Raw genomic sequence first — 54,644 nt, 5'->3', positions numbered from 1 at the left:
TGACTTTCTCTTGGCGACGCAAGAGAAAGTTACTGCGCCGCCGGGCGCACACCCCGGCCTCCGTCCTCTATCAAAGCATGCGGCAACCACCACCCAACAAGCGATGCAGCTCGCATCATGGTACGTCGCGCAGCGAAGAATCTCTTCCACCTGCGGTGACATCATCTCCCATTGCAGGGGTCAATCAAAACTCCAGCAACACGCCAACGCCAACTCACCGAAAATACCCCCTGGCGCTGTCCGCAGCAGCCGACGAACGACGACGAAAGCCCCCCCTGACCATGACCCTCACCCACTGGCTCCTTTTCTGCGGCGTCTCCCTCCTGATGTGCTTCACCCCCGGCCCCGCCGTGCTGCTGGCCGTGTCCAACTCGATGGACGTCGGCCCCAAACGCACGGCCTTCAGTTCGGTGGGCAGCTCGGCCGGCATCTACGTGGTCTCGGGCCTGGCGATGATCGGCATGGGCGCCATCCTCAGCATGTCGGCCAACGCCTTTCTCGTGATGAAGGTGGTGGGCGCCATGTACCTGATCTGGCTGGGCGTCAAGCGCTGGCGCAGCAACGACGCGCTGATCAGCAGCGATGCCGGCCAGGCACCCACGGACCGGCGCGAGCGCAAGAACTGGCAGCTGGTGGCGCAGGGCATGGGCGTGTCGCTCACCAACCCCAAAGCCATTCTGTTCTTCTCGGCCCTGTTTCCGCAGTTCATCGTGCCGGGCCAGCCGCTGTTCACGCAGTACCTGCTGCTGACCACCACCTTCGCCGTCTGCGCGCTGATCTCGCACGCCTTCTACGTGGCGCTGATCTCGCTGGTCAAGCGCCACGTGGTGGCGCGCGCCAAGCTGTTCAACCGCGTGGTGGGCGGCACCTTCATCGCGCTGGGGCTGGGCCTGCTGAACACGCGGCACAAGCTGGGCTGAGCCCCGGCCTGCGTTGCCTACGCGCCCGCCAGCGCCACCGCATCTGCCCCCGCCGGCAGGCGCATCGGGGCCACCTCATCCGTCACCGCGCGCCACACCGCCTCGGCCACATCCTGCGCATGGGTAACCGGCGTGGCCGTGTCGCGCACGGCGGCGAACACACGGTCGCGAAAATCGGCATAGGCCTCGGGCACGCTGCCCGGGCCCATGCGCGGGCGGGCGTTGTCGCCAAAACGGGTACTGGGCGCGCGGCCGGGCAGCACCAGGCGGGCGCGCACGTTGAAGGGCGCGAGCTCCAGCGCCAGCGATTCGGTGAAGGCATTCACCGCCGCCTTGCTGCCGGTGTAGACCGACAGCAGGGGCAGCGGCAGCAGCGTGACGCTGGAGGTGACGTTGACCACCACGCCCGCACGCCGCTCGCGCATCTGCGGCAGCACGGCCTGGGTCATGGCGATGGTGCCGAGCACGTTGGTCTCGAAGACTTCGCGGGCATGGGCCATGGCGATGCCTTCGAGCGGTGCCAGCAGGCCGATGCCGGCGTTGTTGACCAGGGCGTCGATGGGGCCTGCTTCGGCAGTGCAGCGGTGGATGCTGTCGGCATCGGCCACGTCGAGCGGCAGCACGCGCAGGCGGTCCGACGGTGGCAGCAGGCCTTCGCGCGGGGTGCGCATGGTGGCGATGACGCGCCAGCCCTGGGCCAGGAAGAAGCGCGCCGTCTCCAGGCCGAAGCCGGACGAGCAGCCGGTGATGAGGACGGTGGAAGGGGTGGTGGTGGACATGGGTCAGGGACTCCGTTGGGTTGACGATGCCTGGATGGTAGGAACGCCCACCTGGATTGAATACACTCGCAAGTCCATCCTTTTGTCGAAAGAGTCCAGCCCCATGAGCACCCCGGCCGTCGATCCCCTGGCGGAAGTCGTCTCGCTGCTGCGGCCCGCCGCGCCGTTCTCCAAGCTGGTGGTGGCCTCGGCCCCCTGGGCGGTGCGGCGCAGCGAGACGGGGCGGCCGTTCTACTTTGTGGTGCTCGAAGGCAGCTGCCAACTGACCATCGACAGTCCCGCGCGCAGCGACACCCTCACGCTGCACCAGGGCGACTTTGCGCTGATACCCGCCGCGCGCAGCTTTGCCACCAGCAGCCTGGACCGCGATCCGCCGCGCGAGGGCGAGGCCGTCACCACCCCCATCGCACCCATGCCGGGCGGCGCCCGCGTGGGCGACCCCGATGCTGCGGTGGATGTGCGCATGCTGGTGGGCCACTGCGTGTTCGAATCGCCCGACGCGGCCTTGCTGGTGCCGCTGCTGCCGCAGTGGCTGCATGTGCGCGGCGAGCGGCGCCTGGCCACCCTGGTGGAGCTGGTGGGCGACGAGTCGCGCAGCGACCGGCCCGCGCGCGAGATCGTGATGGCGCGGCTGCTCGAAGTGCTGCTGATCGAGGCGCTGCGCTCCTCGGCCCGCACCATGGCCGCGCCCGGGCTGGTGCGCGGCCTGGCCGACCCGAAGCTGGCCATGGCGCTGCGCCGCATGCACGAGCGCCCCGCACAGCCCTGGACCATGGGCCAGCTGGCGCAAGAGGCCGCCATGTCGCGCAGCGCCTTCTTCGGGCGCTTTCACCGCGCGGTGGGCATCGCCCCCATGGAATACCTGCTGGCCTGGCGCATGGCGCTGGCCCGGCAGATGCTGCGCCAAGGCACGCTGGCGATGGCCGAGATTGCCGAACACGTGGGCTACAGCTCGGTCAGCACCTTTGGCGTGGCGTTCACGCGGCATGTGGGCATGCCGCCGGGGCGGTATGCGAAGGACGCAACAGGCGCCACCGCGTAGCACGCACTGGGTAGCGTGAACCACGGCCCGCACGCGCATGCTCGCATTCCCTGAGGTGCGGGCGCAAGGCGGCTCCTACAATGGCATCGCCCGCCAATCGGCCCGGTGGCATCCCACCTCGCCGGCATGGCCGCAATCCCCACTGCAGGGAGGAAAACCGCCATGTCCGCCGCCCTCTTCGCCGCCATGTTCTTCACGGTGGCCCTGCTCGTCACCACCGCCTACTTCATCATGGGGTCCCTCCCGCTGCTGGTGCTCAAGCACGACACGCCGCTCGACGCGCGCTTCGTGCGCGGCTTCTTCAACCTGTACTACCGCGCAGCGCTGGTGACGGCCACCGCCACCGCAATCAGCTTTGCCGCCGCAGGCCGCCCGGGCATCGCAGCTGGGGCTGCGGCCCTGGCGGTGCTGTCCATCGTGCTGCGCCGCCAGGTCATCCCCAAGATGGATGCGCTGGGCGCGCAGATCCAGTCGTCCACAGATTGCATGAACGCCATCCCGGGCTTTCGCAAGACGCATGTCACGGCCATCGCGATCAATCTGGCGCAGTTGGTGGTGATCGTGTGGACGCTGATTGCGTTCAGCAAGTAAGAGCGGATAACAAAACTCAGCGAAGCGGTTCTGACTAGGCGCTGCGCCGCAGGCAGTACGTTAGTACGACAAGGCGCAGCAACGACGCCAGAAGAGTTTTGTTAGCCGCTCTAAGTAAGTAACGCTGCGTTTTCAGCGCGCGTGCGCCAGACCTTCGTCCCAGGCCTGCGACATGTCCCTCCACAACGCCTTCGGCACCCGTGGGTCCCCCCTGGCCTCTTGCAGGGTGGTGCGCATGGCATCGGCAATGCGTGCAAGCACCAGGGCGGGTTGGGCCACGCCGCATACCTTGCGGCCAAACTCCAGCAACTCTTCAGTGGTCGGGTAGGTCTTGGTGCGGTGCCTGCCGGCAAACAGCTTGAGCGCCAGCGTCCTGTCTTCCAGCTCCGGCCCGCCCGCGTACTGGGTGTAGCGGTAGATGGAGGTCGTCACCACATCGAACATGGGCGCCAGCCAGGCCTCGGTGGCTGAGCGGTACAACAACCCGAAGTTCTTCAGGTGCGCATCGCCGTTGCGCACCATCACCGAAAACGCCACCTGCTCGTAGAACCGGTGCAGGTTGTCGCTGTGCAGCTGCAACTGCCGCAGTAGCTCGGCAACGCGCTGGTAGCTGCCCTGGTATTTGCGGTCAGACAGCACGTCGCGCACGCGCAGACCCGCCAGCGCCGCAATGTCCTCGAAGCCCAGCCGCTCCACCTGCCCATCGCCCTGCACCACCAGATCGAAGCGGTCGAGCACCAGCATCTGGCCATCGTCGGACAAGGCAAACGATGGCACGCCGATGCCGGCCTGCCTGGCGGCGCTCATGCACAGAAACTCGTTGGCTGCCAGGCCCGGGTAGGCAGGGCTGGCGGCCTTCACGATGAGCGAAGGAATGGGCACCGTCGGGCGGTCGGGCACCATGATCTTGGGCTGCATGCCGGCAATGCCAGCGCCCGTGCTCAGGTAGGCCGCCACCAGTTCGTCGAAAACCGCAGGTGTGTACCGGGTGCCCAGCAACTCGCTCTTGCTCAATGTACGGGGCATGGGCGCTGCGGCCTGCCCCGGCAGGCCAAAGCCCAGCCGGCCGATACCATTGCGCCCCACCAATGCCAGCATGTGCATGGGCGTCATCGGCTGCTTGGGGAACAGCTCGCGGATACGCATGAACAGGTCGCCTTCGGGCAGGTTCTGGTCCATGACAGGGAACAGGTCGCCGTCCTGCCAGGTCAGTTGCTCTGCGGGTGGCATCAGCAGGGCCACGGCCGGCTGACCCGGGTCCGGTGTGAGATAGCGAAACTCATACGTGGAGGCCTTGAGCAACTGGCCCGCGTTGAGCCGGCCACCAATCGAGACTTCCAGCAGGCGGATCTTTTCAGGGAGCATCGCCATCGTCATCCATGAAACGGCGCGATACCTCGTGCGCCGAAGGCATGCCCGCGCTCTCGATGCGCATCGCCAGGCCCAGGGCCCCCAGAACGGCCAGAAGGGAAGACACGGTGGTGTCCTCGCCCGCCTCCAGCCGGTAGACCACCTCGCGCACCTTGCCCGCCTTGTCGGCCAATGCAGACTTGCTCATGCCCAAGGCCTCCCGGCGCTCACGCAATTGCGCACCCAGTTCGTCTGGCAGCCTTATTTTGTCAGTCATGGCTTGCATATTACCCATTAAATACATCACTTGTCAGTCATAACTTGCAATGCTAGGATTTCTGCATTGGCGCAAGCCGGCATCGCGAAAGGTTCCCATGGCCCTCGACAGGACGCAGCCCCCTGGGCGCAATCGCTGATGGCAGCCGTCATCGTCGACCCCTCCAAGGTGCGTGAATTTGCCGACGCCCAGGCCTTCCACACCTGGCTGGGCCGCCACCACGACCAGGAAACCGAGGTCTGGATCAAGATCCACAAGCTCGCCTCGGGCATGCCCTCCATCACCCCCAAGGAGGCCATCGACGTGGTGCTGTGCTGGGGCTGGATCGACGCGATCCGCAAGGGGCTGGACGACACCAGCTACCTGCAGCGCTACACCCCGCGCGGCAGGAAGAGCGTGTGGAGCCAGATCAACGTCGACAACGTCGCGCGCCTGATCAAGGAAAAGCGCATGACGCCGCACGGCCTGGCGCATGTCGATGCCGCCAAGGCCGATGGCCGGTGGGACCGGGCCTATGGCAGCGGCAAGGGCCTGAAGATCCCCGACGACCTGCAGGCCGGCATCGATGCCGACCCCAAGGCGCGCGAGATGCTGGCCACGCTGACCGAGCAGAACCGCTTTGCGCTGGCGTTTCGGGTGCACAACCTCAAAACCGAGGCGGGGCGCAGGAAGAAGATCGAGGCCTTTGTCGCCATGCTGGCGCGCGGGGAGACGATTTACCCGCAAGGCAAAAAGCCGAAAGAGGCCTCCTGAAGCCTCGGCTCACGCTGCCTCCCGCGCCCTGCCCCGTGCGGCCTGCGTGTCCCGCACCGGGGGCAGCCCGAACAGCCGCCCATACTCGCGCGTGAACTGCGGCACGCTCTCGTACCCCACCGCAAAGGCCGCGCTGCTGGCGCTGGCGCCCTCGGACAGCATGAGCCGGCGCGCCTCGATCAGGCGCAGCTGCTTTTGGAACTGCAGGGGCGACAGCGACGTGACGGCCCTGAAGTGCTGGTGGAAGGACGAGGGGCTCATGTCCGCCAGTGCGGCCAGGCTTTCCACCGGCAGGGGCTGCGCGAAATCGGTGCGCAGCACGGCCACGGCGCGGGCCACGCGCTGGGCGTGGCTGCCGGGCCAGCCCAGGCGGCGGATGGCGGCGCCGTGGCGGCCGGCCAGCAGCCAGTAGTGCAGCTCGCGCACCAGGGGGGCGTGCAGCAGGGGCACGGCCTCGGGCCGCTCCAGCAGGCGCATGAGGCGCAGGGCCACGTCGGCCACCTCGTCGTCGGTGGGGTCCACGCGCACGGGGGCATGGTCGCCCAGGGGCGCCGCGCCCATCTGGGCCGAGAGGTCGGCGATCACCGGCAGGTTCAGCTCCAGCGCGATCGACAGGTAGGGCGCTGCAGCGCTGGCGCGGGTGATCTGGCTCACCGTGGGCACGTCGGCGGTGATCAGCAGCGACTCGCCCACCGTGAACTCGAAGGTCTGCGGCCCCATGGCCACCTGCTTGCTGCCCTGCAGCACCAGGCACACCAGCGGGTGCGAGATGGCGTGCAGCAGCCCGCTGGGCTCGGTGGCGCGCACCACGGTCATGCCCGGGATGGGGGTGGGCATCACGCCGGGCTGGCGCACGTGGGCATCGGCATAGCGGCTCACGGCCTCGAAGAGCAAAGGTGACGTCATGCTGCCAAGCGTAACGCTTTGTAGGAGCTTTGGCACTGGTTTTGGAGAATCAGGCAAGAATTGAAGGGGTTTCGGCAACACTGCCGGGGGCTTGCGCCAGACACTGGATTCCGTCACCCACAGGAGCCCAACCATGACATCCAGCACCACCGCAACCCCCACCATCACCCTCGTCACCGGCGCCAGCCGGGGCCTGGGCCGCAACACCGCGCTGAGCATCGCCCGCACCGGCGGCGACGTGGTCGTCACCTACCACAGCAAGGCCGACCAAGCCCAGGCCGTGGTTGCCGAAATCACCGCCCTGGGCCGCAAGGCCGTGGCCCTGCAGCTGGACACGGGCGACGTTGCCAGCTTCACAGGCTTCACCGAGCGCCTGCGCGCCGCGCTGCAGGCCACCTGGCAGCGCAGCACCATCGACCACCTGGTCAACAACGCCGGCCACGGCGACTACGCCGCGTTTGCCGAGACGACCGAAGCCCAGTTCGACCGCCTGGTCAACGTGCATTTCAAGGGGGTTTTCTTCCTCACGCAGGCGCTGCTGCCGCTGATCGCCGACGGCGGGCGCATCGTGAACTTCTCCACCGGGCTCACGCGCCTGTCCCTGCCGGGCTATGCCGCCTATGCAGCGGCCAAGGGCGCCGTGGAGGTGCTCACGCGCTACCTCGCCAAGGAGCTGGGCGCGCGCGGCATTGCGGTGAACACGGTGGCGCCCGGCGCCATCGAGACCGACTTTGGCGGCGGCGTGGTGCGCGACAACCCCGCGCTGAACCAGCAGCTCGCCCAGATGACGGCCCTGGGCCGCGTGGGCGTGCCCGACGACATCGGGCCGATGGTGGCCAGCCTGCTCGATGCCAGCAACCGCTGGGTCACCGCGCAGCGCATCGAAGTCTCCGGCGGCCAGGCCCTGTAAAGCGGGCCTGCCTTCAACCGGATAGCGTCGTTGGAGAGCCTTGCCGTGCCACGGCACTGTCTGCGGCTCTCCGCCTAGCTCTCCGGCTGAACGCAGACCCGCGAGAGTCCTGGAACTTCCATTTCAAGGGAGCTTGGCTTCAGCGCATTTGCACCGAGCCGGAGACGGTGACCACCACCTGCGCCTTGCCCGCTTCCACCGGCACGGCGGAGTCGGAGAACGACGAGGCCTTGGCCTCCATGCCCATCATGCGCGGGCGCGGGCCGGGGGACATCTCATTGCTGTTCACCGCCACTTCGCGCAGGCTGTAGTTGGCAAAGCCGAAGCCCTTGGCCAGCTCGGCCGCGCGCGACTTGAACTGCTCGATGGCCTGGGTCTGGGCCTCGCCCTCGACCTTGGCGCGGGCCTCGCGCGACAGGGCAAACGCCACCTGGCTGATGGCCATGGTCTGCACCTTGCCGGCCGTGGTGGTGATGCGCGAGAAGTCACGCCCCTCCAGCACCAGCTCGGCGCGGCCCTGCCAGCCGTTGATCTTGCCGTCCTTGGCATAGCGCGGGTACAGGCCGAAGGGGCCCGTGCGCACATCGAGCTGGCCCTGCTGGGCATTGCGCTTGGCCTCGGCCAGGGCGGCATCGAGGGCCTGCTTGAGCTGGGCCTGCACGGCGCTGGCGTCAGCGCCCTCCTTGCTCGTGGCAAGGGTGACCACCAGCAGGTCCTGCTGTGCCTCCACGGTGCCCGTGGCCGACAGCTGCACCACATTGCGAAGCTCTTGCGGCGCCGTGGCCTGGGCCATGGCGGTACCGGCGCAGGCCAGCAAGGCGGCGGTGGTGATCAGGCGGATGGCGATTCTTTTCATGGGTAAACCTTCGTCGATGAAAGGGGCGCGGCCAGCAACCGGGCCACGCAGGCCGCCACCATAACCGCTGTGGCAACACCCCCGGTGAACAGGGGGTGGCAACTGTGCGAAGCTCCGCAAAACTTGTAACAGTTGGTCAAAGATGACCCCAAAAACCGAACTTTGGCGTTCCAAGTAGTCAGAATCGGCTCTGTTACAAATTGGACTTGGGATCAACATGGCCACAACAACCAACCGCACCGACAAGATTCTCGTCGTGGACGACGACGCACGCATCCGTGACTTGCTGCGCCGCTACCTCACGCAGGAAGGCTTCGAGGTGATGGTCGCCGAAGACGGCAAGGCCCTCAACCGCCTGCTGCTGCGCGAAACCGTGGACCTCATCGTGCTCGACCTGATGATGCCCGGCGAAGACGGCCTGTCCATCTGCCGGCGCCTGCGCGCCGCCAACGACCGCACGCCCATCATCATGCTCACCGCCAAGGGCGAGGACGTGGACCGCATCGTGGGCCTGGAAGTGGGCGCCGACGACTACCTGGGCAAGCCCTTCAACCCCCGCGAGCTGCTGGCCCGCGTGCACGCCGTGCTGCGCCGCCGCCCCGCGCAAGAGGCGCCCGGCGCCCCGTCGGGCGACAACGAGGTGGTCAACTTCGGCCCCTTCACGTTCGACCTGGGCACCCGTGCCCTGCAGCGCAGCGGCGAAGAGCTGCCCCTGACCACCGGCGAGTTCGCCATGCTCAAGGCCCTCGTGCGCCACCCGCGCCAGCCGCTGTCGCGCGAAAAACTGGCCCTGCTGGCCCGTGGCCGCGAGTTCGAGCCCTTTGACCGCAGCCTCGATGTGCAGGTCTCGCGCCTGCGCAAGCTGGTCGAGGTGGACGCCGCCGCGCCGCGCTACATCCAGACCGTGTGGGGTGTGGGCTACGTGTTCGTGCCGGACGGCACGAGCTGATAATCGAGGGATATGTCCATTTCCGGCGCCAAGGGGCGGTCTGCTGCACCGCGCCCTTCTCCCCCCGTGACCGCGCCGACCGATGCCACCAGCCCGGCCCCGCTCGAAGCCGTGCGCCTGGCGCGCGAGCAAAAGGCGCGCGTCGGGCTCAACCTCTTCTGGCGCACCTTCTTCCTGCTGGCCCTGCTGCTGGTGGGCAGCATCCTGGCGTGGCTGCAGACGCTGCGCGCGCTCGAGTTCGAGCCCCGCACCCTGCACACCGCGCAGCAGATTGCCTCGCTGGTGAACCTGAGCCGCGCCGCGCTGGTGCACTCGGACGCGATTGCGCGCGTCTCGCTCATCAAGACCATGGCCGACCAGGAGGGTGTGCGCATCCTCCCGCGCGAACCCAAGGACCAGTTCGCCCTGCTCGACGGCACGGCACTGGGCAACCGCCTCACCGACGAACTCACCCAGCGCCTGGGCCCCGACACCATCGTGGCCCAGAGCGTCAATGGCGAGCCCGGCCTGTGGGTGGGCTTCAACATCAACGGCGACCCCAACTGGCTGCTGATGGACCGCTCGCGCTTCAGCCCTGCGGGCGGGCGCACTTGGCTCATCTGGCTCATCACCGCAGGCGCGCTGTCGCTGGCGGGTGCGGCCGCCATTGCCCGGCTGATCAACCGGCCGCTCAAGCAACTGTCGTACGCCGCCAACCGCGTGCGCGACGGCGACTTTGCCGCCAGCCACCTCGATGAGGAGGTGGTCACCAGCGAGATCCGCGAGGTGAACATCGGCTTCAACCGCATGGCGCAAAAGCTTGCCAAACTGGAGCAAGACCGCGCGGTGATGCTGGCCGGCATCTCGCACGACCTGCGCACGCCGCTGGCGCGCCTCAGGCTCGAAACCGAGATGAGCGTGAACGACGACGTGGCGCGCGAGCACATGGTGGCCGACATCGTGCAGCTCGATGCCACCATCGACAAGTTCCTTGACTACGCGCGGCCCGACCACGTGACCCTCACGCCCGTCAACCTGCATGCCGTGGTGTCGTCGTGCGTGTACGCCGTGCAGGACCACCGCGAGCTGCAGATCGCCATGACCATCCCCGAGGACCTGAACGTGCTGGCCGACGAGGTGGAGCTGGCCCGCGTCATCTCCAACCTGCTGGAGAACGCGCGCCGCTACGGCAAGGGCGACGACACCGGCGTGGCCAACGTCGACATCGTCGCCAAGGGCCGCGAGAACTGGGTGCTGGTCAAGATCCGCGACCACGGCCTGGGCGTGCCGCCCGAGCAGCTGTCCAACCTGACCAAGCCCTTCTTCCGTGGCGACTCGGCCCGCACCGCCGCCGCCGGCGCAGGGCTGGGCCTGTCGATCGTGGACAAGACGGTGCAGCGCATGGGCGGCATCTTCGCGCTGGCCAACAGCAGCACCGGCGGCCTGGTGGCCCACATCCAGCTGCAGCGCGCCAGCGAGCTGCCCGATGGGGTGGACCCCAAGCAGCGCCTGCAGCGCCCCAGCATCAAGCGGCACCTGCCGCGCCGGCGGGCGGAAGACAAGGTGTAGAACACCTGTTCCCGCCACGGAAAAGAGGACCGCGCCTGCCTGGCCCGTTCCTCTTTTTTGCGCAGCACTGGCAACGCGACAAACCATGCATCGGATACTCCCGGTACCACGCCTCCATGGGTGCAGTAAGGTCGCCTGATATGAGCAAGTCTCTCACCCTCCCCACCCCGGGCAAAATCCTCGCCTTGGAGTTCCTGAAGCCCATGGGGATCACCCAGTACCGTTTAGCCCAGGCCATCCACGTACCGCAGACCCGCGTCGCGGCCATCATCAAGGAAGGCCGGTCGATCACTGCAGACACTGCCCTGCGCCTGGCGCGCTTCTTCGGAACCACGGTGGAGTTCTGGCTCAATCTCCAGAGCCAGTACGACGCCGACACAACGCGGGCAGCCGTTGCTGCAGACCTGGAGACTATCAAGCCGTTTACAGCGGCTTGAGATCGCCACAGCGGCTCAGATCCTCCCAGCCAGAATGTTCCTCGCGTCCGTCATCAGTATGGCGGCACTACCCTGCGACACGTTCGAGTTCTGGTGGTAATCGGCGGTGACGCGATCCGCATGCATGCGCCTCAAACGCCTGCCCCGCCGGATTGACTCCGCCTTCTGCTCAGTGGTCAGCCGATCTCCTGGGTTCTCCAACTTGGCGAAGAACTTTGCATGCGTCCCCTTGCGCTCATCAGCGACAGGCACATGCCCCGTGTCCGGCAGCGCGTCATACCAGTCCTTGCAGTCATGGTAGGCCGCGTAGTACGCCCGGTTGATCGCCGTCCGGATCCTCATCTCTGGCAGCGGATTCGACTTCATCATCTCTTCTGCGAAGTCGTAGAGGTCTTGCGGCCGGAAGCTCACTGTGCGGTCCCCGTTCTCAATGTTGCAAGCCAGTCATCGACGCGAGTGCCAATAAATCCGACGGTGAGAGGCACGGTGTGCAGGCCTTTTGCGATGACCAGATCGTCAAACTCGCGGTTCATTTGCGATGCATAGTCAGGGGTGACATCAACCTCGTATCGAATGCTTGCCCACCCGGTGAACTCGTCGAAGTCGGCGATCGGATACAGCCCCGTCCAAAAAAGCCGATGATCCCGGAGTACATCGCCTGCAAGATCAAGCAGTTCTGCAAACTTTGCGTCCTCAACGGGTGAGTCCGCCATCTCGCTTGTCAGCCTGCGAATCGTCCCGAAATCCCCATAGTTATCGAGACTGACGTTCATTTTCTCCGCCTCCCCGAGCAGTCTGCGAGCAAGCTTGAAACCACCCAAAGTGACTGCCGTTGGGATGCCGACCGGTAGATTCAACCGCTGTTCTGAACCCAGCCATACAAACTGTTTTAACGCCTTGGACACATAGCCCAGGTTCGAGTACGTTACACCACGCCACTCATCAACCAAGTCCCTGTCTGCGCCTCTCTGCAACGCCCGCTCATAATACTCATCAGCCCGATCTGCATCGCCGCAAATTTGCTCAAGAAAGCCAAGGCACGCCAATGCGTGCCCAGGCTTCGCAAACATCGATTTCTTCAGCTGATCACCCCATGCGATTACACGCTCATCATCCTTGTCTAGGAATCGCGTCGCGGACAGGATGAAATCCTTCATCTGATCGATGATTTCTTCGGAAATGGCTTTTGGGATAGGAGCAATCACGATTAAGGGTCCTTGAACCCTGCATGCTACAGCCAATCCCAAAACCACCCCAACGACATCTGCGCCCAAGTAAAAAGGCCGCCCATCAACACAAGGGCTCAGGGTAGGAGCCCTCTCAGGGCATGAAGGCCGGCGGCGCAGTGGTGGCGGTCATAGGCGTTGTCTCCTGTCTTTTCTCTTTTTTATGAACGCGTCAGGCCTTGGCTTTGAAAGCGGGCAACTTGTCACCCAGCCGCGCGCCCATTTCCGCCCCCAGCGCCTGCAGGCCGCTCAACGGCCGCACCATGACCTCGAACTCCGTGATCTGCCCGGCTTCATTGAAGCGCACCAGATCGATCCCCTTGAGCTGCTTGTCGCCCACGCGGGCGCTGAACTCCAGCACGATGTTCAGGCCGTCGTCGGTGGCCAGCTGGCGGTGGTAGGTGAAGTCCTCGAACACCTGGATCACGGTAGACAGGGCCAGCATCAGCGCCGGGGCCGAGGTGTAGGCCGTGTTGGCCATGGGCGAGCGGAACACCGCATCGGGGTGCACGATGGACAGCAGGTTCGACAGGTCGCGGCTGGCCACCATGTGGTGCCAGGTGTCGAGCGAGCGGGCGACGGCGGGGTGGATGTTCTTCAAGGCTTCGGTCATGGGGTGTCTCCTCGGGTGATGGATGTAAGGGGGGTGAATCAGATGGCGGCGGCGAGCGTAGTGCCCTGCAGGATGGCGCGCTTGGCATCGAGCTCGGCGGCCACGTCGGCGCCACCGATGAGGTGGGCGCTCTGGCCCGCGGCCAGCAGCGCGTCGTACAGTTCGCGCAGGGGCTCCTGGCCAGCGCAGACCACGATGTGGTCCACGTCGAGCACGCGCGGTTGGCCGTCGATGGTGATGTGCAGGCCGGCGTCGTCCACCCGGTCGTAGGCCACGCCCGAGCTCATGCCCACGTTGCGCGCCTTCAGCGAGGTGCGGTGGATCCAGCCCGTGGTCTTGCCCAACTGGTCGCCCACCTTGCTCGCCTTGCGCTGCAGCAGATGCACCTGGCGCGCGGGCGCCTCCACCTGCGCCGCGCGCAGGCCGCCGGCCTGGGCGTAGCCGGTGTCGATGCCCCATTCATCGTTGAACTTGGCGGGCGCCAGCGCCCCGCTCTCGCCTTCGTGCGTGAGGTACTCGCCCACGTCAAAGCCGATGCCGCCCGCCCCGATCACGGCGACGCGCTGGCCCACGGGCTTCTTGTCGCGCAGCACGTCCAGGTAGCTCAGCACCTTGGGGTGGGTGATGCCCTCGATGTCGGGCGTGCGCGGGCGGATGCCCGTGGCCACCACCACCTCGTCATAGCCCTGGCCGGCCAGCTCCTGCGCGGCCACGCGGGTGGGAAGGCGCACCTCCACGCCATGAAGCTCCAGCTGGCGGCGGTAGTAGCGCAGGGTCTCGTAGAACTCTTCCTTGCCCGGCACCTGCTTGGCGATGTTGAGCTGGCCGCCGATCTCGCTGCCCGCGTCGAACAGCACCACCGCATGGCCACGCTGCGCAGCAGTGACGGCAAAGCTCAGCCCCGCGGGGCCGGCGCCGACCACGGCGATGCGCTTCTTGGCAACGGCGGGGGCAATGACCAGCTCCGTCTCGTGGCAGGCACGGGGGTTGACCAGGCAGCTGGTGATCTTGCCGCCGAAGGTGTGGTCCAGGCAGGCCTGGTTGCAGGCGATGCAGGTGTTGATCTCGTCGGCCCGGCCCTGGCGTGCCTTGCGCACGAAGTCGGCATCCGCCAGCAGCGGCCGCGCCATCGAGACCATGTCCGCACAGCCCTCGGCCAGCAGGCGTTCGGCCACCTCGGGCGTGTTGATGCGGTTGGAGGTGATGAGCGGTATGCCCACCTGCCCCATCACCTGCTTCGTCACCCAGGCATAGGCCGCGCGCGGCACCTTGGTGGCGATGGTCGGGATGCGCGCCTCGTGCCAGCCAATGCCGGTATTGAGGATGGTGGCGCCCGCCGCCTCGATGGCCTGGGCCAATTGAATCACCTCGGCCAGCGTGGAGCCGCCCTCCACCAGGTCGAGCATGGACAGGCGGTAGATGATGATGAAGTTGGGCCCCACCCGCTCTCGCGTGCGCCGCACGATCTCGACGGGAAAGCGCATGCGGTTGGCATAGCTGCCGCCCCATGCGTCGTCGCGGTGGTTGCTGCGCGCCGCGATGAACTCGTTGATCAGATACCCCTCGGAGCCCATGACCTCCACCCCGTCATACCCCGCGTGCTGGGCCAGCGCGGCGCAGTGCACAAAGTCTTCAATGGTCTGCTCCACCTCGTCAGCCGTGAGCGCATGCGGCACATGGGGGTTGATGGGTGCGCGCAGCGCGCTCGGGGCCACCAGGTCGCGGTGGTAGGCATAGCGGCCGAAGTGCAGGATCTGCATCGCGATCTTGCCGCCCTCGGCATGCACGGCGGCAGTCACCTTGCGGTGCTGTTCGGCCTCGTGCTCGTTGACCAGCATGGCCCCGCCCTGCATGGGCCGCCCGCGCTCGTTGGGCGCAATGCCGCCGGTCACGATGAGCCCCACCTCGCCGCGCGCCCGCTCGGCATAGAAGGCGGCCATGCGCTCGAAGCCGTTGGCCACCTCTTCGAGCCCCACGTGCATGGAGCCCATGAGCACGCGGTTCTTGAGCGTGGTGAAGCCCAGGTCCAGCGGGGCGTGGAGGTGGGGATAGGGGGAAGCCATGGACGGCTCCCGGGTCGGTGCGAGGACGGCGTTCATCGTGGGTCTCCTTTTGTTTATGCAACCAGTTGCACAAATATAGCCTTGGCGCACCGTTTATGCAACTGGTTGCAGAAACAAAGAGAGCCCTCCGCGATTCAGGCAAGATCGGGGATTCCGAATTCCTGGCCGCCTCCTTCCGCCCGATGTCCCTGCCCCATGCCCTCCTCACCGCCCTGGTCGAGCACCCGTGCTCGGGCTCGGAACTCGCCGAGCGCTTCGACAAGTCCATCGGCTACTTCTGGCACGCCACGCACCAGCAGATCTACCGCGAGCTGGCGCGGCTCGAAGAGGCGCTGTGGATCGAGGCCCTGCCGGCCGAGACCGGCCGCGGCCGCAAGCGCCAGTTCCGCCTGCTGCCCGCAGGCCGCAAGGAGCTGCGCCGCTGGATCGCCGAACAGCACGACCCCACGCCCCTGCGCGACGAACTCATGGTGCGCCTGCGCGCCGAAGCCGCCATCGGCCCCACCGGGCTGGACAAGGAAATCGCCCGCCTCATGGCCCTGCACCAGGAGAAGCTGGCCGTCTACCAGCGCATCGAGCAGCGCGACTTTGTGGGCAAGGAGCTCAGCCGCGAGCGCCGCCTGCAGCACCTGGTGCTCAAGGCCGGCATCCTGCAGGAGGAGCTGTCGCTGGCGATATCGAAGGAGGCGCTGGAGATACTGGGCGGGGCTCCGGCACCGAAGTCCTGACGTCGTTTGGAGCAGTCCTTCAGGGCTGCCAAAGACTGCGCGAAGTACAGGCCAGAGATCTGCATTAGGTGTTAACCCTTGCGCTGCCAAATATCTGCATCCGCCTGGAAGTCCCGGCCGTATAAGAGGGCGAGCTATTGCGCTCACGGTCGAACACCCACGAGGAGATCTCCATGCGAATCAGGAAACTCAGTCTGTTGGCGCTTGCGGCGCTTGCCGCCTGCACTGCCGGCGTCAGCCTGGCATCCAGCCACCGAGAGGCGCCCTTCATCACGACCCAGCCCAAGGTCGATGGTGCGGACTTTTACCTCTTCAACAGTTACGAGGCGGGGCGTGGCGGCTTCGTCACCATGATCGCCAACTACCTGCCGCTGCAGGACCCCTATGGCGGGCCCAACTACTTCAGCCTGGACCCGAATGCGCTGTACGAGATCCACATCGACAACAACGGCGATGCGGCAGAAGACATCACCCTGCAGTTCCGCTTCAAGAACACGCTGAACAACGGCGGGGCCGGCATCACCCTGGACATCGGCCCGGACGGCGCCCGCAAGAAGGTGGCCATACCGCTGCGCAATGCGGGCGGGATCACGGGCGCTGCGGCAGACCCGGTGTCGTACCGCGAAGAGTACGAGATGTTCATCGTGCGTGGCGACCGGCGCACCGGCAAGCGCGAGCAGATCACCATGGCTGGTGGGGGCACCACCTTCACCAAGCCCATCGACTACATCGGCGAGAAGTCGCTGGGCAACGCCGCCGCCTACGACGCCTATGCCGGCAAGTATGTGTACGGCATCAACGTGCCCGGCTGCGCCACGCCGGGCAAGGTGTTCGTGGGCCAGCGGCAGGACCCCTTCCCGGTATCCCTGGGCACCATCTTCGACCTCGTGAACGCCCCAGCCGCCGTGATCACCAGCGAATCGAATGCGGCGGCCTTCGGCGCGGGCCAGATCGCCAACAAGAACGTCACCTCGCTCGCCGTCGAGATGCCCACCGGTTGCCTGACCGCTGCATCGGGCGAGAAGGTCATTGGCGGCTGGACCACGGCCAGCCTACGCCAGGCGCGCGTGCTCAACGGCAAGCCCGACTCCGGCCTGCAGGCCAGCGAAAAGTCCGGCGGCGCCTGGACCCAGGTGTCGCGCCTGGGTATGCCCCTGGTGAATGAAGTCGTCATCGGCCTCAAGGACAAGGACAAGTTCAATGCGTCCAAGCCCAAGGACGATGCCGCCAACTTCGCGGACTATGTGACCCACCCCACGCTGCCGGCCCTGATCCAGGTGCTGTTCGGCGCGCAGGCGCCCACCAACTTCCCGCGCACGGACCTGATGACGGCCTTCCTCACGGGCCTGCCCACCGTCAACCGCCCGGGAAACATCACGGCACTGGGTACCGGGGGGCCGCTGGCGGAAATGCTGCGCCTGAACACCGGCATTGCGCCCACGCCGGCCAGCGCGCAGAACTCGCTGGGCGTGGTGGCGGGCGATGCCGCCGGCTTCCCCAACGGGCGCCGCCTGGGCGATGACGTGGTCGACGTCTCGCTGCGCGTGGCCATGGGTGCGCTGTGCACCTTGACGGGAGCGACCGATGCGCTCAAGGTGGGTTGCAAGCCCGCCGATGCGCCTGCTGGCGCGGTTGAGTTCGTGGACGGTGCACGCACCAAGGCCAGCGACTACAAGACCGCCTTCCCGTACGTGAACACGCCGCTGCCTGGCGCCAAGAACTTCTGATGCGAAGGATGCACACCATGCCCAACATCACGATGCAAAAGGCCGCCCTGGTGGCGGTGGGAGCGATGGCGCTGACCGCCTGCGGCGGTGGCGGCGGCAGCGACAACGCCGGGCCCGACGGCGGTGCCGGAGCGGTGAATGCCTTTGCCTACACCCAGCCGATTGCGGCCAGTGTGCAGGACACGGCGGAACCCGTGGCCGTGGAACAGCTGGTGCTGTCCACCAGCGATACCGACGAGCCAGAAACCCGTCTGTGACCTCGCCAGGGGCGGTGACTGCATGCCTGTGCGTGCGGCCACCGCCTGTTCGACTGCGCGGGCCTGCGGCCTGTTTCTCGCCGCTTGCTCGCTGCCGACCATCCCTTCAACCCTGCGGATTTCTATGACACACCCTGCCCGCCTTTTCTGGGGGATAGGCCTTGCCCTGTGCTGCCTGGGCGCGGCCGCCGCCGCCGTGCAGGAGCTGCGCCCCGCGTCGGACACCGAGGTGATCGAGGTGCTGCCCGAGCGGGTCAGCCTTGCACCGGCCACGCCGCAGGCCGCAGCGACTGCCGCGCGCCGCTGGATCACGCTGGCGCGCGAGACCGCCGACCCCCGCTACCTGGGCCGCGCCCAGGCCGTGCTGGCCCTGTGGTGGGGCAAGCCCGATGCGCCCGCCGAACTGGCGGTGCTGCAGGCCACGGTGGAGCAAAGCCGCCATGAATTCGACGCTGCGCGCGCCACCCTGAAGCGCGCCCTGCAGGCCGACCCTGCGCAGGTGCAGGGCTGGTTGACCCTGGCCACGCTGGAGCGGGTGGCCGCCCGCTATGCCGAATCCGAGACCGCCTGCCGCAACGTGGCGCGCCATGGGGCTGCGCTGCACGCCACGGCCTGCCTGCTCGAAAGCCGCTCGCTGCAGGGCCAGAGCGACGCGGCACGCAGCGGCTTCACCGCACTCATCGGGCAGGCAGCGGACCCGGCAAACCGTGCCTGGCTGCTGTCGCTGCTGGCCGAGAGCGAGGAACGCGCCGGGCGCGACGACGCAGCCGATGCCGCCTACCGCAGCAGCCTGGCTGCGGCGCCCGACGGCTACACCGCCCTGGCCCATGCCGACCTGCTGCTGCGCCTGGGCCGCCCGGCCGCCGCCGTGGATGTGCTCAAGGCCCAGCCCGCCAGCGACGCCGTGCTGCTGCGCCGCGCCCAGGCCCTGCGGCTCATGGGCAAGACCGTGCAGTCGCAGGCCCTGGCCACCGAACTGCAGGCCCGGTTCGCGGCTCTTGCGGCGCGCGGCGAAGCGCTCGATGCCCATGCCCGCGAGCGCTCGCTGCTGGCGCTGTGGCTGCAGGGCCAACCCCGGGAGGCCTGGCAGGCCGCACAGGCCAACCTGGCCTTGCAGAAAGAGCCGCTGGACTGGTGGCTGGCGCTGCAGACGTCTGAGCAGTCCGGTGACGCCGCCGCCCACCGCACGGTGGTGCAGAGCTTTCAGCGCACGGGCCTGCAGGACGCGCGCCTGGCGCGCTGGCAAGCACGGGGAGACAAGTGATGCAGCCGTCGCTTTTTCAACGAACGGCCAGCGCGCTGCGGTGGCTGGCAATGGCCGGGACCCTGGCTGCCGCCTGCGCCGCAGCGCCCAGCGCCTGGGCGCACAAGGCCAGCGACGCCTACCTGCGGGTGGCCGGCGCCGGTGAGGCCGACTCCGCCCGCACCGACGCCGTGGCGCTGCAGCTGTCGCTGGCGCTCAAGGATGTGGATGCTGCGCTGGACCTGCTCGATGCCGACGGCGACCGCCAGCTCACCTGGGGCGAAATCAGGCAAGCTACGCCCGCAGTGGCCGCCTGGGTGGGCCAAGGCATCCGCTGGCAGTGCGGCAACGCCGTGCTGGCCCCGGCCTGGCGCTTCGAGGCGCTGGAACAGCGCACCGACGGGCGCTACATCCGCATGGCGGCCGCGCTCGACTGCGCTACCACGCAAGCGCTGGCGCTGGACTACCGCCTGATGCAGGGCATCGACCCCACACACCGCCTGCTGGTCAGCGGGCAACTGGGCGGCCAGCCGCTGGCCGCCGTGCTGGCACCCGACGGCCGCTCGCGCACCGACCTGCGTGCGGTGGGCGGCAGCACCGCCGCACCCGAGGCCGCAACGGCCCGCAGCGGCCCGGCCACGCTGGCGCACTTTGTGTCGGAGGGTGTGCACCACATCCTCGAAGGCTACGACCACCTGGCCTTTCTGCTGGCCCTGCTGCTGCCGATCACGCTGCTGCGCCGCCAGGGCGCGCCGCAGGCCGCGCCGGCGGCAGGGCCGTGGGGCGGCGTCAAGGCACTGCTGCTCACCGTGACCAGCTTCACCGTGGGCCATTCGGTCACGCTGGTGCTGGCGGGCCTGGGCTGGGTCACCGTCTCGGGCAACTGGGTCGAGCCGGCGATTGCCATCAGCATCGGTATATCGGCGCTGCTCAACCTGTTCCCGGTGAAGGGGCTGCGCAGCGACCTGCTGGCGCTTTGCTTTGGCCTGGTGCACGGGCTGGGGTTCTCGGGCGCGCTGGTCGAGGCCGGCGTCTCGGGCGGCCTGCTGGTCTGGGCGCTGGCGGGGTTCAACCTGGGGGTGGAGGCCGGCCAGCTCATGGTGGTTGCCGTGTGGTGCGGCGTCTCCCTGCTGCTGGCCCGCTGGGCGGGCTACCGCACCGTGGTGGTCAAAGGCGGCTCGGTGGCACTGATCGTGCTGTCGCTGTACTGGACGGTGCAGCGCGTGGCGTTCTCTGGCTGATACAGATTTGCCTTCAACCGTATAACGTCGTTGAGTCGCCTTGCCGTGCTGAAGCACTGTCTGCGGCTCCCCGCCTAGTTATCCGATTGAATGCAAATCCGCATGAGGGTGGGCCGGGAGCCTGCGCGGCAGGATTCCTGGACAATGAAAAGGCAGACATGAAGAATAAAGAGTTCTCTCGCACCACAGCGCCTCGCCCCCTGGCGCTCGGCATTCTGGTGGCAGGCATGGCCACCACGGCGGCCTGGGCCCAACAGGCCACGCACCTGCCCGAGGTCGATGTGCGGGGCCCCAGGGACGTGAGCATCGGCCTGGCCGACAGCGCCAGCGAGGGTGCGGTGGAGCGCGAGTCGTTCCAGGCGCGCCCCAAGCTGCGGCCGGGCGACATCGTCGAGGCCGTGCCAGGGGTCGTGGCCACCCAGCACTCGGGCGATGGCAAGGCCAACCAGTATTTTCTGCGCGGCTTCAACCTGGACCATGGAACCGACTTCTCGGTCACGGTGGACAGCATGCCGGTCAACATGCCGACGCACGGCCACGGCCAGGGCTTTGCCGACCTGAACTTTTTGATCCCCGACCTGGTCTCGGGCGTGCGCTACCGCAAGGGCCCCTACTTCGCCGACAGCGGCGACTTCTCCACGGCAGGCAGCGCCTCTCTGGACTACGTGAGCGCACTCGATGCACCATTCGCCGAGGTGACCCTGGGCCCCAATCAGCTGCGCCGCCTGCTGGCGGCCGGCTCGCGCACCCGGGACGACCAGACCTGGCTGGGCGCCATCGAGCTCGAAGGCAACGACGGCCCCTGGGAAGTGCCCGAGCGCCTGCGCAAGATCAACGCCGTGGTGCGCTATGCGCAGGGCTCGCCCAGCCGGGGCTTCAGCGTGACGGGCATGGCCTACCGCAACCGCTGGAACGCCACCGACCAGATCCCCGAGCGCCTGATCGACAGCGGCGAGCTGCCGCGCTTCGGCTCGCTCAACCCAACCGACGGCGGCAGCACCCGGCGTTTGAGCCTGTCAGGCAAATGGTTCGACAAGGGGCCCGAGGGCCAGACCCAGATCAGCGCCTACGCCATCGACTACCGGTTCGACCTGTTCTCCGACTTCACCTACTTCCTGCGCGATCCGGTCAACGGTGACCAGTTCGAGCAGTCGGACCGGCGCCGCGTGTTCGGCGCCCAGGCCTCGCACAGCCTGCCCAACCGGATCGCCGGGCTGGACGGTGTGCTCAGCGTGGGAGCACAGTGGCGCGGCGACCGCATCGCCGAGGTGGGCCTGTACAACACGGCAGCCCGCCAGCGCCTGTCCACCGTGCGCAACGACCAGGTGTCGCAGGACATGCTGTCGGTGCATGCGCAACAGTTCGTGAGCTTCACCGAGCGCCTGCGCGGCTACGCGGGCTTGCGCGGCGACCTGCTGCGCTACGACGTGCAGGGCCGCGAGGCCGTCTACGGCGCTGCCAACAGCGGCAGCGGCCACGATGCGCTGGTGAGTCCCAAGGCCGGGCTGGCCTGGGCCATCACCCCCGTGCATGAGCTGTACCTGAACACGGGCGTGGGCTCGCACAGCAACGACGTGCGCGGCGCCACCATCCAGACCGACCCGCAAAGCGGCCTGCCCGCAGACCGCGTGCCCGCACTGGTCAAGGGCCTGGGCAGCGAGATCGGCTGGCGCTACCAGCCTGGCGACGACCTGACCATCACCACGGCGCTATGGCAGCTCAAGCTCGATTCCGAGCTGGTGTATGTGGGCGACGCCGGCAGCACCGAGCCGGGCCGTGCCAGCTACCGGCGCGGCATAGAGACCACGGTGCGCTGGAAACCCCACGCCCGCTGGCGCCTGGAAGCCGATGCCGCCGTGTCGCGTGCACGCTTTCGCGGGCAGGCGCCCGAGGGCGAAGGCAACTACGTGGACAACGCGGTGGAGCGCGTGCTGGCCCTGGGCGCGGTCTACACCCAGGGCCCGCTGACTGCCTCGCTGCGCCTGCGCTATATGGGCCCGCGCGCGCTGGACACACTCAACTCCGTGCGCTCGCGCGCCAACACGGTGCTCAATGCCGGCGTGCGCTATGCGGTAAGCAAGCAGCTCACGCTGGGCCTGGACGTGTTCAACCTGGCTGGCAAGAAGGGCAACGACATCGAGTACCTCTACGCATCGTGCACGGCCGGCGAAGCGGCGCGCGGCGACTGCACGGGCGGCGGCATCGAGGGCCGCCACGTGCACCCCATGGAGCCACGCAGCGCGCGGCTCAGTGCGCGCTGGGCGTTCTAAAAGGGGCCCGCTTCAGCCTGTTGGCCAATGCCCCATACAACAGGCGGATTGTTGCTGGGTTTCTGATGGTGATGCTGCTGAGCACCGCGCTGGCCTGGGCATGGCGTAGAGCACCTGCATGCCGATGCGATAATCACGGCATGCACGCACTGCGCTCCTCGTCACTGCTGGCCCGCCTGATTCTGGCGTGGTTTGTATTGACCATGGGCGCAGCAATCGCATCGCCCATCGTCCATCCGCAAGCCATGGAGCTGGTGTGCACCACAGGCACCAGCGTGAAGCTGGTCGCAGTGACCGGCGATGCCGACGCCGTCCAGCAGGGGCACCATGCCCTGGACTGCGTGATGTGCCTGGGTGCCAGCGCACCGCCTGCGCAGCAGCAAGCCGCCGCATTGCACGACAGCCCCCTGGCACATGTCCTCAAGCCCGCCGTCGCAGCCACCCTGGCCGCCATGGTCGGAGCGCCCTTGCCCGCACGCGGGCCTCCCTCGCGTATTTGAAACCCGCGCATCAACGCGGTTGACGGCTGGCTGCAGCCACCGCACACGGTGCATTGCACCGCGTCGCCCCTGCACCGCCGCCAGAGACCAGCCCTGCCCTTGAGCACTTTGCGTAGAGCTTTTGCGGGTTGCCGAAAGGCGCCTGCACAGGGCCGTGAACGTGCGCTGGCCCATTTCCTGGGCAAGCCCGCGTGCGCGCCCCGTGCCCGGACGCCTGTGTCACGGCGCCAGCCCGCACCCCTTTGTCCGTCGCGCGACCAAAGCGCCAGGCCTGCGCGGAAAACTTGCTTCAGGTCCTGCATTCCGCGTGAATTTCAACCTCAGGAGATTTCAACCGTGACTCCCATCGCACGTTCCATTCTTGCCGCCGCATCCATGGCCATCCTGGCCAGCACGGCCAACGCCCAGGTCACCGTCAAGGACGCCTGGGTCCGCGCCACCGTGCCCCAGCAACAGGCCACGGGCGCTTTCATGCAGCTCAGTGCCGCCAAGGACAGCAAACTCGTCTCGGCCAGTTCGCCACTCACACCCGTGGTGGAAGTCCACGAGATGGCCATGCAGGACAACGTCATGCGCATGCGCCAGATCCCGGCCGTCGAGTTGCCCGCAGGCAAGGCCGTGGACCTCAAGCCCGGCGGCTACCACGTGATGCTGTTGGACCTCAAGCAGCAGGTCAAGGAAGGCGACACCGTACCGATCACCCTCGTGTTCGAAGGCAAGGACGGCAAGCGCGAATCCATGGAGATCAAGGCCCCCGTGCGCGCTCTCAATGCCGCAGCCAAGCCTGCAGCCCACGGCGATCACAAGCACTGACCACGCCACGCTTTGCACAAGGGCGCTTCGTCGCCCGACCCTTTTTGCCTGCCAACCCAAGGTGTTTCAGTCCATGGCCAGCACGTCCAAGGCACCTCAATGGTGCTGGCGCAACCCATGGACCCTTCGCCTGGCAGGCGTTTTTTTATCTACCCAAATGCCCTTGAATGGCATCTGATCGCTCCATGTCACGCTCTCTGCTTTTCTCCTATTCACTGATCGCCCTGGCGTGCGCCAACCAGGCGCACGCACAGACCGCCAACGCAGAGCAGGACTCAACCCTGACGCTGGGTACCGTCGATATCAAAGCGAGCGCCACGGGCCCGATGCCCGCGCGCAGCGTCTTCAGCTCCGTGGACATCCTGGGCGCCAGCCTGGTCCAGGACCAGCATGTCGACTACAGCTGGGAATTGTTCTCGCGGGCTCCCGGCGTGCAGGTCACCCAGTTCAAGCAAGGCACGGACGCAGGCCGGTTCTCGTTTCGCGGCTTCAATGGCGAAGGGCGGATCAACGCAGTCAAGCTGTTGATCGACGGAATCCCCAGCAATGACAACGCAGGAGGCATGCCCTTCCTGGACGCAGTCTTCCCGCTGGACATCGAGGCGGTCGAGATCGTCCGTGGGACCAATGACCCGCGCCATGGCCTGAACAACATCGCGGGCAATGCCAATGTACTGACGCGCAGTGGCGGCAACGGGGGCCGGGCCTCGCTGACACTCGGCAGCTTCGGCACCAAGGAAGTGCAGATCGCCAAGGGCATCGAGAGCGGGAACTGGAGCCAGAACTACATGCTTGCCTACCGCGATTCGGACGGCTACCGCGAGCATGCCGATGCCAAAAAACTCGCACTGTCCGGCAAATGGTTCTACACCAGCGACGACAGCCGCTGGCGCGCAGGGCTGACCGCGCGCTACTACCGCAACAAGGCCCTGGAGTCGGGCTACCTCACCTATGAGCAGGCGAAGAACGCGCCGCGCAGCTCACCCGCGTATGCATCGGCTGACCGGGGGGAACGGGAGACTGGGCAACTGGGCATCCATCTGGACGGCGAGCTCAGCGACACCCTTTCCTGGTCGAGCAAGGTCTACGCCAACCAGTACGAGAACCAGCGCTGGGTGCGCTTTTCTGCCGCGGGCGTGCAACAGGAGCGCTACAACGACGAGCAGCAACGCGGCGCCCTCACGTCGCTGACCTGGCGGCCCAAGGTCGACTGGGCGCATGAATTCACGCTGGAGGGCGGCCTCGACGCACAGTGGCAGGACAACGTCGGGCAACGGTACCGCACCACCGAGCGTGTACGCACGTCCCAGTTTCGCGATTGGGACTTTGACCTGAACACCCAGGGCGCCTACCTGCAGGCCGTCATCCGGCCAATCCCACAGCTCAAGATCGTCCCTGCGTTTCGGGTAGACCACGTTGACGGCGATTTCGCGGACCGGCTCGCAGGCACAACAGCTTCGACGCATGACTATGGCCTCATCAAGCAGCCCAAGATCAGCGTGGCCTACGCGTTGAACTCGCAGGCCAGCGTGTACGGCAACTGGGGGCGCACCTTCCAGATCGGCTCTGGCATCGACGCCTATCGCACACAGGCGCGCAACCTCAAGCCCTCGATCAATGACGGCTGGGAAGCGGGCGTCAAGTTCAGCCCCGCCCCCTGGATCGACGGGCGCGTGGCGTATTGGGAGCAACGCGCCTCGGGCGAAGTCGCCCGCGTGTTGGGCGTTGACGGCCTGCCCGATGCCGGGGGCCTGGGCAACGTGGGCAAGACGCTGCGCAAGGGCTACGACATCCAGCTCAATGCGCGCCCGGCCGCCGGCACCACGGCCTGGATTGCCTACTCCCACCAGATCGCCCGCATCACCGCCCCGGACCTCAGTGCGCCCGCCACCCAGGGCAAGGAGATCGAGAACGTGCCGCACTACCTCGTGTCGGCCGGCGTGGACTACCAGGCCAGCGAACAGCTCAAGCTCTCCGGCTGGATGAATGCGCAGGGCGACTACTACCTGGAGCGCACGAATGCCCTGGGGCGCATCGGTAAATATGCGCTGCTGAACCTGGGCGCTACCTACCGCGTTTCACCCTCGATGGATGTCAACCTGCAGGTGAAGAACATCACCAACCGCAAGTATGTCTACGCCTGGTACGACAGCGGCTCGTCAGGGTACTCGCCGGGCGATGGCCGGGCGTTCTACGCCAGCCTGGGCGTGAAATTCTGATGGCCGCTGCAGCCCCTGCGAGCGCCCCCGTAGCGCGAAGCGCTGCCGCCAGCAGTTGGTACCGCGCAGTCTGGCGCTGGCATTTCTATGCCGGACTGCTGGTGCTGCCTTTTCTGGTCTGGCTGGCGGTGACCGGAGGGCTGTTCGTCTTCAAGGCAGAGATCGATGGCTACTTCCACCATGGGTTGAAGTACGTCGAACCAACAACCGAGCAGCCTGCGCCCGCCAGCGAGCTGGTGGCTGCGGCACTTGCAGCGCACCCCGGTACGCTGCGCAAGTACACGCAGGCCGCATCGGGGCACGAGGCGGCGGAGGTGGGCATCACAACCCCCGGGGGTGAACAGCTCTCGGTGTTCGTCAACCCCTACAGCCGCCAGGTGCTTGGCACGCTGCCCGAAGGGGGCAGCGTGGCGTGGACCATCCGCAAACTGCATAGCTTGAAGTATTTCGGCCCCATCGCACGGGGCGCCATCGAGATCGCAGCCGGCTGGTCCATCCTGCTGGTACTGACAGGCCTGTATCTTTGGTGGCCGCGCTCGGCCAAGCACTCTGCGCTGGCCGTGCGTGGCAAGCCTGCTCAGCGCGTGTTCTGGCGCGACCTGCACGCGGTGACCGGCGTATTCGTTGGGGTCGCAGTGGTCTTCCTGGCAATCACGGGCATGCCGTGGTCGGTGCTCTGGGGTGCCAAGGTCAACCAGTGGGCCAATGGGCACAACTTCGGCTATCCGGCCGGCGTACGGGTGCAGGTCCCCATGTCGGAGATACGGATCAAAGAGGGTGGCGCAACGCCCTGGTCCCTGGAACACGCCAAGTTGCCGCTGTCTGCAGCGCCTGGGCATGAGGAACATGCAGGGCATGATGCTCACCCACTCGCTGACGATCCGCGCCCCATTCCTGGCCCAGATGCAATGCACCCTGCGCTGGGTCTGGATGCCGCCGTCGGCCGGTTCCAGCAGTTGGGCATGGCGGCCGGATACACCGTGAACCCGCCCCGAGGTGCGACCGGCGTGTACACGGCATCTGCCTACCCGCATGACCTGTCGCTGCAGCGCGTGGTCCACATCGACCAGTACACCGGCAAGGTCCTTCTGGACATGCGTTACAGCGACTACGGCCCATTGGCCCGGTGGCTGGAGTGGGGCATCAACGTCCACCTGGGCCAGGAGTTCGGGGTGCCCAACCAGGCCGTTCTGCTGATCGCTTGCGCAGGCATCGTGCTGCTGTGCACCAGCGCGGGCGTGATGTGGTGGAAGCGGCGCCCGACAGGCGGCCTCGGCGTTCCGCCGCTGCCTTCGGACCGCCGCACGCTGGGCGGCATCGCTGCGCTCCTGGCCATCGGTGGTGCGTTATTTCCTCTGGTGGGGGCATCGCTGCTGGTGATGCTCACGCTGGATTTCTTCTTTCGGGATAACTTCAAATGAATGCAACCATCAAGGCACTGACCTGGTCCGTCGCGGCGGCCACCTCCCACATGGCGCTCGCACAAGGCCAGGCCCAACCTGGCAGCACCTTGCCCCCGGTGGTGGTGCGCGAATCCGCAGTCCCTGAAATCCTGCGTGCGGGCAACCTCGCGACGGGGTCTGCCGCCTCGACCATGGACACGCCTTTCTCGGCGTCCAGCCTGCCGGTGGATGTGCTGCGCGCACAGGGAGCAACCACCTTGCAGGAAGCCCTGCGCAACATCCCCGGCGTTCAGGCCGATTCAGGGTTCAACGGCTCACACAACCAGTTCTTCACCCTGCGCGGCGCCATCATGGACAGTGCCACCGGCTCCAGCCGCATCCTGCGTGATGGGGTACGCCTGTCCAACTACCCGTTTGCGTCCGCCTTCGTCGAATCCATCGATGTGCTGCGCGGCCCGGGCGCTGCGCTCGGCGTGCGCAGCGAACCTGGCGGCACGGTGAACCTCGTGACCAAGCAGCCCCGCCTGGCCAATTTCGGGTCGGCCGGCGCCAGCATCGGCACTTCGGGCGCGCTGGAGTTGTCGGCCGATATCAATCGCGTGCTGTCGCAAGAGCAGGAGCTGGCGGCGCGCCTGGTGCTGACCAAATCAGACAGCAGTGAATGGCGGCATGTGCCCGACAAGCTCGAAGGCTTGAAGCTGGGCATTGCCAAGAGCGACGGCAACCGCTACCACCTGCGGGCAGGCGCCGAGGTCATCAACCAACGCTACCAGCCGGACTACGGCATTCCGTCCCTGGGCGACCGGCCTGTGAACGTGCCGCGCGACCGCCAGTTCGGTGAGCCGGGCATGGACTCGACCACCAACACCCGCATCGTCGATCTGCACGGCGATGTGGCCCTGTCCGCCGACACCCGGCTCAACGTGGATCTCACGCACCTGTGGGCAGATTCCACGTCGGTCAAGAGCTTCCTGAACGGCAACCCGCTCGCGGTCACGCCAGCTACGCCGTCTGGAACCTTTGCGCGCGGCGCTGCCGTGGAGCCCGGCACGGACCGCCGGATCGACTCGGCCGCACTCTCTTTGACGAGCCGGCAGGCGACGGGCGCGGCCAAGCACCAGCTGTTCTTCGGCCTGGACTATTACCGCGAAACGCTCGACCAGCCATCGCTCCTCGTTCCCGCCTCCGCAAGCCCGACCATCAACGTGTTCAACCCGGTTTTTGGTCAAGTCAACATACCGGCATGGAACAGCCTGGCAGCCGGAGGGCTGACGACGCAGAACCTCCGAAGCGTGGCGGCGTCCGTGCAGGACACGATCGAGCTGGGAGCGTGGACCTTCGTGGCCGGTCTGCGCTACACCAGGCAGCAGCTTCTCTACGGCGCAGCAGGCGCGCGGGCCGTCGAGGAATCAGTGCTCTCGCCGAAGCTGGGCGTTCTGCGCAGGCTGTCGGACAGCGACAGCCTCTATGCCAACTGGGCCAAGGGCATGGCGCCCAACCAGGTGTCGTCATCGACCAACCAGTCGCTGCCATCGCGGCGCTCGCGGCAGCTGGAAGTCGGATGGAAATCGCTGTGGCAGGGCGGCCGGTTGACTTCTGACCTGGCCTTGTTCCAGCTGGACCAGCGCAACATGATCTCCGCCGACCAGAGCACACCGCTCAACAACTTCGACTTCACGGTCGATGGCACCGGGCGGTCACGGGGCCTGGAAGCATCCCTGACAGGCGAGGTCAGCCAACGCATGACGCTGCGGGCCGCCTACGCTTACACACGCGCGCAGGTGCTGTCCAACTCCCTGCTGGCCGGCAAGACCGCGCCCAATGTCGCGCCACATGCGCTGAGCCTGTGGGGCGAATACCAATGGGACATTGCCTCGGATGCCAAGTGGGTGACCGGCGCCGGTGTCTACGTGCAGAGTGCGCGCTACGCCGACCGCGCCAATACGGTCACCTTGCCGGGCTATGCGCGGTTGGACCTCACCCAGACCTGGAAGAAGCCGCTGGGTGGCGGTCAATCGGTGGAAGTGCAACTGGCCGTGCGCAACCTCACCGACAAGGCCTACTACGTCTCCAGCCACCTGCATGTGGCGCGGTGGGTGACGCCCGCACAGGGGCGCAATGTGCAGTTGTCGACCTTGTACCGGTTCTGAGCATCCTTGCGCAACCGGTGCCGCAAGCACCGGCTGCGGGCAAATCGACCGAGTGCGCGGCATGCCCCCCGCAATGGACTGTGACGGTCCCCAGAATGCTCAATCCCCCGCCCGCGGCAGCACCACGGTGATCCGCGTCGTGTTGGACTCGTCCGATACATCGAGTTCGATGCTGCCGTGCTGGGCCTGCACCAGCAGCCGCGCGGAGTAGGTGCCCAGGCCCGTGCCATCCGCCTTGCCCGAGGTCACGAACTTGTCGAAGAAGCGGCTGCGGATGGCCGCCGGCACGGCGCCGGTGTTGCTGATGGCGATGCGCAAGGGGTCCTGGTCCTGCAACTGTACCGAGACCCGGGAGTCGGTCGGTGCGGCTTCGCAGGCGTTCTTCAGCAGGTTCTGGAAGACCGAGTAGCACAGCGTGGCATCCGCCAGCGCCAGGGGCGGCTCTGCCCCCACGGCCACGTCCGTGTCCACCGCGATGGACAGCCCCTTCTCGGCAAAGGTCACCCGGTTCATCTCGGCAATGCGGCGCAGCAGCTCGCCAATGCGCACCGGCTGCGCATGCAGCACGAAGCGGCCGGATTCGATCTTGTACAGCTCGGACGACAGGTTGATCATGTTGAGCACCTGCATCACGCTCTCTTCCATCAGGCGCAGTTGCTCGACCTGGCGGCGCCCGACCGAGTCGTCCTCTATCAGCGCCTGCACCAGGCCCAGCGCCCCGGCCAGCGGCGCCTTGATGTCGTGCCGGGTGATGCGCTCGACATCCTCGCGCAGCTGGGCGGTCTCGACCATGCCGTCGAACTCGTCCTGCAGGTCCCTGCGCAGCTGCACGTAGCGCATGAAATTGCGCACGCGCGGCTTGAGCGTTTCGGGATCGATGGGCTTGGTGATGAAGTCCACGGCGCCCAGGTCCAGTCCCCGGATGCGCGCGTCGGCCGAGGCCATGGCGGTGACGAAGATGATGGGAATGGTCTCGGACGTGGGGTGCTCGCGCATCAGCCGGGCGACCTCGAAGCCGTCCATGCCGGGCATCATGATGTCCAGCAGCACGAGGTCGGGAGGGTCGTTGGAGGTCAGCACCTCCATCGCCTTGGCGCCCGTCTGCGCCAGCCGCACCCGGTACTCGCCCTTGAACAGCTGCGACAGCAGCAGCAGGTTGTCGGGGGTGTCGTCCACGATCAGTATCGTGGGGCGGGGTGCCTCCTGCGGCTCGGCCGATGGCGCAGCGGCTGTACCCTCTGCCGGCAAGGCCTGTGCCGGCGGATCTTCCCCTGCAAAGTTGCCGGGGCCGCGCGGCTTCCACTGCAAGGCCTTTTCCAGGCGCTGCGCCAGTTGCTTGGGCGAGTAGGGCTTGAGCAGCATGGAGGTGACCCCCATCGCAACGGCCTCCTCCACGCGCTTGCGCTCCGCCTCGGCGGTGATCAGCACGAACGGGATCGCAAACAGCTTTTCGTCCGCGCGCATGGCCTGCAGCAGCTCCACGCCCGTCATCACGGGCATGTTCCAGTCCGACAGCACCACGTCGAAGTGCTGGCCCTTGAGCAGGCGCAGGGCCTCGGCCCCGTTGCGCGCGGACTCGATGCGCTCCACCCCCATCTGCCGCAGCTGGTTGATGGTGACCTTGCGCATGGCCTCGAAATCGTCCACCACCAGGCAGCGCGCGCCCTGGCCGATGGTCGACGCATTGGAAACCGTGAAATGGCTCATGGTGCCTGCACCTCCTCAACGTGCCGGGCAGGGCCGGCAGCAGCCCCTGCGGCGTCTTCACCCACAAAACGCTGAATGCCCACGGCCACGATGGGCTCCATGTCCATCAGCAACAGACGGTGCTCCTGGCTGAACGCCTCGGTCAAGGCCAGCTCGATGATGGCCGAGACGCGCCCCGCATGCCTGATGGGCAGCAGGTAGATCGCGGCGGGACTGCAATGCCCCAGGCCCGACTGGATGCGCAGGTAGTCCGCCCCCGGCGCGTCGATGAGCACGGGCTCGCCCGTGGCGGCACAGCGCTCGACCATGCCGGCCGTCGTCGGCCATTGCGACAGGGTCTGCTCCGCCGTCGGCCCCGCTCCCGCATAGTGGGCCAGCGCCCGCACGCCGAGGTCTTCGTCCACCAGCACCATCAGCGCCTGCCCCATGGGCAGTTGCCGCGCCAGCTCCCGCAGCACGATGCGCGCAAAGGCCGCCAGCGTGTCCACCTGCTGCAGCGCCAGCAGCAGGTCCGACACGGCGCGCCGCCGGTTGGCATCGCGGGTCAACTGGTCGTGGCTCTGCTGCAGGGCCTTGAGCGTCAGCTGGTGCCGGCCCGCCTCGCGCCGCAGCCGCGTGGCCCAGAAAAGCATCGCCAGCAGCACACCGGCCAGGGCAGCGCCCCCGGGGATGCCCCAGGTCACCCACCGCTCGTGCCACTTTCCGCTGCGGTCGAAAGACGCGGAGAACAGCTGGTACTCCATCAACGACACACCGTACTTGCGGCGCCAAGACTGATCGAGCGGCGACCCCACCCGCCGGCTGTCGTCGAAATAACGCTGCAGCGCCCGCTCCAGGTCGGGTGCGGCGAAGGCGATGCCCCAGCCCGCCGCGGTGGCGTCGCCCACCGGAAACAGCATGTCCAGGTTGTCGAGGTCGTTGCGCACCCAGTGGAATGCCGATTCGGCCGCGATCACGGTGAAATCGGCACGGCGCTGCGCCACGGCCTGCATGGACTTGGCGGTGGGGGCGGTCTCGATGGCGACGGGCGCGCTTTCCCCCAGGCCGGCGTTGAATCCCTGTAGCCAGGCTTCGTAGGCCGTCCCGGCCTGGACCGATGCCTTGCGCCCGCCAAGATCGGCCTCGCTGCGCAGAACGGAGCGCATCTCCGGCCGCGCGACGACGACATTGCGCGTCGCGAAGTACGGCACCAGGGTCATCTTGGTCTTGCGCCAGTCGGTGATGTGCAGATCGTTGGGGTACAGGTCGCACTTGCCGGTGGCCAGCGGCGCGGCTTCGTAGCGCTCGCCCTGCACAGTCACGCCCTGCGCGTTGTGGAACTGCTGGTCCCATTGCGCAAGCGTCACCGTGCGGGCCTCAACCCCCAGATAGCGGGCAAAGTCTTCGCCATTCGCCCGGTAGTAGTCGGCGCTGGATCCCGCCACGCAGATGCGCAGCTCGCGGCTGCGCTCGATCTCCTCCAGCGTGCGGCCGAAGGCGCTGCCCGCTGCCAGCGTGAGAACCAGTAACCAGGCGATGGATCGCAGCATGCGCGGGGCCTTCGGCGGCGTTCAGCCAGGGTGCGCGGGGGCCAGGGCCCCCAGCGCCTCCAGGGCACGGTCGAAATCGATGCGCTCGATGGCCCGGTTCACGGCAGACAGGGCATCGGCAAGCGGGTCGCCGTCCGCCGCCAGCCGTGACACCAGGGCCTCCAGCACGTCGCCCGCGTCGGCGTCGCTGTCCCCCAGCAGCTTGCGCAGGCGCACCAGCAAGGCTTCGGCCTCGGCAGAGCGCGCCACGGCCGGGGCAGGTGCCGGCACGGCCTGTGCGGTGCTGGCCCCGCTGTCCAGGCCGGACGCCTGCAGCGCCTCGATCAGCGGGCGCAGCAGCACCCCCAGCTCGGCCAGCAGCTCCCCGGCCACCGGCGCACGCGCCTCGTGGGCGCCTTCGGCCTCCAGCGCCCCCGCGGCCGATGCGAGCGGCCTGGCACCGATGGTGCCCGCAGCGCCCTTGAGGGTGTGGGCCAGCCGCGTGGCCAGCGGCCAGTCGCCCTGCTGCACGGCGTCGGCCATGGCCTGCTCGAAGCCCGTGTATTCTTCGAGGAACATGCCCAGCAGGCGGCGGTACAGGCGCCGGTCGTTCTGAACGATGCCGAGCCCGACGGCCTGGTCCACGCCGGGCAATTGCGGCAGGTCTGGATCGGCCGCTTTGGCGGTCGGGCGCAGAGGACTGCCCTGCACCAGGGCAGGCGCGGCAGGCTTGATCCAGCGCGCCATGCAGGCAAACATTTCCTCCACCCGCAGGGGCTTGGGGATGTGGTCCACCATGCCGGCCTCGATCACCTTCTCCCGGTCACCGGCCATGGCGTTGGCCGTCATGGCGATGATGGGCAGGTCGGCGAACTGCGGCAGCGAGCGCAGGTGGCGGGTGGCCGTGTAGCCGTCCATCACCGGCATCTGGCAGTCCATCAGCACGCCATCGAACTTGGGGTCCGCAGCGAGCAGGTCTAGCGCCTCCTGGCCGTTGTTGGCCAGCACCACCTCCATGCCGGCCTGGCGCAGCAGCTCCATGGCAAGCTCCTGGTTCAGCGCGTTGTCTTCGACCAGCAGCACGCGCGCGCCCTTGAGCTGCTGCAGGTGCTCGGTCTGCCCCTGGGCCCGGGTCGTCACCCGGTCGGACACCAGGCGCCCGCGGCCCAGCGCCTCGCCCACGGCCTCGAGCAGGGTCGAGGCCGTGACCGGCTTGGTGAGCACCGCGTTCACCCGCGCGCCCCGGCTGTGCACCGCGTTCATGGCCTCTTCGCGGCCGAAGGCGGTCACCATGATCACCGCCGGGGCCGCGCCCCCCTTGAGCGCCTGCATCCGGCGCACGGTCTCGGCGCCGTCCATGCGCGGCATCTTCCAGTCCATCAGCACCAGGTCGTAGGCGAGCGAGCGGCTGTCGGCGCCCTCCACCATGCGCAGCCCTTCCTCGCCATCGCGGGCCATGTCCACCTCCAGGCCGAAACGGCGCGCCATGGTCGACAGGATCTCCCGGGCTGCGGCGTTGTCATCCACCACCAGGACTCTCAGGCCCAGCAGTTCATTGGCATCGAACATGCGCCGGGGCATGGGCTGCGCCTGCAGGCCAAAGTGCACATGGAAGTGGAAGGTCGAGCCCTGCCCCTCGGTGCTCTCCACCCAGATGCGGCCTTTCATCAACTCCACCAGGGTCTTGGAGATCGCCAGGCCAAGGCCCGTGCCCCCATAGCGGCGGGTAGTGGAGCTGTCGGCCTGGCTGAACGACTGGAACAACCGGGCGCACTGCTCGGGCGTCATGCCGATGCCCGAGTCCTTGACCCAGAAGTGCAGCTCGACGTCACCACCTGGCTCGCCCTGCTGGCCGGCCAGCTCGATCCCCAGCACAATCTCTCCCTGCTCCGCGAACTTCACGGCATTGCTGCCCAGGTTGGCCAGGATCTGGCCCAGGCGCAGCGGATCGCCGACCAGCGCGGTGGGCACGTCGTCCGCGGTGCTGAACAGCAGCTCCAGGCCCTTGTCCTCGGCCTTCATTCCGATCAGGTTGGCCACGTGGTCCAGCACATCCTCCAGGCGGAAGTCGACCTGCTCCATGGACATCTTGCCGGCTTCGATCTTGGAGAAGTCGAGGATGTCGTTGATGATGCCCAGCAGGCTTTCGGCCGCCCGGTTGACCTTCTCGATGTAGTTGCGCTGCTTGTTGTCCAGCGCCGTCTGCAGGGCCAGGTGCGACATGCCGATGATGGCGTTCATCGGCGTGCGGATCTCGTGGCTCATGTTGGCCAGGAACTCGCTCTTGGCCCGGGTTGCGTCCTCCGCCATCTCCTTGGCGCGCCGGATGTCCTCTTCCGACTTCTTGCGGTCCGTCACGTCGAAGGCAATGCTGCACAGGCCCGAGATCTCGTCGCCCTGGCGCATCGGCACCTTGGTGACCTGGAAGTGGCGCTCTTCGCCATCCTCGCCCGCCACCTCCTCGGTGACCATGAGCTGCCCCGCCTCCAGGGCCTGCATGTCCAGCGCATGGTAGGACTGACCGCGCCCGGACGGGTCCACCTCGATGGCCGAGTGCCCCAGCACCCGTGCCCGCGCCAGGCCGGTCGCACGCTCCCAGTCGGAGTTCACGTAGGTGTAGGCGCCCTGCACATCCTTGACGTAGATGGCGGAGTTGATGTTTTCCAGCACGGCCTCCATGAACTGGCGGCTGCGCTGCACTTCCTGCTGGGCCTCCTTGCGCCCGGTCACGTCCAGCAGCATCCACACCGTGCCCTTGCCCAGGTCGCCCGGGTCGATGGCCGCGCCGCTGAGCTGGCACCAGAAGCGCGTGCCATCGGCACGCACCAGTTCCTCCTCGCGGTGGTGCTTTTCGCCGCGGGACAATTGCTCGTAGATTTCGCTGATGACCAGGTCGAAGGTTTCGTCGGACGCATACCAGGCACGCGGGGACTGGCCCAGCTGCCCGGTGCCGAACAGGGCGTCGAGCTGGCTGTTTCCGCGCACGACCACGCGGTCCCTGATGAAGGCGATGCCCAGCGTGGTGGCCTCGAACATGGCGGTCTGCTCGGCATTGGCCAGGCGCATGGCCTCCTGGGACTTCTTGTGCTCGGTGATGTCGGTGGCGATGCCGCAGATGCCATAGATCTCCCCGGCCTCGTTGACCAGCGGTGTCTTGGTGGTCATGAACGAGCGCTGCTCCGAGCCATCGGCCGTGGGGATGATCTCCTCGTAGGTGATGGCCTCGCCCCCGTTCAGCACCCGATTCTCCACCGCGACGATCTTGTCCGCCATCTCCTTGGGCCACAGGTCGTACGCGCTTTTCCCCAGGACCTCCTGCTCACTGACACCCACGTATTTCGCGTAGGTGGCGTTCAGCAACTGGTAGCGGCCTTCGCGGTCCTTGAGGGTGATGATGGAGCCGATGCCGTCCACCAGGGTGCGGATCTGGCGCTGGCTGTTGCGCACTTCCTGCTCCACCCGGTTGCGATCGGTCACGTCGCGCACGGAGGCGCATACGCAGACGCCATGGCCACCAATGGCCGGCAGGCGCGACAGGCCGACCTCCACCGGAAACTCGCTGCCATCCTTGCGCACGCCTTTCAGGCTGGAATTGTTGCCCCCCATGTTGCGCGGCAGCCCGACCGCCAGGAAGCCCTCGCGCAGGCCCGGGTGCCTTCCGCGGATGGCGGACGGCACCAGTATTTCCATGGGCTGGCCCACCAGCTCGTGCTCGGCATAGCCGAACAGGTCGAGCATGCGCGGGTTGACCATGATCACCGTGCCGTGCTCGTCCGTGACCATCAGGCCATCGGGTGCGGATTCGATGATGCCGTGGTACCAGGCCTCGGTGGCGGCGATGGAATCCTTTTGCTCGGCCAGCTCATGGGCCTGCCGCTCCAGCGTCTGCGCCTGCGCCTGCGTCTCCTCCAGCAGCCGGTGGGTGGCCACGTTGCGCTCCAGGATCTCCAGGTTGGCGGCCAGCGCGGGCATCAGTGCGTCGAGCAGGGCCTGGCGCGCAGGCGTCAGGTCCTCGAAGCTGGCGATCTCGAGCACCCCCAGCAGCTCGTCGCCGCGCTGGATCGGCAGCACGCAGATGCACCGGGGCGCAGCATCGCCCAGGGCCGAGCCGATGCGTACGTAGTCGGCAGGGGGCTGCCTGAGCGTGATGGCGTTGCGCTCCATCGCGCACTGGCCCACCAGGCCCTGGCCCAGCTGGATGTACTGCTCCAGCGACTTGCGTTCGCGGTGGGCAAAGCCGGTCAGCAAGCGCAGGCGGCGCTGGTTCTTCTCGTAGATATAGAGAACCCCGTGCCCTATGTCCAGCAGCGGTGCGGAGAGTGCGAAAAAGCGCTGCGCCAGCTCCACGAAGGACCGGGTCGACTGCAATTCGGCCGAGACGGACGCCGTGTGCGTCTTCACCCACCGCTCTACCTCCAGCTCGCGGGCCCCCTGCTGCAGCACGGCCACGGCGCGCGCCAGTGCGCCCAGGTCGCTGCGGTGCGTGGTATGGGGCACCTCCTGCAGCAGGTCACCGTCGGCAATGCGCTCCACCGCCGTGCGCAGCTCGAAGGCCGGCACGCGGATGGACCGAGCGATCAACCATGCAAAGAGCACGCTGAACAGCGCCCCCCCGGCAAGCAGCACGCCGCCGTTCAGCCGCGTCTGCTGTGCCTGCTCCTGCACCGACCTGAGCGTGGAGCGGGCTCCATCCTCTTTGGTCGCAGCCACGGCTTCCATCGACTGCGCCACGGTGTCGCCCACCACCCCGAACTCGCGGCTGGCGGCCCGCCTTCGCGCCTCCTCCAGTTGCCCCTGGTTGGCAAGCTCCAGCAACTGCTCGATGCTCTTGCGGTACACCGCATAGTTCTGCTCGAAGGTCAGCAGGTTGCGCGTGTTGTCTTCGCGGATGATGCGCCCGCGCAGCTCGCCAAGCTCGCGCAAGATGTCCCGGTGCGATTGGTCCAGCTTCTCCAGGGCCTGCGCCCGGTCGGCCGCCTCCGTGGTGAGCAGGGCGTTGCGCAGGTAGCGGCCCATGCTGGCATAGTGGAACTGGATCGCGCGGGCGTTGGAGATGCCCTGCAGGTCCTTTTCATACATGGCCTGGATGTCGTTATTGACGCGGGCCACCGTCTGCATGCCCAGCACGCTGAGCACGGCGGTCATGACGAGGATGACGAAGAAGGCAAATGCCAGCTTCGCGGTCAGCGAAGACCGGTGGTAGTGCTGCACAAGCGCATTCATGAAACGCATTCCTCTCTGCACCAGCGCGGAGTCTGGCCCGGCGACCGGCCGCCGGTGGCTGTCATGGATGGAGCACGGACCAGGCCATGCTCAGGGCGTGGGTGGGCTGGCCGGCGTCGTCGCCAGCTCCAGGTGCCGGGCCTTCTCGGCCATGTCCGCATCGCTGTCGGCAAACTTCTGCGCAATGCGCTGGAACTCGTCGAGCATGCCGAGGAAGGCGTCCAGGATGTCCGGGTCGAAATGCGAACCCCGGCCCTCGCGCATGATGTCCACCGCCTTTGCGTGCGGCATGCCTTCCTTGTAGACACGGCGGCTGATCAGTGCGTCGTAAACGTCGGCCACGGCCATGATGCGCGCCGACAGCGGAATCGCCTCGCCCGCCAGGCCCTGCGGATAGCCGCTGCCGTCCCACTTCTCCTGGTGGCCGTAGGCGATCTCTTTGGCGTACTGCAAAAACTCCACCGGCATGCCCAGCTGGTCCTCGGCGTGCTGTATCGCGTCCCGGCCCAGGGTGGTGTGGGTCTTCATCACCTCGAATTCGTGCGGCTCGAAGCGCCCGGGCTTGAGCAGGATCCGGTCCGGGATGCCGACCTTGCCGATGTCGTGCAGGGGCGCCGACTTGTAGAGCATGTCGATCACATGGTCGCTCAGCGCCGCGCTGAAGCGGGGGTGGTCTTTCAGCGCCGTGGCCAGCGCCCGCACGTAGTGCTGCGTGCGGCGGATGTGGTTGCCGGTTTCGTTGTCGCGGGTTTCGGCCAGGGAAGCCATGGCCAGGATGGTCACGTCCTGGATCGCAGCCAGTTCGCGTGTGCGTTTTTGCACCTCGGTCTGCAAGAATTGGTTCTGGTCGCGCAGGAAGTCGGCGCCCGCCTTGGCCTGCAACTGCGTGGCCACGCGCGCCAGCACAATGGGCGGGTTGATGGGCTTGGTGATGAAATCGGCCGCGCCCAGCGCCAGCCCCACTTTCTCGTCCTCCGTCCCCGTCATGGCGGTCAGGAAGATGATGGGAATGTCGCGCGTGGCGGGCGCCTCCTTGAGCTGGCGGCACACCTCGTGGCCCGACATGCCGGGCATCATCACGTCCAGCAGGATCAGGTCGGGCGGGGGCGTGCTGCGCGCGATCTGCAAGGCCTTTTCGCCCGAGCCTGCCAGCTTCACGCGGTACTGGTCCTTGAGCAGGCCGGACAGTACCCACAGGTTGTCGGAAGAATCATCGACAGCAAGTATCAGTGGGCGCAACGCTTCTCCCAATGGTTCTGGCATCACCCGCTCCCTTTATTTATAGGCACTCCACTGACACCACTATCTCCTACCCTTGCCGGTTTGACAAGCATCGCTTGTCCATCCGCGCGGTATGCGTTGTACCAAGGTGCACACCGGCGGGCCACCATGTTCCGTACGCCTTAGGCCGTATTCAGCAGCACGCGTCCATTCCCCATACTCCGCAATACGGACACACCGGCACGTGGGTGCAGCGCCAGCCACTCCAGCGCATCCGCACCAGCCACGATCTTCCCCATGCTCATCGCCCAGCTTTCAGACCCCCATGTGCGCGAAGCCGGCGTTTTCTACCAGCGCGTGGTGGACTCGAACCGCATGTTCGCCCAGGCCCTGGCCCACCTGCATGCGCTGGACCGCCGGCCCGACCTGATCGTGCTGACCGGCGACCTGGTGGACCATGGCCGGCCTGCGGAGTACCAGGAGGTGCGGCGCCTGCTGGTCACCACCAGCATCCCCTGGCTGGCGATGGCCGGCAACCACGACGAGCGAGAGGCATTCCGAGCGGCCTTCCACGACCAGGCGTACCTGGCCCGCGCAGGGGCGCTGCATTTCTGCGTGGACGACCACCCGGTACGCATCGTCGCCTTTGACTCCTGCATCCCCGGGCGGCACCATGGCCGTGTGGATGCGGCGGCGCTGGCCTGGCTCGACGCCACCCTGTCGGAAGCACGCAACAAGCCCACCTTGCTCATGCTGCACCACCCGCCCTTCACAAGCGGCATTCCGTACATGGACGACTACCGCTGCACCGAGACCGAAGGACTCGAAGCCGTGGTGCGCGCCCACCCGCAAGTGGAGCGCGTGCTGTGCGGCCACGTGCACCGCAGCATGCTGCGGCGCTGGGCGGGTACGGTGGTGTGCACCGCGCCCAGCACCACCACCGAGATCTGCCTGCAGCTGCGCCCGGATGCGGCACCTGCCTCGGTCGTCGGCCCTGCGGGCTGCCTGCTGCACCTGTGGGACCCGGTGCACGGCATGGTCAGCCACCTGAGCCACATCGGGCGCTTCGAGGGGCCCTACCCGTTTGCGTAGCCCCCTGGGCGCGCCAGGCCTCCAGCCTGCGAGCCAAGCAAACGGCTGCGGGCACTGAAGCCGAAGCCCTTCGGAGCACAGGGCATGCACCGGCGGCCTTGTCGCCCGGAGAACGCGCCATGCCCTGGGCAAAGCACTGCCGGCTTCGGCGCACGCCCCACGCCCCACACCCCACACCCCACACCCCACACCCCACCTTCGGCCATGCAGAGAGCTCTGCAGCAGACTATCCGCCTGATGGACACTTATCCAAAAATTTGACACAGATCAAATCATCCATAAAATGGACACAAGTCTCATCAGACGAACAATCTATTCCAACCCACCGACCCCCACGGAGACGACTGTGAACAAGGAAATGTCTGAAACGCTCACCCGCGTAGGCCCCGGTACGCGCATGGGCAACCTGATGCGCCGCTACTGGGTGCCTGCTCTGGCGTGCGCCGAAATACCCGAGCCCGATGGCCCGCAGGTGCGCGTGCAACTGCTGGGCGAAAAGCTGCTCGCCTTTCGCAACACCGACGGCCAGGCCTGCCTGATCGGCGAGTTCTGCTCGCACCGGGGCGTGTCGCTCTACTTCGGGCGCAACGAAGAGAACGGCATCCGCTGCGCCTACCACGGCGTCAAGTTCGACGGCAAGGGCCAGTGCGTGGACGTGCCCTCCTCGCCCCAGGCCTGCTCGCGCATGCACATCAAGGGCTACCCCTGTGTGGAGCGTGGCGGCATCGTCTGGGCCTACATGGGCCCGGCCGACCAGCAGCCCGCGCCGCCCGAGCTGGAGTGGTGCACCCTGCCGCCCGAGCATGTATTCGTCTCCAAGCGCCTGCAGTACAGCAACTGGCTGCAGGCCATGGAAGGCGGCATCGACACGGCCCACGTCTCGTACGTGCACCGCTTCGAGGTGGACACCGACCCCATGCACCAGGGCGTGAAGGCGCTCGACTACATCAAGGCCGATGGCAACGTGAAGTTCGAGATCGAGCAGACCCCCTTCGGGCTGAGCCTGTTCGGGCGGCGCAACGGCGAGGCCGATTCGTACTACTGGCGCATCACGCAGTACCTGTTCCCGTGGTTCACGCTGATCGCGCCGTTCGGCGAGCACGCGCTGGGCGGCCATGTGTGGGTGCCCATCGACGACCACAGCTGCTGGGCCTGGAGCATCAACTGGCAGCCTGCCCACCCGCTCACCGCCGAGGAGCGCACTGCGATGGAGGAAGGCAAAGGCATCCACGTCGAGTACGAGGCGCCGGGCAGCTTCGTCCCCAAGGCCAACCGCGACAACGACTACGGCATGGACCGCGTGGCCCAGCGCGAGGACCGCTCCTACAGCGGCATCTTCGGCTTCTCGGCGCAGGACTACTCGCTGCAGGAGAGCATGGGTTCCATCCAGGACCACGAGGCCGAGAAGCTGCTGCCCACCGACAAGGCCATCGTCATGGCCCGGCGCATGCTGCACGAGGCGGCCCTCGGCCTGGAGCAGGGCCAGACGCCACCGGCGCTCGATGCCAGCGCGCAGCACGTGCGCCCTGCCGGCGTGCTGCTGCCCAAGGACCAGGACCCCGTGGCCTGGGCGCGCGAGGAACTGGCCGACGCCACGAAGAAGCCGGTCTTCAGCCTCTGACCCAAGCGCCCCAGCGGGGCGCCCGCACGATCGACCACTACGGAGACAACGATGAAATTCCCCACGAAACTGGCCTTCACCTTGGCCGCATGGGCCTGCGCGGCCACCGCCGCCTGGGCACAGACAGCCGCAGCCACCGACTGGCGCCCGACCAAGCCGGTGCGCATCGTCGTGCCCATCACCGGCAGCACCAACGACGTGCTGGCGCGCATGATTGCGCCCAAGCTGCAGGAGGCGATGGGCCAGCCCTTCTTCGTCGAGAACAAGCCGGGCGCGGGCGGCAACATCGGCGCCGCCGAAGTGAGCCGTGCGGCCCCGGACGGCCACACCCTGCTGATCGGCTACAACGGGCCGCTGGCCATCAACGCCACGCTGTTCGACAAGATGCCCTATGACCCGCAGAAGGACCTGGCGCCCATCACACTGGCCGTGAAGTCGCCGCAGTACCTGGTGGTGAACCCGGACTCCGGCATCACCGACGTGCGGGACTTCATCGCCAAGGCCAAGGCCGACCCGAAGAAGTTCGCCTACGGCTCGGTGGCCATGGGCAGCGCCTCGCACCTGACCATGGAGATGATGAAGTCGGCCGCTGGCTTCCAGATGACGCACGTGCCCTACCGCGGCGCAGGCCCGGCCATCACGGACCTTATCGCGGGCAATATCCAGGCCGGCTTCTTCGTGCCGGGCAATGTGCAGGGTTTCGTCAAGGAGGGGCGCCTGAAGCTGCTGGCTTCCACCGGTCCCAAGCGCTTTCCGAGCACGCCGGACGTCCCCACCCTGGCCGAGTCGGGCCTGAAGGATTTCGAGGCCACGTCGTGGATCGGCCTGCTCGCGCCGGCCAACACGCCGCCGGCCATCGTCAACAGCTACCACCAGGCGATGGTGCGCATACTGAACTCGCCCGACATCACCAAGCGCCTGCAGGAGATGGAGTTCGAGGTCGTCGCCAGCACGCCCAAACAGTTCAGCGACTGGATCGCCACCGAGATCACGCGCTGGGGCAAGGTCATCAAAGCCACTGGCGCGAAGGCAGATTAAGACGATGCGCAACGAACTCCGACTCGCAGGGCGCACCGCCCTGATCACTGGTGCGGGCGCGGGCATCGGCGCCGCAGCCGCCCATCTCTTTTGCCGCGAAGGCGCCGCCGTGCTGCTGGTGGACGCCAACGGCGAGGCGCTCGAACGCACACGAACGGCCATCGAAGAGGCCCTGCCCGGCGCACGCCTGGCCTGCGCCACGGCCGACGTGGCCGACGAGGCAGCCGCCCTGGCCGCCGTGCAGCAGTGCAGCACGCTGTGGGGGGGCCTCGACATCCTGGTGAACAACGCGGCCATGCGCAACTACAGCGCGGCAGCGGACGCCACGGCCGCCGAATGGCATGCCATGGTGGGCGTGAACCTGGTGGGCATGTCCAACTACTGCCGCGCGGCCCTGCCGGCGCTGCGCACGGCGGGCACAGGCAGCATCGTCAACGTGTCATCGTGCTACGCCGTCACCGGGCGCAAGGGCATGGCGCTGTACGACGCGACCAAGGCCGCCCAGCTGGCATACACGCGCAGCCTGGCCTTCGAGGAAGCCGCGCACGGCGTGCGCGCCAACGCGGTGTGCCCCGGCTCCACGCTGACCGATTTCCACGTCGGCCGCGCGCAGGGGGCGGGCAAGAGCGTCGAGCAGCTCAAGGTGGAGCGCAAGGACACCTCGCTGATCGGCCGCTGGGCATCGCCCGAAGAGATCGCCTGGCCCATCCTCTGGCTCGCATCCGGCGAAGCCTCGTTCATCACCGGCACCACGCTGATGGTGGACGGTGGCCTGCACATCATGTGAGAGCGCCATGTCCTCCAGCTCCCTTCAGGCATTCGTTCAGCAGCTGCGGTACGAGGCGGCGGGCACCGTCAGCGTGGAGCTGCGCCCGCTGGCGCCGGCCACGGCCTTCGCGCAGGCGGTCGAAGCCGGTGACCACATCGACCTGCACCTGGCCGATGGCCTCACGCGCAGCTACTCGCTGACCAACCCCGGCGAAAGCCACCGCTACGTGGTGGCCGTGGCGCTGGACAAGGCCAGCCGCGGGGGCTCGCGCTTCGTGCACGAATCCCTGCGCGTGGGCCGACAGATCGCCATCGGCGGGCCGCGCAACCACTTCGCGCTCGACGAAGCCGCGCCCTACAGCGTGCTCGTGGCGGGCGGGATCGGCATCACACCCATCTACGCCATGCAGCAGCGGCTGGCAGCGCTCGGGCGCCCGGCCCACCTCATCTACTGCGCGGGCAGCCGCCAGAGCGCGGCCTTCGTGGCCGAGATCGAGTCGCTCGCCGCCGCCTCCCAAGGCCGGCTCACGGTGGACTGGCATTTCAAGGACGAGCGCGGCACGCGCGCCGACCTGCCCCACCTGCTGGCCGGCCACCCCGCTGGCACGCACTTCTACTGCTGCGGCCCCCTGCCCCTGCTGGATGCCTATGAGCAGGCCTGCGAACAGCTGGGCCTGGCCCATGTGCACCTGGAGCGCTTTGCCGCCGCGCCGCTGGCCGCGCCCCAGACGCCCCAGGACGGCTATGCCGTGGAGCTGCGCAAGTCCGGCAAGACCGTGCACGTGGCGCCCGGCATCGCGCTGCTGGACGCACTGATCGACGCTGGCATGAACCCCGAGTACAGCTGCCGCGAGGGGGTGTGCGGCGCCTGCGAGGTCAAGGTCATCTCGGGCGATGTGGACCACCGCGACCTGATCCTGAGCAAACAGGAGCAGGCGGCCAATCGGTCGATGATGGTCTGCGTCTCGGGCTGCAAGTCGGGAAGCCTCGTGCTCGACTGCTGAACACCGCCACCCATGCAAACGCCGGCCGTTGCGCAATGCAACGGCCGGCGTTCCTTGTTGGCAAGCGTCAATCCAGCAGTTCTGGCTGCTCGGCAATCACCTTGTCCATCAGCGGCTGCATGGCGAACCAACCCGCGCGGTGCGAGCCGACCTGGCGCGCCGTGGCGGCGGCCGTGGCCGCGTCGATCTCCACGGGCGAACCCACCGCGCAGGCCAGCAGGTACTGCTCGAAGGCGCGCTCCATGCGCAAAAACCAGAAGACCGCCTCGTCCACCGAATGGCCCACGGTGAAGTGCGCGTGGTTGCGGCAGATCACGGCCTTGCCCTGGCCCAGGCTCTGGGCGATGAGGTCGCCTTCGGACAGCTCGCTGGCAATGCCGCCATAGGCCTGCATGACGGCATGGTCGCCGTAGAACGCGCAGGCCTCCTGCGTGATGGGCGGCAGCGGCCGGCCCAGCGAGGCAAAGGCCGTACCGTAGCGCGAATGCGAGTGCGCTGCCGCCACCACATCGGGCCGCGCGCGGTGGATGCGCGAGTGGATGGAGAACGCCGCCGCATTCACCGGGTGCTGGCCCTGCACGATGCGCCCGTCGTGGTCGATGAGCACCAGGTCGGACACCTTGATGCGGCTGAAATGCAGGCCCAGGGGGTTGACCCAGAAGTGGTCCGTGAGAATGGGGTCGCGCGCGCTGATGTGGCCCGCGATGCCGGCCTCAAAGCCATGCATCGCGAAGATGCGAAAGCCTGCAGCCAGGCGCTGCTTCAAGTGCAGGCGCTCGTCCTCCGGGCTGGCGAACACCGGTGGGGTGGGCCAGTTCAGGCCCGTGCTGGTGGCCTGCAGCAGCACCTCGGGGGTGGATTGTTGGGTGGTGGCGGGCATCGCGTCGCCTTTCAATCGGCCTTCACGCCGCTGCGCCGGGCGGCCTCTTTCCAGCGCACGATCTCGCTGTCGATCTGATCGGAGAACTGGGCCGGGCTGCTGGAAGCAACGGGCGTCACCCCCAGGGCCTCCAGCCGCTGCCTGGCTTCCGGCGTGGCCGCGATGCGCTCCACCTCGGCATGCAGGCGCTTGACGATCTCGGGCGGCGTGTTGGCCGGCGCGAACAGGCCGCTCCAGAGCGTGATGGTGGCGTCGATGCCCAGTTCCTTCATCGTCGGCACGTCGGGGTACTGCTTCATGCGCTCGGCGGAGGTCACCGCCAGGGGCTTGGCCTTGCCGCTGTTGATGCCCGTGGCCGCCGGGCCTGCGTCGATGATGGTCATGGACACCGTCTTGGACATCACCGCCGTCACCGACTCCATGCTGCCCTTGTAGCCGATGTGCGAGAACTTCGCGCCCGTGGCCTCGTTGAACAGTTCGGTGATCAGCTGGAACGACGCCGCGCTGGCCCCGTAGTTGGAGCGCTCGGGGTTGCGGATGGAGGCCTCCACCAGTTCCTTGACGTTGCGCGCCGGGTCGTCCTTGTTGGCGATCAGCACCAGGGGGAAGGTGCCGGTCAGCGAGATGGGCGCGAAGTCCGTGGGCTTGTAGGGCAGCTTCGAATACAGCGCATGGTTGAACACCATGGGGCCGCTGGCGCCCATGAGCAGGGTGTAGCCATCGGGCTTGGCGCGCGCCACGGCCTGGGCACCGATGATGGAGGCGACCCCGGCGCGGTTCTCCACGATGACCGTCTGCTTGAGCACAGGCTGCAGCTTTTCGGCCAGGAAGCGCGCGATCACGTCGTTGGCGCCCCCGGGCGCATAGCCCACGATGATGGTGATGGGCTTGTCGGGCCACTGCGCCGCGGTGGCGCCCATGGAGGCGCCCATGGAAGTGGCCAGGCAGGTGAGTGCCAGGAGGGTCTTGGTGGCTCGGCCGAGCCCGGTGGTTGCGTGCGTCATGTGTCTCCTTTTTATGCTTGTTTGGGGAATGTCCGGTGGAGTCCCACCTATCGTGGCATGCGGCCTGCCATCAGGCCACTTCCACGTCGATGACGCTGGGGCCCTGGCGCTGCAGGGCCTGTGCAAGCGCTGGCTCGACCTGCTCCCAGCGGTCCACCTTCTCGCCAAAGCAGCCCTGCGACGTGGCCAGGCCGCTGAAATCGATGCCGGGGATGTCGATGCCGACCAGTTTTTCACTCGGCGCGAAGCCGAGCACGCCGGCAAAGCGCTTGAGCGCCGCATAGCGGCGGTTGTTGAGCACCACGAAGACCACGTTGGCGCCCTGCTGGGCAGCCGTCCACAGGCTCTGGATGCTGTACATGCTGGAGCCGTCGCCAATCACGCAGATGACACGCCGGTCGCGCCGCGCCATGGCGATGCCCACGGCCGCCGGCATGCCGTAGCCCAGCCCGCCGCTGGCCATGGTGTAGAAGGTGCCGGGCTCGGTGATGGGCAGGTACTGGTGCATCACCACGCGGGCCGTGGGCGCCTCCTCGACGATGATGTCGCGCGCATCACGCAGCCGCGACAGGGTCTGCAGCACGTAGGCCACGCTGGTGGGGCTGGTGCCCTCGGCCAGCGCGGGCCGGGGGCGGCGCGGCACGTCGGCCGCGAGCCGCTCGCCCAGGCCCTGCAGCAGCGCCTGCAGCCCCAGGCGCACGCTGCCGTGCACCGCAATGCCCTGGGGCACGGATGCCACGGCTTCGGCGTCGTCGGTCAGCACCGCCAACACGGCGCCCTCGGGCAGGTGCGAGCCTTCGGTATCGCGCTCCACGTGGTAGGTGAACGCAGGCCCGCCGACCACCAGCACCAGGTCATGGCCGTGCAGTTGCTCACGGATGGCCGCCGCCGAGGCGGGCAGGAAGCCCTGGAAATGGGGATGTGTCTCGGGGAACGATGCGCGCGAGGACATGGGCGCCCCGAAGACGGCAGCCTGGCAAGCCTCTGCCAGCTGCACCGCTTCGGGCCAGGCCGACTCCCGATCGATGGCCGCGCCCACCACCAGGGCGACGCGCCGGCTGCGGCCGATCAGCACCCGCAGCCGCTGGATCTGCGCCGGGTCGGGCGCCACCACCTGGCTGACCTGCGCCGCCATCAGCGGCTGACAGCCCTTGTCCCAGTCGTCTGCCGGCACCGAAACCAGAACGGGGCCGCGCGGTTGCTGCATTGCGATGTGGTAGGCCTTGCGGATGGCTGCGGGCACGTCCTCCGCACGCGCGGGTTCGATGCTCCACTTCACGTAGGGCTGGGGCAGCTCGGCCGCGCGGCGCGAGTTCAGGTAGGGGTCGAAGGGCTGGATCGAGCGCGACTGCTGCCCCGCGATGATGACCAGCGGCGTCTGGTTCTTGAAGGCAGTGTAGATGTTGCCCATGGCGTTGCCCACGCCGGCAGCCGAGTGCAGGTTCACGAACGCGGCGTTGCCGCTGGCCTGCGCGTATCCGTCGGCCATGCCGACCACCGAGGCCTCCTGCAGGCCCAGCACGTACTCGAAATCGTCGGGGAAGTTGCGCACCATCGGCAGCTCGGTGGAGCCGGGGTTGCCGAAGATCTTCGTGCAGCCCACCTCGCGCATCAGGTGGTAGAAGGTGTCGCGCACGCTGGGCAGGGCCAGTCCCTGCAGGGCCTGGGTCGTAATTGGGGATGAATTCATCGGGTCGCTTTCTGCTGCGGGGTCACGCAATGTGGCTCTGGTAGACATGCTTGGTCACCAGGAAGTCGTTCATGCCCTCCACGCCATGCAGCCGGCCGTAGCCGCTGTCGCGCTCGCCGCCGGTCTCGATCTCGGCAAAGAGCTTGTTGTGCGCGTTGATCCAGACGCTGCCCGAGCGCAGCCGGCTGGCGACGCGCCGGGCCTTGCCCGCGTCGCCCGTCCAGACGCTGGCCGCCAGGCCATAGCGCGTGGCGTTGGCGCGCATGACGGCATCGTCCTCGTCCTTGAAGCGCTCGATCACCATCACCGGGCCGAACAATTCGTTCTGCACCAGCGGGCTGGCGAGGTCGTCCACGGCGATCAGGCTCGGGGCGATGAAGGCACCCCGGGCCAGCGCGCCGCCCGGCACCTCGCCGTGCACCAGCACCTTGCCCGAGGCGCCTGGCGCGCCCTCCACCAGCGCGCGGATGCGCTCGCGGTTGGCTACGTCGATCAGCGGCCCCATGCCGGAGGCGGGGTCCATGCCCGGGCCGGGCTGCACGCGGCGCATGGCCTGGGCGAGTTCGGCCGCAAAGCGGTCGTAGACCGATTCGTGCACCAGCACCCGGGCCAGCGCCGTGCACTGCTGGCCCGACAGGATCAGCCCGCCCGCCAGCATGCCGCGCACGGTGGCGGCGATGTCGCAGTCGCCAAAGACCACACCGGCGGCCTTGCCACCCAGCTCCAGCGACAGGCGCGTGAGATTTCCCGCCGTGGCCCGTGCGATGGCCTTGCCCACGGCGGTGGAGCCGGTGAAGCTGATCACGCCCACGTCGGGCGACTCGCACAGCGCGCGCGCCACTTCGGCGCCGGACTCGGTGACGGTGTTGACCACGCCGGCCGGCACGCGCGGGTCGCACAGCACCGTCTCCAGCACCAGGTTGCTCACCAGCGCGGTCTGGTGCGCGGGCTTGACGACCACGGTGCAGCCGGCCGCCAGCGCGGGGCCCAGCGAGCGCACGAGCAAGGTCACCGGTGCGTTCCAGGGCACGATGATCACCGCCACGCCGGCCGCCTCGCGGTGCAGCGTGCTGAAGCAGCCCGGCTCGATCTCGACCACCCGCCCGAACAGGTTGCGCGCCAGGCCGGCGTAGTAGCGCAGCTCGGAAATGGCAGCGCCCACCTCGCCCAGGGCCTCGCGCAGCAGCTTGCCGTTTTGCGCGACGAGCAGGTGGGCCACCTGCTCGCGGCGCTCCTCCAGCCGGGTGGCGGCGGCCAGCAGCACCTCCGAGCGCAGCCGGGCATCGTGCTTCCAGGACGTGGCATGGAATGCGCGGTCGGCGGCGGCGATGGCGGCCTGCGCGTCTGCGGCCGTGCCCTCCACGAACTCCCCGGCCGGCTCGCCCGTGGCGGGGTTCAGCGTGGTGCCGATGGCTCCGCGTGCGGGCACCCAGGCCCCGTCAATGTAATGCTGCGCCACCTTCGTCATGGATCGTGTCTCCTGGTTGTCGTTCAGTTGCGCAGTATTGGTGGCAAGCCATCAACAATCCAATGAATAAAATGACTTAGCTATACAAAACAGGACATACCTCATGGACTGGACACAACGCATCCGCCTGCGCCACCTGCAGCTGCTGGTCAGCCTGGCCGAGACACAGAACGTGAGCCGCTCGGCCGAGCTGTTGCACATGACGCAGCCCGCGCTCTCCAAATGGCTCAAGGACCTGGAGGCCGACATCGGCGTGGTGCTGTTCGAGCGGCACGCGCGGGGCCTTCGGCCCACGCACTACTGCGAGGCACTGATCGAGCACGCCCGGCGCATCGGCGTCGACCTGGACCGGGCGCGTGACGAAATGGCGCTGCTGGTGGCCGGCAGCACCGGCTACGTGGCCATCGGCGGATCGGGGGCGACGATTGCCAGCACCGTGCCGGCGGCGGTGCTGGCCCTGCTGCAGGCCATGCCGCGCGCCCGCGTGGACATCTTCGAAGGCACGATGGACCGGCTGATGGAAATGCTGGGCCGGCGCGAACTCGATATCGCGGTGGGCCGCTACCAGCCGCAGTACCTGACGGCGCAGGTCGAATCGGAAGCGCTCTACGACGAGCCCCTGCACTTCGTGGCGCGCAAGGGCCACCCGCTGCACCGCCTCAAGTCCATGGGCTGGGACGACCTGTACCGCTACCGCTGGGTGGTGTTCAGCCCCGACACGCCGGTGCGCACCCTGCTCAACGAAGAGCTGCGCCTGGCCAACCGCAGCCTGCCGGCCGATGCGCTGCAGTCGAACTCGGTGTTCGCCAGCTTCTCGATGCTGACCGCCAGCGACATGGTGACCATCGCCTCAGAGCGCTCCATCGCGCAGTACGAGCGCATGGGGGCGCTGAAAAGGCTGCCCATCCGCTTCAGCGCCGCCCCGCCGGTGATGATGTACTGGCGCCGCGACACCTCGCGCAGCGCCGCCATGGACATGGCCCTGCAGTGCCTGCGTGAACTCGAAGCTTCTTGAGGAAAATCGCCCCGGAATCGAGTCCGCCAGACGGACAATTCACGCTACAGTAGCACCATGAAAATACCCACTGCGTCGGCAGCCGATGCCACTGCCGACACCGACAAATCCGAGGGCGGCGTGCGCGCCGTGCAGCGCGCGCTGGACATTCTGCTGGCCTTCAAGCCCGGCGACGATGGCCTGCTGGTGGCCGAGTTGCTCAAGCGCGTGGACCTGAGCCGCCCCACCCTGTACCGCCTGCTCGACACGCTGGACGCCAAGGGCTTTCTCAGCTCGCAGGGCGAGCCCCAGCGCTTTCGCCTGGGCCCTGCCGTGGCGCAGCTGGCGCATGCCTGGTCGGCCGGCACCAGCTACGAGACTGTGGCCCAGCCCATGATGCGCCGGCTGTGGGAGACCACGCGCGAGACCGTGTCGCTGCACGTGCAGGAAGGCGTCGACCGCGTCTGCGTAGCCGAGCTGCCCAGCACCCAGCCGCTGAGTTTCCGGCGCGGCGTGGGCTACCGCGAGAAGCTGGTGCGCGGCGCCAGCGGCCGCTCCATCCTGGCCTGGCTGAATGTCGACGCACGCGACCTGCCGGCGTATGGCGCGACCAGCGCGGCAGATGCGAAGCGGGTCACCGGTCAGCTCCAGCAAGTGCGCAGCGACGGCCATGCCACCAGCCGCGACGAACTGATCCAGGGCGCGGTCGCCATCGCCGCCCCTTTCTTCGAGAGCAGTGGCCGCGTGGTGGGCTCGCTGGGCCTGTTCGGCCCGAGCGCCCGGCTCAGCGAAGCGCTGGTGAAAGACTATGCCGCGCTGGTGCAGGAGGAAGCGCGGGCGCTGTCGGCGGCGCTGGGGTTTGCGGGGCCCTACCCGGCCGTGCATTCAAGCAAGGCGTAGGCGGGAACAGAGCCCACGCTGCCGGTGCCCTCACCGCACCATGCACGGCGCCTTGTTGTTGAACTTCCACCCCGGAATCAGGTACTGCATGGCTATCGCGTCGTCGCGCGCGCCCAGGCCATGCTCCAGGTACAGGCGGTGGGCGCGCTCGACCTCGTCCATGTCCAGCTCCACGCCCAGGCCGGGCTTCTTGGGCAACTGGATGAAGCCGTCCTTGATCTGGAACGGCTCCTTGGTCAGGCGCTCGCCGTCCTGCCAGATCCAGTGCGTGTCGATCGCGGTCACGCGGCCTGGGGCGGCGGCGCCCACGTGGGTGAACATGGCCAGCGAGACGTCGAAGTGGTTGTTGGAATGCGAGCCCCAGGTCAGGCCGAAGGCCTGGCACATCTGCGCCACGCGCACCGAGCCGGCCATGGTCCAGAAGTGCGGGTCGGCCAGGGGGATGTCCACCGACTGCAGGGCCAGGCTGTGCGCCATTTCGCGCCAGTCGGTGGCCACCATGTTGGTGGCGGTGGGCAGGCCCGTGGCGCGGCGGAACTCGGCCATCACCTCGCGGCCCGAGAACACGCCTTCGGCGCCGCAGGGGTCTTCGGCATAGGCCATCACGCCGTGCAGGTCGCGCGTAATGCGGATGGCGTCTTTCAGCAGCCAGCCGCCGTTGGGGTCCAGCGTCACGCGGGCCTCGGGAAAGCGCTCGTGCAGCGCGCGGATGGCCTCGACCTCTTCTTCGCCGCGCAGCACGCCGCCCTTGAGCTTGAAGTCGGCAAAGCCATACCGCTCGTAAGCCGCCTCGGCCAGGCGCACGATGCCATCGGCGGTCATGGCCTTCTCGTTGCGCAGGCGAAACCAGTCGTTGTCGGCACCGGGCTCGGTGCGGTAGGCCAGGTCGGTCTTGGCGCGGTCGCCCACGTAGAACAGGTAGCCCAGCATCTGCACCGCCTCGCGCTGCACGCCATCGCCCAGCAGCGCGGCCACGGGCACGTCCAGGTGCTGGCCCAGCAGGTCGAGGAAGGCCGATTCCACGGCGGTGACGGCGTGGATGGTGATGCGCAGGTCGAAGGTCTGCAGGCCGCGCCCGCCCGCATCGCGGTCGGCGAACTGGGCGCGCATGGCGTTGAGCACGGCGTTGTGGTGGCCGATGGGCCGGCCCACGATCAACGGCCGCGCGTCCTCGATGGTCTGGCGGATCTTCTCGCCGCCGGGTACCTCGCCCACCCCGGTGTTGCCCGCGCTGTCGCGCAGGATGATCAGGTTGCGCGTGAAGAAGGGGCCGTGTGCGCCGCTCAGGTTCATGAGCATGCTGTCGTGCCCCGCCACGGGCACCACGCGCAGTTCGGTGACGACGGGGGTGCTGGTGGCAGAGGGGGTGGAGGAGGTCATGGTGGTCAAAAGACAGTAAGGAGGCGCGCAGGGGCGCCCCCTGGGTTGCTCAATCTGCGGTGATCTTGCGGGTTTCTATGACGGTCTTCCAGCGGGCGAACTCGCGCGCCTGGTAGGCGGTGAAGGCCTCGGGCGTGCTGGCCACGATCTCCAGGCCCTGGTCGAGCATGCGCTTCTTCACCGCAGGGTCGTTCATGGCGGCGATGGCGGCGTCCGAGAGCTTCTTCTTCACGGCGGCGGGCAGGCCCTTGGGCGCGGCCATGCCTTGCCACGAATAGACCTCAGCACCGGCCACGCCAGCCTCGGCCAGCGTGGGCACATCGGGCAGCACGGGGCTGCGCTTGTCGCCGGTGACGGCAATCGCATGCAGCTTGCCGGCGCGGATGTGCGCGAGCACCGCGTTCACGTTCTGGAACGAGAACTCCACCTGCCCGCCCAGCAGGTCGTTGATGGCCGGGGCGCCGCCCTTGTAGGGGATGTGCAGGCCCTCGGTACCGCTTTGCTGCCAGAAGACTTCGGCCGAGAGGTGGTCTGACGAGCCGTTGCCCGAACTGGCGAAGCTCACCTTGCCGGGGTTGGCCTTGAGCTGGGCGATCACCTCCTTGACGGTGCGCGCCTTCTGGTTGGGCGCGGCCACCAGCACGTTGGGCGCCTGCACGGGCACGGTGATGTAGTCGAAATCCTTGAGCGCGTCATACGGCACGCTCTTGAGCAGGTGCGGCGCCACAACGAAGGCCCCGAGCGAGGACACCAACAGCGTGTAGCCATCGGGCGCGGCGCGCTTGACCGCACCGGCACCCAGCGTGCCCGTGGCACCGGGGCGGTTGTCCACCACGAAGCTCTGCCCCAGCTTCTCGCCCATGTGCAGGGCCATGGCCCGCGCCACCATGTCGGTGGAGCCACCGGCCGGGAACGGCACGACGATGGTCACGGGCTTTTCGGGCCAGGGGGTGGTCTGTGCCGTTGCGGCAAAAGCCAGGGTGCAGGCGCTGGCAAGCAGCAGCAGTTTCTTGACGAACATGGTGGGTGTCTCCGGAGGTGGTGGTGGTGTCGTTGCGGTAGCCCTCTGCGGGGCCTTGGGGGTTTGCGTGGGGCGGAGGCTGCGCATAGAGCGGATAACAAAACTCAGCGAAGCGGTTCTGGCTAGGCGCTGCGTCGTAGGCAGTACGAGTAGTACGACAAGACGCGGCAACGACGCCAGAAGAGTTTTGTTAGCCGCTCTTACTGCGGGCCCAGCTTTGCAATGAGCGCCTTGAGCTGCTCCATCTCGGCCGGCTTCAAGTCCGTCAGCGGCGCGCGCACCGGCCCTGCGTCGTGGCCCACCAGCTTGGCGCCGGCCTTGATGATGCTCACGCCATAGCCTTCCACCTTGTTG

At 67.5% G+C, this 54,644-nt stretch carries 45 protein-coding genes and 1 pseudogene; 26 read left to right on the top strand and 20 right to left on the bottom strand.

The window, feature by feature from the left end; all coding sequences use genetic code 11:
• Positions 1–281: 281 nt before the first annotated feature.
• Entirely contained in the window at positions 282–920 is a 639-nt protein-coding gene (locus ASE28_RS02570; RefSeq protein WP_057204655.1) for a LysE family translocator, read from the top strand.
• A gap of 17 nt (positions 921–937) precedes the next feature.
• Here ASE28_RS02570 and ASE28_RS02565 read toward each other — a convergent pair whose 3' ends face one another.
• Complete coding sequence (locus ASE28_RS02565; protein WP_057264431.1) at positions 938–1,699, bottom strand: SDR family oxidoreductase; 762 nt, start codon at positions 1,697–1,699, stop codon at positions 938–940.
• A gap of 103 nt (positions 1,700–1,802) precedes the next feature.
• Between ASE28_RS02565 and ASE28_RS02560 the strand changes: the two genes are divergently transcribed.
• The gene (locus tag ASE28_RS02560; RefSeq protein ID WP_057264428.1) at positions 1,803–2,741 is read left to right on the top strand and encodes an AraC family transcriptional regulator; all 939 of its coding nucleotides are present in this window, start codon (positions 1,803–1,805) and stop codon (positions 2,739–2,741) included.
• Positions 2,742–2,903: 162 nt separating this feature from the next.
• Positions 2,904–3,332: a hypothetical protein gene (locus ASE28_RS02555; RefSeq protein ID WP_057264426.1), complete on the top strand. Its 429-nt coding sequence runs from the start codon at positions 2,904–2,906 to the stop codon at positions 3,330–3,332.
• Between the two features lie 132 nt (positions 3,333–3,464).
• Here ASE28_RS02555 and ASE28_RS02550 read toward each other — a convergent pair whose 3' ends face one another.
• Both ASE28_RS02550 and ASE28_RS02545 read right to left on the bottom strand, forming a co-directional pair.
• Positions 3,465–4,703: a type II toxin-antitoxin system HipA family toxin gene (locus ASE28_RS02550; protein WP_235516028.1), complete on the bottom strand. Its 1,239-nt coding sequence runs from the start codon at positions 4,701–4,703 to the stop codon at positions 3,465–3,467.
• Positions 4,687–4,959: a helix-turn-helix transcriptional regulator gene (locus tag ASE28_RS02545; protein WP_057204782.1), complete on the bottom strand. Its 273-nt coding sequence runs from the start codon at positions 4,957–4,959 to the stop codon at positions 4,687–4,689. Before ASE28_RS02545 ends, ASE28_RS02550 begins: the two co-directional genes overlap by 17 nt.
• Before the next feature lie 138 nt (positions 4,960–5,097).
• Between ASE28_RS02545 and ASE28_RS02540 the strand changes: the two genes are divergently transcribed.
• Positions 5,098–5,712: a YdeI family protein gene (locus ASE28_RS02540; RefSeq protein WP_057264422.1), complete on the top strand. Its 615-nt coding sequence runs from the start codon at positions 5,098–5,100 to the stop codon at positions 5,710–5,712.
• A gap of 9 nt (positions 5,713–5,721) precedes the next feature.
• On the opposite strand, the gene ASE28_RS02535 is transcribed toward ASE28_RS02540, so the two are convergent.
• Positions 5,722–6,618: an AraC family transcriptional regulator gene (locus ASE28_RS02535; RefSeq protein ID WP_057264420.1), complete on the bottom strand. Its 897-nt coding sequence runs from the start codon at positions 6,616–6,618 to the stop codon at positions 5,722–5,724.
• A gap of 133 nt (positions 6,619–6,751) precedes the next feature.
• On the opposite strand from ASE28_RS02535, the gene ASE28_RS02530 reads away from it, so the two are divergent.
• Positions 6,752–7,528: an SDR family oxidoreductase gene (locus ASE28_RS02530; RefSeq protein ID WP_057264418.1), complete on the top strand. Its 777-nt coding sequence runs from the start codon at positions 6,752–6,754 to the stop codon at positions 7,526–7,528.
• A 139-nt stretch (positions 7,529–7,667) separates the two neighbouring features.
• On the opposite strand, the gene ASE28_RS02525 is transcribed toward ASE28_RS02530, so the two are convergent.
• A complete protein-coding gene (locus ASE28_RS02525) occupies positions 7,668–8,384 on the bottom strand; it encodes an SIMPL domain-containing protein (protein WP_057264416.1) in 717 nt (238 codons plus the stop codon).
• A 217-nt stretch (positions 8,385–8,601) separates the two neighbouring features.
• Between ASE28_RS02525 and ompR the strand changes: the two genes are divergently transcribed.
• From ompR to ASE28_RS02510, 3 genes are all read left to right on the top strand, one after another.
• On the top strand, positions 8,602–9,333 hold the full coding sequence (gene ompR / locus ASE28_RS02520; protein WP_007859588.1) for a two-component system response regulator OmpR: 732 nt from the start codon (positions 8,602–8,604) through the stop codon (positions 9,331–9,333).
• A 12-nt stretch (positions 9,334–9,345) separates the two neighbouring features.
• Positions 9,346–10,881: a sensor histidine kinase gene (locus tag ASE28_RS02515; protein WP_235516027.1), complete on the top strand. Its 1,536-nt coding sequence runs from the start codon at positions 9,346–9,348 to the stop codon at positions 10,879–10,881.
• 140 nt (positions 10,882–11,021) lie between these two features.
• Positions 11,022–11,318: a HigA family addiction module antitoxin gene (locus ASE28_RS02510; protein WP_057264412.1), complete on the top strand. Its 297-nt coding sequence runs from the start codon at positions 11,022–11,024 to the stop codon at positions 11,316–11,318.
• 15 nt (positions 11,319–11,333) lie between these two features.
• On the opposite strand, the gene ASE28_RS02505 is transcribed toward ASE28_RS02510, so the two are convergent.
• From ASE28_RS02505 to ASE28_RS02490, 4 genes are all read right to left on the bottom strand, one after another.
• Positions 11,334–11,729 (bottom strand): hypothetical protein, encoded by a 396-nt coding sequence (locus ASE28_RS02505; protein WP_057264409.1) that lies wholly within the window; start codon positions 11,727–11,729, stop codon positions 11,334–11,336.
• The gene (locus tag ASE28_RS02500; RefSeq protein ID WP_157421831.1) at positions 11,726–12,523 is read right to left on the bottom strand and encodes a hypothetical protein; all 798 of its coding nucleotides are present in this window, start codon (positions 12,521–12,523) and stop codon (positions 11,726–11,728) included. The genes ASE28_RS02505 and ASE28_RS02500 overlap by 4 nt, the downstream gene beginning before the upstream one ends.
• A gap of 193 nt (positions 12,524–12,716) precedes the next feature.
• A complete protein-coding gene (locus ASE28_RS02495; RefSeq protein WP_057264405.1) occupies positions 12,717–13,157 on the bottom strand; it encodes a nuclear transport factor 2 family protein in 441 nt (146 codons plus the stop codon).
• Between the two features lie 38 nt (positions 13,158–13,195).
• Positions 13,196–15,220 carry an NADPH-dependent 2,4-dienoyl-CoA reductase gene (locus tag ASE28_RS02490; protein WP_057264403.1) on the bottom strand — a complete coding sequence of 675 codons (2,025 nt, stop codon included), beginning with the start codon at positions 15,218–15,220 and terminating at the stop codon, positions 13,196–13,198.
• Positions 15,221–15,402: 182 nt separating this feature from the next.
• Here ASE28_RS02490 and ASE28_RS02485 point away from each other — a divergent pair, with 182 nt between their 5' ends.
• The 11 genes from ASE28_RS02485 to ASE28_RS02435 all read left to right on the top strand — a co-directional run bounded on the left by ASE28_RS02485 (position 15,403) and on the right by ASE28_RS02435 (position 29,771).
• The gene (locus ASE28_RS02485) at positions 15,403–15,948 is read left to right on the top strand and encodes a PadR family transcriptional regulator (protein ID WP_057204786.1); all 546 of its coding nucleotides are present in this window, start codon (positions 15,403–15,405) and stop codon (positions 15,946–15,948) included.
• 173 nt (positions 15,949–16,121) lie between these two features.
• Complete coding sequence (locus ASE28_RS02480; RefSeq protein ID WP_057264400.1) at positions 16,122–17,675, top strand: DUF4331 domain-containing protein; 1,554 nt, start codon at positions 16,122–16,124, stop codon at positions 17,673–17,675.
• Positions 17,676–17,692: 17 nt separating this feature from the next.
• Positions 17,693–17,932, top strand: coding sequence for a hypothetical protein (locus ASE28_RS02475; protein WP_157421830.1), 240 nt, complete (start codon positions 17,693–17,695; stop codon positions 17,930–17,932).
• A gap of 124 nt (positions 17,933–18,056) precedes the next feature.
• Positions 18,057–19,196 carry a hypothetical protein gene (locus ASE28_RS02470; protein WP_057264396.1) on the top strand — a complete coding sequence of 380 codons (1,140 nt, stop codon included), beginning with the start codon at positions 18,057–18,059 and terminating at the stop codon, positions 19,194–19,196.
• A complete protein-coding gene (locus ASE28_RS02465; protein WP_082607858.1) occupies positions 19,196–20,416 on the top strand; it encodes a HupE/UreJ family protein in 1,221 nt (406 codons plus the stop codon). The genes ASE28_RS02470 and ASE28_RS02465 overlap by 1 nt, the downstream gene beginning before the upstream one ends.
• A gap of 158 nt (positions 20,417–20,574) precedes the next feature.
• Positions 20,575–22,686 carry a TonB-dependent receptor gene (locus tag ASE28_RS02460; protein WP_057264392.1) on the top strand — a complete coding sequence of 704 codons (2,112 nt, stop codon included), beginning with the start codon at positions 20,575–20,577 and terminating at the stop codon, positions 22,684–22,686.
• Between the two features lie 140 nt (positions 22,687–22,826).
• The gene (locus ASE28_RS02455) at positions 22,827–23,186 is read left to right on the top strand and encodes a hypothetical protein (protein WP_057264390.1); all 360 of its coding nucleotides are present in this window, start codon (positions 22,827–22,829) and stop codon (positions 23,184–23,186) included.
• A 375-nt stretch (positions 23,187–23,561) separates the two neighbouring features.
• Positions 23,562–23,999: a copper chaperone PCu(A)C gene (locus ASE28_RS02450; RefSeq protein ID WP_082607857.1), complete on the top strand. Its 438-nt coding sequence runs from the start codon at positions 23,562–23,564 to the stop codon at positions 23,997–23,999.
• 185 nt (positions 24,000–24,184) lie between these two features.
• Entirely contained in the window at positions 24,185–26,218 is a 2,034-nt protein-coding gene (locus ASE28_RS02445; protein WP_057264389.1) for a TonB-dependent receptor, read from the top strand.
• Positions 26,218–27,639: a PepSY domain-containing protein gene (locus ASE28_RS02440; RefSeq protein ID WP_057264387.1), complete on the top strand. Its 1,422-nt coding sequence runs from the start codon at positions 26,218–26,220 to the stop codon at positions 27,637–27,639. The genes ASE28_RS02445 and ASE28_RS02440 overlap by 1 nt, the downstream gene beginning before the upstream one ends.
• Positions 27,636–29,771, top strand: a complete 2,136-nt coding sequence (locus ASE28_RS02435) for a TonB-dependent siderophore receptor (protein ID WP_057264385.1) — start codon at positions 27,636–27,638, stop codon at positions 29,769–29,771. Before ASE28_RS02440 ends, ASE28_RS02435 begins: the two co-directional genes overlap by 4 nt.
• A 99-nt stretch (positions 29,772–29,870) precedes the next feature.
• Here the strand turns inward: ASE28_RS02435 and ASE28_RS02430 are convergent, their stop codons facing one another.
• The 4 genes from ASE28_RS02430 to ASE28_RS02415 all read right to left on the bottom strand — a co-directional run bounded on the left by ASE28_RS02430 (position 29,871) and on the right by ASE28_RS02415 (position 39,472).
• Positions 29,871–31,478 carry a response regulator gene (locus ASE28_RS02430; protein WP_057264383.1) on the bottom strand — a complete coding sequence of 536 codons (1,608 nt, stop codon included), beginning with the start codon at positions 31,476–31,478 and terminating at the stop codon, positions 29,871–29,873.
• The gene (locus tag ASE28_RS02425) at positions 31,475–33,007 is read right to left on the bottom strand and encodes a transporter substrate-binding domain-containing protein (protein WP_057264382.1); all 1,533 of its coding nucleotides are present in this window, start codon (positions 33,005–33,007) and stop codon (positions 31,475–31,477) included. Before ASE28_RS02425 ends, ASE28_RS02430 begins: the two co-directional genes overlap by 4 nt.
• 21 nt (positions 33,008–33,028) lie before the next feature.
• Positions 33,029–38,209: a PAS domain S-box protein gene (locus ASE28_RS02420; protein ID WP_162262231.1), complete on the bottom strand. Its 5,181-nt coding sequence runs from the start codon at positions 38,207–38,209 to the stop codon at positions 33,029–33,031.
• 90 nt (positions 38,210–38,299) lie between these two features.
• Complete coding sequence (locus ASE28_RS02415) at positions 38,300–39,472, bottom strand: HD-GYP domain-containing protein (protein WP_057204699.1); 1,173 nt, start codon at positions 39,470–39,472, stop codon at positions 38,300–38,302.
• Positions 39,473–39,727: 255 nt separating this feature from the next.
• Between ASE28_RS02415 and ASE28_RS02410 the strand changes: the two genes are divergently transcribed.
• From ASE28_RS02410 to ASE28_RS02390, 5 genes are all read left to right on the top strand, one after another.
• Positions 39,728–40,522, top strand: coding sequence for a phosphodiesterase (locus ASE28_RS02410; RefSeq protein ID WP_057264380.1), 795 nt, complete (start codon positions 39,728–39,730; stop codon positions 40,520–40,522).
• Positions 40,523–40,868: 346 nt separating this feature from the next.
• Positions 40,869–42,143, top strand: coding sequence for an aromatic ring-hydroxylating dioxygenase subunit alpha (locus ASE28_RS02405; protein WP_057204701.1), 1,275 nt, complete (start codon positions 40,869–40,871; stop codon positions 42,141–42,143).
• 51 nt (positions 42,144–42,194) lie between these two features.
• Positions 42,195–43,181, top strand: coding sequence for a tripartite tricarboxylate transporter substrate binding protein (locus ASE28_RS02400; protein WP_057264379.1), 987 nt, complete (start codon positions 42,195–42,197; stop codon positions 43,179–43,181).
• Positions 43,182–43,185: 4 nt separating this feature from the next.
• On the top strand, positions 43,186–43,968 hold the full coding sequence (locus tag ASE28_RS02395) for an SDR family NAD(P)-dependent oxidoreductase (protein ID WP_057264378.1): 783 nt from the start codon (positions 43,186–43,188) through the stop codon (positions 43,966–43,968).
• 7 nt (positions 43,969–43,975) lie between these two features.
• Positions 43,976–44,953: a PDR/VanB family oxidoreductase gene (locus ASE28_RS02390; RefSeq protein WP_057264376.1), complete on the top strand. Its 978-nt coding sequence runs from the start codon at positions 43,976–43,978 to the stop codon at positions 44,951–44,953.
• Positions 44,954–45,020: 67 nt separating this feature from the next.
• On the opposite strand, the gene ASE28_RS02385 is transcribed toward ASE28_RS02390, so the two are convergent.
• The 4 genes from ASE28_RS02385 to ASE28_RS02370 all read right to left on the bottom strand — a co-directional run bounded on the left by ASE28_RS02385 (position 45,021) and on the right by ASE28_RS02370 (position 49,995).
• A complete protein-coding gene (locus ASE28_RS02385; RefSeq protein ID WP_082607855.1) occupies positions 45,021–45,833 on the bottom strand; it encodes a class II aldolase/adducin family protein in 813 nt (270 codons plus the stop codon).
• 11 nt (positions 45,834–45,844) lie between these two features.
• Complete coding sequence (locus ASE28_RS02380; RefSeq protein ID WP_057264375.1) at positions 45,845–46,837, bottom strand: tripartite tricarboxylate transporter substrate binding protein; 993 nt, start codon at positions 46,835–46,837, stop codon at positions 45,845–45,847.
• A gap of 70 nt (positions 46,838–46,907) precedes the next feature.
• Entirely contained in the window at positions 46,908–48,527 is a 1,620-nt protein-coding gene (gene mdlC / locus ASE28_RS02375) for a benzoylformate decarboxylase (RefSeq protein ID WP_057264374.1), read from the bottom strand.
• Positions 48,528–48,549: 22 nt separating this feature from the next.
• Entirely contained in the window at positions 48,550–49,995 is a 1,446-nt protein-coding gene (locus tag ASE28_RS02370) for an aldehyde dehydrogenase family protein (RefSeq protein WP_057264373.1), read from the bottom strand.
• Positions 49,996–50,098: 103 nt separating this feature from the next.
• Between ASE28_RS02370 and ASE28_RS02365 the strand changes: the two genes are divergently transcribed.
• Both ASE28_RS02365 and ASE28_RS02360 read left to right on the top strand, forming a co-directional pair.
• Positions 50,099–51,010, top strand: a complete 912-nt coding sequence (locus ASE28_RS02365; RefSeq protein ID WP_057264372.1) for a LysR family transcriptional regulator — start codon at positions 50,099–50,101, stop codon at positions 51,008–51,010.
• A gap of 57 nt (positions 51,011–51,067) precedes the next feature.
• Entirely contained in the window at positions 51,068–51,889 is an 822-nt protein-coding gene (locus tag ASE28_RS02360) for an IclR family transcriptional regulator (protein ID WP_082607853.1), read from the top strand.
• A gap of 30 nt (positions 51,890–51,919) precedes the next feature.
• Here ASE28_RS02360 and gudD read toward each other — a convergent pair whose 3' ends face one another.
• The 3 genes and pseudogenes from gudD to ASE28_RS31790 form a co-directional block, all read right to left on the bottom strand.
• Positions 51,920–53,269 (bottom strand): glucarate dehydratase, encoded by a 1,350-nt coding sequence (gene gudD, locus ASE28_RS02355; protein ID WP_057264371.1) that lies wholly within the window; start codon positions 53,267–53,269, stop codon positions 51,920–51,922.
• A gap of 49 nt (positions 53,270–53,318) precedes the next feature.
• Positions 53,319–54,290 (bottom strand): tripartite tricarboxylate transporter substrate binding protein, encoded by a 972-nt coding sequence (locus ASE28_RS02350; protein ID WP_057264370.1) that lies wholly within the window; start codon positions 54,288–54,290, stop codon positions 53,319–53,321.
• 200 nt (positions 54,291–54,490) lie between these two features.
• Positions 54,491–54,644, bottom strand: a pseudogene (locus tag ASE28_RS31790) (5-dehydro-4-deoxyglucarate dehydratase); the annotation flags it as partial.

The organism is Acidovorax sp. Root219, assembly GCF_001428665.1.
Classification (GTDB): domain Bacteria; phylum Pseudomonadota; class Gammaproteobacteria; order Burkholderiales; family Burkholderiaceae_C; genus Acidovorax.
Note: the sequence above shows the minus strand (reverse complement) of the source record. Positions and strands in the feature narration are given on the sequence as shown.

What these genes read in the sequence shown, in the direction of transcription:
- ASE28_RS02435 (WP_057264385.1), top strand. Translation starts at nt 27,636, where the DNA reads ATGAATGCAACCATCAAGGCACTGACCTGGTCCGTCGCGGCGGCCACC.
- ASE28_RS02495 (WP_057264405.1), bottom strand. Translation starts at nt 13,157, where the DNA reads ATGACCGAAGCCTTGAAGAACATCCACCCCGCCGTCGCCCGCTCGCTC.
- ASE28_RS02360 (WP_082607853.1), top strand. Translation starts at nt 51,068, where the DNA reads ATGAAAATACCCACTGCGTCGGCAGCCGATGCCACTGCCGACACCGAC.
- ASE28_RS02570 (WP_057204655.1), top strand. Translation starts at nt 282, where the DNA reads ATGACCCTCACCCACTGGCTCCTTTTCTGCGGCGTCTCCCTCCTGATG.
- ASE28_RS02415 (WP_057204699.1), bottom strand. Translation starts at nt 39,472, where the DNA reads ATGCCAGAACCATTGGGAGAAGCGTTGCGCCCACTGATACTTGCTGTC.
- ASE28_RS02455 (WP_057264390.1), top strand. Translation starts at nt 22,827, where the DNA reads ATGCACGCACTGCGCTCCTCGTCACTGCTGGCCCGCCTGATTCTGGCG.
- ASE28_RS02475 (WP_157421830.1), top strand. Translation starts at nt 17,693, where the DNA reads ATGCCCAACATCACGATGCAAAAGGCCGCCCTGGTGGCGGTGGGAGCG.
- ASE28_RS02530 (WP_057264418.1), top strand. Translation starts at nt 6,752, where the DNA reads ATGACATCCAGCACCACCGCAACCCCCACCATCACCCTCGTCACCGGC.
- ASE28_RS02460 (WP_057264392.1), top strand. Translation starts at nt 20,575, where the DNA reads ATGAAGAATAAAGAGTTCTCTCGCACCACAGCGCCTCGCCCCCTGGCG.
- ASE28_RS02365 (WP_057264372.1), top strand. Translation starts at nt 50,099, where the DNA reads ATGGACTGGACACAACGCATCCGCCTGCGCCACCTGCAGCTGCTGGTC.
- ASE28_RS02410 (WP_057264380.1), top strand. Translation starts at nt 39,728, where the DNA reads ATGCTCATCGCCCAGCTTTCAGACCCCCATGTGCGCGAAGCCGGCGTT.
- gudD (WP_057264371.1), bottom strand. Translation starts at nt 53,269, where the DNA reads ATGACCTCCTCCACCCCCTCTGCCACCAGCACCCCCGTCGTCACCGAA.
- ASE28_RS02370 (WP_057264373.1), bottom strand. Translation starts at nt 49,995, where the DNA reads ATGACGAAGGTGGCGCAGCATTACATTGACGGGGCCTGGGTGCCCGCA.
- ASE28_RS02445 (WP_057264389.1), top strand. Translation starts at nt 24,185, where the DNA reads ATGTCACGCTCTCTGCTTTTCTCCTATTCACTGATCGCCCTGGCGTGC.
- ASE28_RS02545 (WP_057204782.1), bottom strand. Translation starts at nt 4,959, where the DNA reads ATGACTGACAAAATAAGGCTGCCAGACGAACTGGGTGCGCAATTGCGT.
- ASE28_RS02425 (WP_057264382.1), bottom strand. Translation starts at nt 33,007, where the DNA reads ATGCTGCGATCCATCGCCTGGTTACTGGTTCTCACGCTGGCAGCGGGC.
- ASE28_RS02390 (WP_057264376.1), top strand. Translation starts at nt 43,976, where the DNA reads ATGTCCTCCAGCTCCCTTCAGGCATTCGTTCAGCAGCTGCGGTACGAG.
- ASE28_RS02420 (WP_162262231.1), bottom strand. Translation starts at nt 38,209, where the DNA reads ATGAATGCGCTTGTGCAGCACTACCACCGGTCTTCGCTGACCGCGAAG.
- ASE28_RS02525 (WP_057264416.1), bottom strand. Translation starts at nt 8,384, where the DNA reads ATGAAAAGAATCGCCATCCGCCTGATCACCACCGCCGCCTTGCTGGCC.
- ASE28_RS02510 (WP_057264412.1), top strand. Translation starts at nt 11,022, where the DNA reads ATGAGCAAGTCTCTCACCCTCCCCACCCCGGGCAAAATCCTCGCCTTG.
- ASE28_RS02490 (WP_057264403.1), bottom strand. Translation starts at nt 15,220, where the DNA reads ATGGCTTCCCCCTATCCCCACCTCCACGCCCCGCTGGACCTGGGCTTC.
- ASE28_RS02550 (WP_235516028.1), bottom strand. Translation starts at nt 4,703, where the DNA reads ATGGCGATGCTCCCTGAAAAGATCCGCCTGCTGGAAGTCTCGATTGGT.
- ASE28_RS02465 (WP_082607858.1), top strand. Translation starts at nt 19,196, where the DNA reads ATGCAGCCGTCGCTTTTTCAACGAACGGCCAGCGCGCTGCGGTGGCTG.
- ASE28_RS02450 (WP_082607857.1), top strand. Translation starts at nt 23,562, where the DNA reads ATGGCCATCCTGGCCAGCACGGCCAACGCCCAGGTCACCGTCAAGGAC.
- mdlC (WP_057264374.1), bottom strand. Translation starts at nt 48,527, where the DNA reads ATGAATTCATCCCCAATTACGACCCAGGCCCTGCAGGGACTGGCCCTG.
- ASE28_RS02440 (WP_057264387.1), top strand. Translation starts at nt 26,218, where the DNA reads ATGGCCGCTGCAGCCCCTGCGAGCGCCCCCGTAGCGCGAAGCGCTGCC.
- ASE28_RS02470 (WP_057264396.1), top strand. Translation starts at nt 18,057, where the DNA reads ATGACACACCCTGCCCGCCTTTTCTGGGGGATAGGCCTTGCCCTGTGC.
- ASE28_RS02555 (WP_057264426.1), top strand. Translation starts at nt 2,904, where the DNA reads ATGTCCGCCGCCCTCTTCGCCGCCATGTTCTTCACGGTGGCCCTGCTC.
- ASE28_RS02515 (WP_235516027.1), top strand. Translation starts at nt 9,346, where the DNA reads ATGTCCATTTCCGGCGCCAAGGGGCGGTCTGCTGCACCGCGCCCTTCT.
- ASE28_RS02535 (WP_057264420.1), bottom strand. Translation starts at nt 6,618, where the DNA reads ATGACGTCACCTTTGCTCTTCGAGGCCGTGAGCCGCTATGCCGATGCC.
- ASE28_RS02480 (WP_057264400.1), top strand. Translation starts at nt 16,122, where the DNA reads ATGCGAATCAGGAAACTCAGTCTGTTGGCGCTTGCGGCGCTTGCCGCC.
- ASE28_RS02395 (WP_057264378.1), top strand. Translation starts at nt 43,186, where the DNA reads ATGCGCAACGAACTCCGACTCGCAGGGCGCACCGCCCTGATCACTGGT.
- ASE28_RS02400 (WP_057264379.1), top strand. Translation starts at nt 42,195, where the DNA reads ATGAAATTCCCCACGAAACTGGCCTTCACCTTGGCCGCATGGGCCTGC.
- ASE28_RS02430 (WP_057264383.1), bottom strand. Translation starts at nt 31,478, where the DNA reads ATGAGCCATTTCACGGTTTCCAATGCGTCGACCATCGGCCAGGGCGCG.
- ASE28_RS02380 (WP_057264375.1), bottom strand. Translation starts at nt 46,837, where the DNA reads ATGACGCACGCAACCACCGGGCTCGGCCGAGCCACCAAGACCCTCCTG.
- ASE28_RS02540 (WP_057264422.1), top strand. Translation starts at nt 5,098, where the DNA reads ATGGCAGCCGTCATCGTCGACCCCTCCAAGGTGCGTGAATTTGCCGAC.
- ASE28_RS02565 (WP_057264431.1), bottom strand. Translation starts at nt 1,699, where the DNA reads ATGTCCACCACCACCCCTTCCACCGTCCTCATCACCGGCTGCTCGTCC.
- ASE28_RS02350 (WP_057264370.1), bottom strand. Translation starts at nt 54,290, where the DNA reads ATGTTCGTCAAGAAACTGCTGCTGCTTGCCAGCGCCTGCACCCTGGCT.
- ompR (WP_007859588.1), top strand. Translation starts at nt 8,602, where the DNA reads ATGGCCACAACAACCAACCGCACCGACAAGATTCTCGTCGTGGACGAC.
- ASE28_RS02485 (WP_057204786.1), top strand. Translation starts at nt 15,403, where the DNA reads ATGTCCCTGCCCCATGCCCTCCTCACCGCCCTGGTCGAGCACCCGTGC.
- ASE28_RS02560 (WP_057264428.1), top strand. Translation starts at nt 1,803, where the DNA reads ATGAGCACCCCGGCCGTCGATCCCCTGGCGGAAGTCGTCTCGCTGCTG.
- ASE28_RS02385 (WP_082607855.1), bottom strand. Translation starts at nt 45,833, where the DNA reads ATGCCCGCCACCACCCAACAATCCACCCCCGAGGTGCTGCTGCAGGCC.